Source organism: Vreelandella neptunia (assembly GCF_000712975.1).
Classification (GTDB): domain Bacteria; phylum Pseudomonadota; class Gammaproteobacteria; order Pseudomonadales; family Halomonadaceae; genus Vreelandella; species Vreelandella qaidamensis.
In genome coordinates, this window is the sequence record NZ_JHQL01000004.1 from 1 (window position 1) to 57,671 (window position 57,671).

The window sequence follows — 57,671 nt, forward strand, 5'->3', positions numbered from 1 at the left end:
GCGTCGGCGTCGGCGTCGGCGTCGGCGTCGGCGTCGGCGTCGGCATCAGCGTCCGCATCGGCGTCAGCATCCGCATCTGAATCAGCATCAGCATCAGCGTCTGCATCGGCATCCGCATCGGCATCAGCGTCTGCATCGGCGTCCGCATCAGCATCAGCGTCTGCATCGGCATCGGCATCGGCGTCGGCATCCGCGTCGGCATCCGCGTCGGCGTCGGCGTCGGCATCAGCGTCAGCATCCGCATCTGAATCGGCATCGGCATCGGCGTCAGCATCAGCATCGGCGTCAGCATCAGCATCGGCGTCAGCATCCGCATCGGCGTCAGCATCTGCATCCGCGTCGGTGTCGTCTAGATCTGTTGTAGCAGCGGCTAGGCCACCATCAAATTCAACGAACTCGGCCCCTTCAAGGCCGCCTTCAGTGCTAAAGCTAAGCGGGTCGGTTTCTTCGGCAATACGAGCAAGGCGCACAAAGCTGCTACCACCACCGCCACCGCCGGCTGCTCCACCGGCTGCAGTCGCATCTAACAGTTCGAGTAGGTCGCCATCTTCATCATTAAGAGCAGTGAGCAGCGCTTCTAGATCGTCATCCTGGATGCTGGCATCAGTGGCTACAATCGCGTCAACATCAAGTTCGGGGGTAACCGCAACCTCTTGGCCGCCTTCGACAACGTTAACGCCTGTTCCGTCTGCAAAGTCTAGCTCTACCCGGCCATCTGCAGACGTGATGATCGTTTCGCCTTCCTGAAGAACGTCGCCAATGCGAAGTTCACGCAGATTGCCGTCTTCGTCACGTGCCCATGCCTGACCTGAAATTGCGATAACTGTTGCCATGTGCTGTATCCACCCGCTGCTTCATCCAAGAGGTTGCCGTTTTTGGTGAAAATCCAATAAAGTGAACTTTTATTAACGGCATTTTGCAGCAAGATTAATCGTGATGACGACGAATTCATATTGTACTGGTGGACAGTACTACCACGGCGATTGGAAAAGACGGGCATGCTGAAAGCTAGGATGAGGCTTTAATACTCAACGGCGCTTTTCACGGGAGAGTTTTGCTCATCCGCGAGTGTAATGACCTCGTAGGCTTTTATAAGCCCAGACATCATGTTGAGTGCGCCTGAGTCATTATGAAGATGACAACGTTGGCAAAATTCGTGCGCTCGCGCCGCTAATGCAACGCAGTTTGCCGCTTGGGTGGGTGAGTCAAACCCATGCCAAGGTTGCTGACTATCAGCGCTTTCCCATTGGCTATTGATAACCTCAAGTATTTCCGCCTGTAGCTTTGCTGATAGAGGCCAGTGCGCGCCCAATGTGTCATATACCCAACCCTGCCAGTCCAATAGCAGCATGTGATTGTCTATAACGGCCATGCGGGCGCTACTAGGATTTTGTACCGTTAGACACTGGGGAACCCTTTTCACTTCAGCGATCATAAACGGCCATAGCTGCATGAAACGCTCGACTTGAAAGCTCTGTCGGTCTTGTTGTGTCAGGTAGGCAAAGTGTGAAGCTACCACTTTCTTCATGCGCTCGGGTAAGGAGGCAAACGTTGCTGTGTATTGGGTAATCAGATGATTGGGCAAAGGAACATGGCATAGGCATTGCCGCAACTCATTCATCCAAGGCTTACGCTCTTCGGAATTCTTCCACTGAGGTGGCTTGTCTCCTATTTCCACCAACACAAAATGACACCAGGGTAACTGTCCACTAGCTCGTAAAACAGGCACCGTGGGCATAGCACTTTGAGACATCACGCTTTGAGACACCGCACCATGGCAATAGCCTCCTACTTCATTCAAAAGCGCTGTTTCATGCAGTGCTTCGTTCTCTCGGGCAGCGATATAGCACTTTAGCAATACATAATATGGCAAGCCGTTGCTATCTGTTTCACAAACTAATACGTGCGCTACGGATCGCCCATAGAGTAAACGGCATTGCAAAATTTCAAGATCGCCGACACAGTATTTGCTCTCAATCAACCATGACGGTAGCCACTGTTGAAGAGTCGCTTGTTCAAAGCGCTGGACAAAGTCCGTGGTTAGCGAGAAAGAAATCTGTTGGGAGCGAGGTAAAAGCAGCATATTAATCTGCTGAAAATACTTGATGATACTCAAGAAATTGATCAACCCATTAACACTGGCCACCATTAGTTGGCGCATTGCTAGCAGCAATATAAATAGCGTCAACAGTGGCCGCATTGTGCCATTGAGATAATCGAGGACAATAATCAAAAAACCCAAAGCAAAGCTGATATTGATGACGGTCAGAACGTTACCTTGCAGGGTATTCTGAATAGTTTGCACCCGCTCAAAGCGGTAGTAAAAGCTAACCATCATCACCAACCCCAACACACATGCCACTGCCAATAGCGCGAGCAGGGGGTGTAGAAAAGCGATCATCAAGCAGAAAAGCAGTGCGATCACCGCTGACGACAGGGCACCTATCACAATGCCAAGTACACGCTTGCCAACTAATCGATGGTTGGCAACTAGCCGAGTTTTATTCAAAAGCCCTAGGATTAGGGACGAAAGCTGGGCAATGGCTTTTGTAATTAACCATTTAAGTAAGGCGTAGGCGCAAAAGCAGAGCACGGCCGCTACGATTAATACCGCTATTTTGGCACCATGGGATTCTGTTCCAGGTACCCAGCCATCGATACGGCTACGCCCGGTCATCAACACTTGAAGCAACTGCCAAGGTAACACTAGGCTTGCCAACAGCATGACCTGACTTACAATTTGCATTAACAGGATCGTTAATACACGCCAACGAAACGGCCATAGCACCGCGCGCGCTAACGCAGCCATTAGGTCGAGAACTTGATCTCCGTGAATCTCCTCTCTCTCCCTGTTAGTCGTCGGGTTACTCATCGATTAATCATTGGTTCTATAAGTTGCATGAAGGCACGTAATTCGTCCGGTTGATCGGCTATCGGCTTATACGTTGAAACGGCATCATGGATGGCAGATAAAATGACCCTATTGTGACGCAGGCTACGCTGCTCTGCCTCTGCCCAACCATATACGGGCCATTGCTCTTGATGGGCCAGTGTCGCGCCAGCCTCATTGAGTGAGGCGAAAAGTAACGGCAGAAAGGCATGGCCATAAAACTCGCTCGCTGCCACTACTTGGCTGCCATCGTGGTAACGCTTATCGTGTAGCTCCTTCTGAATTGAGCGACTGCCCTGCGAGTCAAGCAGATAAAACAGTCGCTGCCAAAAGGTCGCTGCGCCGTAGCTTGCTTGCATCACTGCTTCAAGCGCTTCGGCATTCACAGGTAAGGGGATCCCCTCTTGTGCACCACCTCTCTGCGCAGCCTCTCTAAAGAGAGATTCCGACCAACGAGCTAATCCTTCATGCACCCAACCTTGCTTGAACATCATGTGGGCATTTTGATAAAGATGAAACAGCTCATGGGCAGGGGTTAAGTTTTCTGCAGCATTCACTTGCCCACCTAACGCCATACGAATATGGCAATCAGGCACAGTTGGGCTGCGCACTACTTCATCATACGCTTGCCCACCACGTGACTGGTCAGCACGTAATATCACCATAATGAAGTTTGCACGCTGATAGCGTGGCATGAGCAAGGGTGGGGTAAGCCCAAGAACGTCACGATAGAGTAGATTGGCGGCGTTAAGCTGTCTTTCCAAGTCATCTCGTTGTGTAGTGCTCAGCGCCCCAATTTCTTCAACGACCTCGATAAAAAAGTGGGTCTCCTCCAATCCCAACGTTTGGTTCGGCCCGTTTGTTAATATCTGGAGTGGTGCATCACGTTGCAGGTAATGGCACTCCCCTGCTTCTGGGGTCGGCTGAGCGGCTACTGGCGTTAGCTTAGCCGTGGCTATGCAAAGCAGTAGTAGAGTGATCCACCAATGGTGAGTTAACGGTAGATGTTTACTCATAAGGTAGCGGGGGGAAAAGCGCGTGTAGCCCAATGCCATGGGATGCTTTAACAAGCACGCTATCATGGGGCATTAGGTGGTGCGGCAGCGCTGCCTCAAGGGCTTTAACATCCGCAAAGTGAAACACGCCAGCAGCCTCTCCACCCAATAAGGGTGCTAACACTTGGCAGTGCTGACCACAGAGCAGTAATTCCCTAGCTGATAGTGAGGCAAGAAGAGGAGCAAGTTCCTGGTGTAGCCGTTCAGTCTCTGCGCCCAGCTCTAGCATATCGCCAATAATCACCATCTTTTTACTCGTATCCACAGTGAGCGAAGAGAAGGCTTCCAACGCCATGCGCATCGATAAAGGGTTAGCGTTGTACGTTTCATCGTACAGTGTGATTGGCACGCCGTGACAATGCGTGGCCCGTACTTCGCCTCGCCCTGCCACTGCTTGAAAAGTGGCCAGCCGGGATATAACGATGTCTAGCGGTAAATTATCGTGCCTAGCCACCGCCAGTACTGCCATGGCATTCAGCATCATATGGCGCCCTGCAGCGCTCATGCCAAGTTCATACACACTTCCATCACACATAATCCGGGCGCTATTCCCTGCAAACGCAAGCATGCGTATATCTGCGTCGGGGTGCTCACCGAAACTCACCACCTGCAGGTGATAGCGCCTTGCCTGTTCGGCCAGATAAGCATAATGAGGCATATCGCGGTACAGAATAGCGACCCCATTAGGGGGCATGCTCTGAAAAATAAGCGCTTTCTTACGGGCAATTTCGTCTAGTGAGCGGTGATACACCAGGTGCGATGCCGCAATATTAGTGATTATGGCGATATCAGGGCGAGCAAGATCCGTATTCTGGGCCATGGAGCCGATGGCCATTTCAACCACCCAGTACCGTGCCTCTTGCGGCATCGAAGCGATGTTCCAGGCAATGCCAACCGGCAGGTTGGCACTGCCTTGCGTTTGCCCTACCGCACCGCTATAGCTCAGCACATGGGCCAGCATTGCTACTGCCGTTGTTTTACCCGCGCTGCCAGTAATACCGACGACGCGACCAGCGTAACTGCGCCGCTGCCACTGTCCTATCGCCAGCGTTGCTGCTCGCACATCAGCTACGTGTAACACAGGCACACCGATACCATGATATAACTCAGGGTCATCGCAAATGACAGCGGAAGCGCCTTTACTCACCAGAGACTTCACCGCGGCGAATGGCAAAAAACCTTTTTCCATTCCCTTGCCCCGCGCGATAACCACTTGCCCCGTTTGAAAAGATCTTGGCCAGCAGCATAGGCCTCTTGCTAGCCACTCATCAGGTGGAGTTGATATCCATACTCCCTCGGTTATCGAGACAATAGTTTTAGCATCCAAGCGCTGCCCCAATAGTGGCGACTTAATGCTGGCATAGCTTGCCTCACGCAGCATCTGCTGATACGCCACCAGCCCCGATAAGTAGTGCTCTACATCGTCAATCCTAACGCGGAAACTGTGATGGCGAATAAAAAAGCCATCCACAACAGTCGCCGGAGCTTTAAAGTACATCGCGACTTCCGGCCAGAAAAAGCCGTTCAGCAGATAGTTCGCCCTAGCATGCAAAGAGCGGTAAAACGCATTGACATCAAAGCCATTCAGCACATCGGCTAAATCAGGCCGTTGCTCAAGCTTAAGCAGCGTTTTATGAAACGCCATCGACAGCTCAAGCAGCGTGGGGAAAGTGGTGATCCGCTCGTGGATAAAATCGACATAGCCCGCGATATTGCGCACGGCAAACGCAAAGTATTTACGCTCTGGGCGGTGCGCCACCAGTTCATTGGAGCAATAGGCAAGCCAATGGTCGTGGGCATTTTCGTGACCGCTAGCAATAAAGTAGTCAAACGCGTTGACCACGCAGTCTAGCCAACGGTTATTTCGGGTATGGTCATAAAGCCGCATTAGGGCAAAAGCCGCTTCGCCATCGTAATAAATGATCCGGGTCTTTTCCTTAACCGACAAATCAGCCGCATTAAGTACGTGTATAAAGCTCCCATCGGCCTCTTGCATTCTTGTAATGCCAAGTGCCAGTGCATCTGCCAGCGCTGCATAACGATCGTCGCCCGTGACCTGGTGATACTTCACTAATGCAAGAATGGCGACTGCGTTGGCTCCCAGTTTGATAATGTCGCCAACATCCACCACATAGGCTGCGCCTTGGCGGTAAATAACAAACTGGGAACATAAGCCCGACAGCGCGCCGGCAATCTGCTGGCGTATCAGTCTGAGTTGTTCGTTACTTAACAGTCGCTGTTCCGCACAGGCCTCATAGCCTTCTAGCAAAGCATAGGTACTGCTAGCGTGCCGCAATACGTTGTAGGTATTAATACGGCGATCAAAGCAGGGAAAATAGCCATACACATAGCGCCCATCTTCCTTCATCTGCTTACCCAAAAAACGGGTGGAACGCTCGATTAACTCTCCTGTGGATGCCGCTGTTAGAGGAGGAGCTTCTCGCCTTCCCCAGCATCTTGGTTGAGTCTCTAGACCATGAACTCGAGCAGTTTCGCCGCTAACATCCACGAATACGCCAGCAGTAGAAAAGCTCCAAACTGGCATAGTATCGCCAAAGTCAGGCATCTGGCTTGAACCATGACGTGCTTTTATATAGCGCTCTAAGTGCCCCAAATTAACATCGGCATGCGCCACCTGATTGCCTGCGTATAGGCAGGCATTAGCGTTAAGCTCCATTTCTGTGAGTAGAAGCCGAGGAAGTTTCGTGCCCACAAACGCTAAGCCACTACGAAAATAGTTGCGTTTATAACGCTTAATGTTTTGCTTTAGCGTCTGCCACTGCCATTCACGCACTGCAAAAGGCCACTCCAAGCGACACCACACCAATGGGTGCTGAAACTTTCGCTCAAGCCGTTGCAGTGCCTGTTTCAACGCGGGGAGTAAAGCTGCCCAGTTGCCTGCCTGCAGGCTGCTCACATCAATCTGCACAGTAGCGACTTGAGCGCGCCCATAGCCATCGCTTACTGATAGCAGCATTAGCTGAGCAAACTCTGCTGGCTGTGCATGCTTGTTCAACCATATCGGCACCACCGTTTCACCGATGCCATCTAAAGCGAGCGCAACGTTGACCGCTTGGGCAGAAGGCCCAGCTTTTTCAGCGCCCGATTTGCTTAATGGGGGCAAGCCAGGCAGTGAAGAACGTGTATTGTTGGGCATTTAATTGCTCAAAAATAAGGACTGACGTATGAAGCTGAACGCCATGCACATGCACACATGCAGGTATATCAACTAGAACTGTTCTAACGTGCGTTCTGCAACCGGCGTTAGCTTCAAAATTAGCTGTAAGCGATCACGGACAGCTAACTTCTTGAAGATGGCACTTAAGTGGGCCTTCACCGTACGTTCCGTGATGTCTAATTGGCGCGCGACTTCTTTATTGGTTGCACCACGAGCAACGGCTAGCGCCACACCCCGCTCGCGCTCCGTTAATAGGTTCAAATAGTCACTCTGCTGATGCTCCGCACCTTGCTGACGTTTTTGTAGCGCCTTAAAAGTGCCACCTACTACCTTGGCAAGCAGCTCTTGTCCCACCCATATACCTTGATTGGTTACTACAAGGGCGACTTGGATAAGGACGTCAGGAGCTGCCAATGTATGGACATAGCCACGCGCCCCAAGGTCAAGCGCCTTAAGCGCCTCACGATCGTTAGGCACATAGCTGAGTATCACGACAATGGCACTGTTTGCAGTTATCGCCGGAATCAGCTCACTCCAATTTTCGACCATCGTTGTTAGCCATGCCACGTCACCCGGCTGCACTTGATCCACTATTTTATCTGGCGTGGTGGCCATGCTTGCAGGAAAAGCACTTTCCCAGCGCGCCTTTAGGCGTCCATCCGTTGTCACAAACCAGTGTTTCATTAGCGCTCCCCCATGGAATCTCGCCACGCCCTTAAAACAGGTTTTAATAAGAACTGCATCACCGTTCTTTTGCCTGTCACAATATCGACTTGTGCCGTCATCCCTGGAATAACCTGCAGCCGGTCAGTAATACTTTCATCTTGCAAACTACGAACCCGGACCAAATAAAACGTATTACCGTCGTCGTCAGTAATCGTATCTGCACTGATGTGGTCAAGCTCAGCCTGCAGCCCACCATATATGGCGTAGTCGTAGGCAGTGAGTTTGATCGTTGCAGGCTGCCCAGGATGTAGAAAGGCAATATCCTGAGGAGCAATACGGGCTTCAACCAGTAACTGGTCATCGCTGGGCACGATATCCAATACTTCTTGTCCTGGCTGGACCACCCCACCAATCGTACTGATATGAATACGCTGAATCACACCATCGACAGGCGAGCGTATTTCGGTAAGTCGCACCCTGTCCTGAAGCCCCGTGCCTGACTGCTGAAGTGCATTTAAATCGCCTAACGTCTGAGCAAGCTCATTTCGCCACTCACTTCTACGTTCGGCACCTAGCTCAAGTAACTGCCCCTCCGCTTCTTCCACTCCCGCTTCCAGACGTGAAACAGCAGCGGCAGCTTGATTGCGCTCACCAGTGGCACGCGACACTTCACGCTGTAAGCGCAATACCTCAACTTCTGAAACAGCACCTGACGCAAGCAATGGGCGCGTCAAATTAAGCTCTTGCCCTGCCATATTGGCTTCACGCTGGGCAGTATCACGACGTGCCTGCGCTTCCCGAAGTTCTTCTCGACGTTGCCGAATACGATCATTGAGGACGTTTTCTTGCTCACGTAGCTCTTCGCGGCGGCTTTCATACACCTCACGTTCTTGCATCACGATATTAGGCACTTCTTGACGCAGCTCTTCAGACGGCTCAAAAGAGGTGCCAGTCGCCAACGCCCTTAGCCGCTCTGCACGTGCTTCTAGTGCAAAACGCTGGGCACGGTTTTCGCGAAAATCAGACACAAACCGGGTTGGGTCAATTTGCATTAACACCTCTCCGGCACTGACCACCTGCCCTTCTCGCACCATGATCTGCTCTATCACACCGCCGTCAAACGACTGTATGCGCTGCAGTTGGCTTGCTGGAATAACCCGCCCCGCGCCACGGGTCACTTCATCGATGGCAGCAACCGATGCCCAAACCACCAGCACAATAATGGTCAGTAAAACGGTGTAGAGAAATAGCCGAGCGCGAATAGGCTCTTGCTGCATACGCGCCCAGTCAGTGTCGCTCGCCCAATCACGACTGAGGTGCGCCGAGGTAACTCGCCGAGCAAACAGCCTATCCATAAACGGACGAAACGGTTTCTGCCCTTTCTCAGAAAAACGACCAATGGCCTCAAAGCCTTTTTGTTCAGACGTGGAGGTGTTTTTTTTCGCCATTTACGACGCCCTCCCAATCTGCCCTTTGCGCAATGCCTCGACCACGGTATCGCGCGGACCATCCGCCACTACTTTGCCAGCATCCATAACGATGATGCGGTCAACCAGGGATAACAGCGAGGTACGGTGGGTAACAACGAGAATAGTTTTCCCAGGTGCAACACTGGAAAGGTTAGCTTTAAACGCTTCTTCGCTGGCGTTATCCATTGAGCTAGTTGGCTCATCAAGCAACAGAATGGGTGGGTCTTGTACAACCGCTCTTGCGATTGCAACAGCTTGTTTTTGACCGCCTGAAAGCGCTTGGCCACGCTCACCTACCTCAAGGTCGACGCCTTTGGGATGGCTATTAACCAATGATTCTAGACCCGCAATTTCGATCGCTCTGAGTAGCGCCTCGTCATCAACCCGGTCGTTTCCACCACCCGCGACAATATTATCCCGCAGCGTGCCAGCAAACAGGCTGACATCCTGAGGTACATAGCCAATATGACGACGAAGCTGGAGGGGATCTAGCTGACGAATATCAACGCCATCCACCAGCACCGCGCCGGATACGGGCTGATAAAAACCAAGTACCAGCTTATTCAGCGATGATTTTCCGCAGCCAATACGGCCGAGCAACGCGACTTTTTCACCGGCTTTGATAGAAATCGAGACATCACGCAATGCCTCTCTTTCTTCATTGGGATAGCGCAAGGTGACTTTCTCTAAGCGGATGCTGCCGGTAAAACTGGGCTTTTCTACGTAAGCCTTGCCTTCATGGCGCTCCACGCTCTTGGCCATCACGCCATTTAAAGATTCCAGGGCAGTTGAGGACTGATGATATTGAGCCAGTAAAGCAGCCGCTTGGCTAACAGGCGCCATTGCCCGGGAAGAGAGCATATAGGCAGCAATCAACCCACCTTGGGTCAAGTTGCCTTCAATAATTTGATAGACACCGATGATAATGACGCACACGGCCACGCTGTGCTGCGCCCACTGAGCAACGCTTGAAACCGAAGAACTCACCATTTTGAGTTGGGCACCGGTTCTTGATAAGAAAGCAGATGCTTTTTCCCAATGGCGTTGAATTCGGCTTTCAGCGCGCAGCGCCTTGACGTTTTCTAATTGAGAAACGGACTCTACCAACAACGCATTACGTTGCGCCCCCACTTCCCAAGTTGTTTGTGAAAGCTCATGTAATTTGCCTTGTGCTGCAAGGGCATATAAAAGCACGAAAACAATCCCTATGAGCACTGGCAACACAAGCCAGGGGTTGATCAGTGCAATGATGGCCGCAAAAAGCAGTACAAAGGGCAAGTCCACTATGCCAAGAATGGTTGCAGAGCCGATAAACGCCCGCACCGATTCAAACGATTGAAGCGTTGAGGTAAACGAACCTGTTGACGCTGGCCGCTCCTCTAAGCGCAACCCCAACGTTTTCGCCATTATTGACGAAGAGAGCTTTACATCTGCTCGACTGGCTGCCAAATCAACAAAGCTGCTACGCATTAAGCGCAGCGCTAAGTCAAAGCAGAGCACAATAAAAATGCCAATTGCCAGCACCCAAAGCGTTTCAGTGGCCTGATTGGGTACAACACGATCATAGACATTTAACACAAACAGCGGCATTGCTAGCGCAAATAAATTGATAGCCACCGACCCTAAAACAATATCGCGATAGAGACGCCGATTCTCACGAATAACGCCCCAGAACCAGTGCTGGTCACCGCGTTTTTTAACTCCAGGTTCTGAAGCACTATCAACTCTAAATTTTGGTCGCACATAGATGGCTTCACCGCTATAACCTGCGTGAAGTTCCTCTAACGATATTTCCGTATCGGCTTCTGACAGCTCAGGAAAAATTACTTTTGCTTTTTGCTGCTTGAGATCCAACCCAAGCAACACACAAGCACGCCCCGGCTCCAACAATAAAATTGCGGGAAATAGGGCAGGATTTAGTCCCGAAAGCTTACTTTTCACAATATGCGCAGTAAGCCCTGCTCGCGAGGCTGCTCGCCCAAAGACAGAAGGAATTAACTTCCCTTGCTCTAAAGGCAAGCCTGCTTTTAAGGCTTCTGAGGACACTTCGTGCTGATAATATGAAGCAACTGCCTTCAAACACTCCAGTAACTCATCGCTTGATTCTTGCCCACCACTACGGGCAGCCCCAGAAACTGACAGCTCACTTTGCGTCACAAAAACCTCATTTCCCTTCCGAAATTTGAATATCTCGGATGACTAGATGCCCATAGTTCACTACTCAGCCACGCGTCACAAACGCATCCGCATAGCCAAATCCTTGCAGCTCAGACTGCAATGACTTTGCATCATTCAGGGATTCGAAGGGCCCTACTTGCACGCGAAAATTCCCTGCAGCTGTCACTACTCTAGCACTGCTGGATAACTGGTTATTCAATTGACGGCTCAGTGCCTCAGCACGCTCAATAGCACTTAAAGACGCCACCTGAACATAAAGTCCCTGCGTTTGACTTGGTGCTGATACGTTCGTGACAGTGGCTTCAATAGGGGCAGCCATTACCAGCTCCTCAGATTCTGAGTAAGCACTTTGCGGACTATCGGCTTGCTGCGCAGAAATCCCACGGGTGAAATCATCTAAGGTAAAGCCACGCGGCCCCTCTACACCGCAAGCCATGCGAATGTTGTCAGCCATATCCTCGTAGCCCAGCTCATCAAGGCTTGGAATATCTTCACGGGTTACTTGCAGGGTATGCATTAGCTGCCCCATAGCCGCTAGGGTACGCGCTTCTGCTAGCGTCAAATCAAACTGTGCATTGGCATAGGCACGGCTAGCTTCAAAGTACTCGTTCTCACTATCTAGAAGGTCGAGCAAGGTGCGCTGGCCAATATCGAACTGCTGTTGGTATGCACCGCGGACACGGTCAATTGATTGACGATGTTCGTTCAAATATTCCAACTGCTCTTTTAAGCGCTGGGTGTCGTTATAAGCAATTTGTGTCGTTTGCCTAACGTTGGTACATGCGGTTTCTCGCTGACTCTCTGCTTGTTCAATTCTTGTCGTCGCTGCATTGAAGGCAGCATAGTCCGAACCGCCTCGATAAAGGTTCATGCTCGCCACAAGCTGAATGCTGTGTTCATCACTGCGACCAGCAATCGAATCATCTTGGTTATTCGTGCCTGTACGTCCTTGAATATCTAGACGAGGCATAAAGGCAGCGCGAGCGCCTTCACGCTCTGCACGTTGTACAGCAATATTTTCAATCGCCGCGTGAAATTCAGGGTTACCCTGGAACGCTAGCTCTATGGCTTGGCTAACATCGGTAGGTAAGTCATCGGCAAGAGAAGGCGCAGGTGCCATATTTTGTGCGGGAAGCGTACCAACAATTCGCTGAAAACGGGCAGTAACATCGTGAAGGTTTGATGCTTCAGACATCAGGTTGGATTCGGCTAACGCCAGACGGCCGCTAATTTGTTCAAGATCAACACCGCGCCCTGCCCCCGAATTAAAACGCTCTTCGATTTGCGTTAATACGCGCTGATGTTCACGGTAGTTATCCTGCGCTAAGCGCACTAACTCGCGATAGCGTGCTACGTCTAGGTAGGTACGAAAGGCTTCAAGGGCAATTTCTTCACTAGCCCCCAGCAACTCAAAATAGGCGACTAGCCGAGAACGGTCTAAGCGCTCAACCTCACTGCGGGTTGCAAAACCATCAAAAACCATCTGGGTTAACGTCAGTTCTGCAAAATCACTATCGTAACTGCCACGCCCATCATTTTGCTGATCCTGTCTTCCAACACCAGCACTGACATCAATCGTAGGTAAGTAACCACCTTGCGCCTCTCGAACGTCATTGCCGGACGCCCAAAAATTTGCCCAGGAAGCATTGACTTGGGGATTGGTGATAATAGCTTGTTGAATGCTGCTTGAAAGTGTTGTGCTGCCTGGCGCATAAAGTGTAGCAGGAAGCGACTGCCCCAAAGCAGAGAGAGGAAGACAGACGAACGTCGTCACCGTGAGCGGTCGAATTGCGCGCTGAAAAAAAACTGTATTTAGGAACCCAGTATTTAGCGTTGTTTTGATGCCATTTTTCATCGTTGTTAATCCCTAATGAATATTTACGCTGCTAGCTAAAGGTGCAGCGGCTCTACGCCACCTACCCTGGGGCATGGTTCTTTTTGGTCTTACTTACTAGCTAATGCTCAGTGCGATCTAGACGTGGTTCGGTGACGCTCCCTTGCTCAGATTTTTCATTCAGTAGCATTAGTGGAAAACCACACTATAAAGCCAAACGTCACAAAATTTTACAATATAAATCTTAAAAAAACACTATATCGCCGATTTCCGGTTGGTTGTTAAACGCAATTGCTGTAGCGCTAGCCCAAGTAGAATCAGCCCTAAACCAATAAGCGTTGACACCAACAACGGCTCCCCCACCACTAAATAGAGCAACAGCAAGGAAACCGGAGGCGAAAGAAAGATTAGATTAGAAACCTTAGCAGTCCGCGAAACCTTACGAACTGCCATTTGCCAAAGCACAAACGCCACTCCCATTTCGAAAAGCCCTACGTAGACCCCAGCGCCTAACGCCTGCCACCCATGCCAGTTAAGCCCTGGCCCAACAAAGAATAGCAGCGCCGTTAAAACAGGCAAGCCAACGCTGAAGTTCTGCCATTGCGCAATTAAGGGTGCTCGCTCATCACGCGCGTTAAGCAACCAATACATCGCCCATAGCAACGTCGATAAAAGTGCAAACACCACACCTAGTGGGTCTGCAAAATCAACGTTGAAGATATTGCCGCGGGTGGCGATTACCCAAACACCCGCATAGGCAATAAGCCCCGCCACTATATCCATACGTGTCAGCCGCTGGCCTAGGATCGGCACAGCCAAAAGTGCCATCGCCAATGCCCAGGTATAATTCAAGGCCATGGCTTCTTGACCTGGCAACCGATCATAAGCAGCAAATAGCACCAGATAATAAGCAACCGGGTTCATTAACCCCGCCCAAGCGGCAGTACGCCAACCATGGCGAAGCGCTTGTGGTAGATGCCCCTGCTTCACCATCAAGACAGACATGAATACCCACGACACCAGAGCCGCAAGCCACATCAATTCCAGTGGGCTCATCCAAGCAAGCGCAACTTTAAAAGCGGTGGCAACCGTCGACCATAGCGCGACCGCTCCAAGCCCATACAATATCGCTTGACGATCTTGGTTCATCGGTCGATATGCCCCAGGTCTCGGGCTGGCTCAATCTGATCTCGTACGCGCTGCTTTAAAACTTTGATATCTGGAAAACCGCCATCGCGCTGCCTTTCCCATAGCAATGTCTCATCACACCAGATTTCAAAAGTTCCACCGTGAGAGGGCGATAATGCAACTTCTGCTAGGCTTTCACCGAAGGTTGAAAGAAGCTCTTGAGCATACCAAGCACTTCGCAACAGCCACTGGCATTGCGTGCAATAACGTATTTGAATACGTGACATTCAGGGGTTCCTTAACGTTTTAATAGGGGCATCCTTACCTTTCATTCTGTCACCTTACATTTGCTACTGCCAAGGACCCCTCATGGCTGAACATAATGTTTCTCAAACACGAGTTTACGAATGGCTGACCAGTGATGATGATAGCCGAATGTGCGATGACATTCCCGACGAGGCATGTCAGGAGCAGCCACATAATTTCTTCCTGCATCTTTGTGCTTCGTTAGGTAATAAACTTGCTGATGAGCTATCTAGCGCCCGATTGGTCTTGCCTTGGTTAATGGGCATTATTGGCGCTCCTGTATGGATGGTAGGCCTGTTAGTACCTATCCGTGAAGCGGGTGCTCTGTTGCCGCAGCTTTTCGTAGCTGGTTTTATTCGCTTAAAACCAACGCGCAAATGGGTATGGGTAGCAGGCGCACTGATACAGGCCCTAGCGGCATTAGCGTTAGCACTGCTAGCACTGGTGGGCAGCGGCTCTTTGGGGGGCGCGATGGTGCTAGCTACCCTGGTGTTGCTATCACTGGCGCGAGGACTCTCATCCATAGCAACGAAAGACGTGTTGGGTAAAACCATCGCGAAGCGACGCCGTGGAACTCTAATGGGGTGGAGTGGCAGCGTAGCAGGCGCCGCAACCCTGGTAGCTGGCGGCGTTCTGATGTGGTTTGGCGACCAACCCGGCAACGTAGCACTGGCTATTTTACTGGTTGTTGCCGCCGCAGGATGGCTACTCAATGCAGTGAGTGCGGCGCGCATAGCGGAAGTGCCCGGCGCTGTAGAAGGCGGCGAAAATGCCTGGGATAGCATTAAGCTAGGGCTTTCTTTACTCAAAGAAGATCGCAATTTTCTAAACTTCAATCTGGCTCGCGCCCTGCTTCTTTCCAGCGCACTGGCACTCCCCTATTTAGCTCTACTCGGTCAACAACAAAGCGGTACTAACTTAGGTGGCCTTGGCCTGCTGGTAGTGGTATCAGGCATTGCTGCGATGGTGGCAAGCCCTGTATGGGGAAAGCGAGCAGACCAATCGAGCCGCCGTGTGATGAGGGATGCAGCCATCGGGACCGCCATTTGCTGTCTGCTGGGCGCAAGCCTGGCATGGCTCCCCAGCCAGTGGAGTGAAAGCGTTTGGCCTTATGCGATTATTTACGCCCTTCTGGTTATCGTTCATCACGGCGTACGCCTTGGCCGTAAAACCTACTTGGTTGATATCGCCACGCAAGAAAACCGAGCGTTGTATGTTGCGCTATCGAACACCTTAACCGGCGTATTAATGTTAGTGGTGGGCGGAGTAATTGGTGGGTTGGCCCAATGGCTTGGTAGCGCGCCACTGCTGTTAATACTCGCTGGGACAGCATTCTGTGCAATGTTATCAGCCCAACGATTACCTGAGGCAGAATAGCGCTGTCGATTGCAATGCATCTCAACGCTCGCCATGATGGTAGGTAATTAGCGGTGATTAGCTGGGTTTTTGCTATTCTACCTTTATTAAGCAACATGAAATGCCGCTTAGCTCCGCGTTGATGGACAGCGCCATAGCTACGGAAGAACGAGAGCAGCAACAGGAACCCATTGATGAAACGATCTCCTTTGATCAGCCCGGAGTTACTCGAACGTATTGTTGACGCTTCTGAGGATGGCATCGTCGTTGCAGAGCAAGAAGGCGACGAAAACATCCTTATCTACGTTAACAAAGGCTTCGAACGCCTCACCGGCTACAGTGCGGATGAAATTCTTTATCGCGACTGCCGTTTTTTGCAAAATGAGGACCGCGACCAAGATGCGCTGACCTCTATTCGCGAGGCGCTAAAAGAGGGCCACCCCTCTCGCGAAGTGCTGCGTAACTACCGCAAAGACGGCACTATGTTCTGGAACGAGCTCTCCATTACGCCTGTATACGATGAAGCGGATAACTTGATGTACTACATTGGCGTGCAGAAAGACGTGACTGAGCGTGTCGAAGCTCAGCAAGCATTAGCAGCGCTCCAAAAACGTCAAGAAGTCGCAGAATAAACAAAAACACCAATAAAATATCTTCATGGGCTTGAACTTCAACCTAAGTTGCGGTAAATAGCGGCTAAGCGTATAAAAGCGCTAGGCGCTTCTTATTTCGTCTTAGTGATCGAAAGATCTTAGTGATCGAAAGAGAAGCCGTTGTGATGCCGGTGCGCCGGCTTGGGTTGGAGGGCATACCATGAGCCGTGACCCCTTAAATCGTGAAACTTATACCAATGATGCACTCGATGCAGATGAGTTTGACAACTTAGACGCTGTTAACGACGACCATTATGGTAAAAGTAAACCCAGCAAAGCAGACACGCTACGCGCCCGCCGCCAGGTAGAAGCATGGCTTGAAGAGCGCCGTTTGCAGCGCGCTATTGAAGATGATTGGGATGAAGAGGAGTAACTTCCACTTCTAAACCGCTTTTATTGGTTGGCAGCTTAGTCACGATGTCTAGCGCTTAAAATCATTGTTACGCTCTGTTTGTCACACACCGAGCTTTTACTAGGCTGCTAACCAACATCCCAGAACGTCTTATCTTCTATGCTTCTGGCCTTTGTTCGCGCTGAGCACTATCATCTTAGCCCTATGCCAGCACATAGCTGCGACTCTTTTCTCCAACAACCTAACGGATTTCCATGGCGCAATACGTATTCACCATGAACCGGGTTGGCAAAGTTGTGCCGCCCAAAAAGCAAATTCTCAAGGATATTTCGCTATCATTCTTCCCTGGTGCCAAAATTGGCGTGTTGGGTTTGAACGGTTCCGGTAAATCCACACTGCTGCGCATCATGGCCGGTGTCGATAAAGAGTTTGAAGGTGAAGCTCGTCCGATGCCTGGTATCAATGTGGGCTACCTCCCTCAGGAGCCACAGCTTGATGACGAAAAGAACGTTCGCGAAACGGTAGAAGAAGCCCTAGGCGCCATTAAAGAAGCTCAAGAGAAGCTAGACGCGGTGTACGCCGCCTATGCCGAGCCTGATGCGGATTTTGATGCCTTAGCGAGCGAACAAGCACGCCTTGAAAATATTATTGAAGCTGCTGATGCACATAACCTTGAGCGTAAGCTAGAAGTTGCTGCTGAAGCGCTGCGTCTACCGCCTTGGGATGCCAAAGTAGGCAACCTTTCCGGGGGTGAGCGTCGCCGCGTGGCATTATGCCGCCTGCTGCTTTCAAGTCCCGATATGCTGCTGCTTGATGAGCCTACTAACCACTTGGATGCTGAATCCGTTGCTTGGCTAGAGCGCTTCTTGCACGACTATAACGGCACTGTAGTGGCCATCACCCACGACCGTTACTTCCTGGATAACGTTGCTGGATGGATTCTAGAGCTTGACCGTGGCCAGGGCATACCCTTTGAAGGCAACTACTCTCAATGGCTGGAACAGAAAGAGCAACGCCTGAACCAAGAAGCCAAGCAAGAAGTATCGCGCCAAAAAGCCATCAAGCAAGAGCTTGAATGGGTGCGCAGCAACACCAAGGGGCGTCAAGCGAAGAGCAAAGCGCGCCTTAATCGCTTTGAAGAGATGCAGTCTGGTGATTTCCAAAAGCGTAATGAAACAAACGAGATCTATATTCCGCCTGGCCCACGCCTGGGTGACAAGGTCATTGAGTTTCATAACGTCACCAAGCGGTTTGATGACAAGCTACTCTACCAGGATCTCTCGTTTACCATTCCCCAAGGGGCAATTGTCGGGATTGTAGGTGGTAACGGGGCCGGTAAGTCAACCCTGTTCAAGCTGGCCACCGGCCAAGAACAGCCGGATGCTGGCGAAGTAGTGATTGGCGAGACAGTCGATATTGCCTACGTTGAGCAGCTGCGCGACGCGCTAGACGACAAGCAAACTGTTTGGGAAGCCGTCTCTGATGGGCAGGATATTCTCAACATCAATGGCTATGAAGTATCCTCGCGGGCCTACGTTGGCCGCTTCAACTTTAAGGGGAACGATCAGCAGAAGCGCTTAGATGAGCTTTCTGGTGGTGAACGCGGTCGTCTGCAACTTGCCCAAACGCTGAAGCAAGGCGCAAACGTACTGCTGCTAGATGAGCCTTCAAACGATCTGGACATTGAGACCTTACGCGCATTGGAAGAAGCGCTACTTGCCTTCCCTGGCTGCGCTATGGTGATCTCTCACGATCGTTGGTTCCTCGACCGTATCGCTACGCATATTCTCGCCTTTGAAGGCGATTCAGAAGTTGTCTTCTTCGATGGCAACTACACCGAATATGAAGAAGACCACAAAAAGCGCGTGGGTAATGACACGCCTAAGCGGATGAAGTATAAGCGTATCGACGCCTGATCGTGGCATCGTAGCAACACTGCTTATATGCAAAAAAGCCCCATGTGCGGATGAAAGCGCACTTGGGGCTTTTTACTGTCTTAACGTTTATAAAAAAACTGAAAACGTTACTAGCCTGCCGGCCAAGTAAACTGCCGCCCACCCATCAAATGCATATGAATATGGTAAACAGTCTGGCCGCCCATTTCGTTGCAATTCATGACTACTCGATAACCATCTTCTGCGAAGCCTTGCTGTTTAGCTAGCTGTGCAGCGGTGTACTGCAATCGCCCAATAACCGCTAAGTCATCTGGAGTAATATCGTTCAGCGTGGCAATATGCTTTTTAGGAATGATCAGCTGATGCGTTGGTGCCTGAGGGCTAATATCATTAAATGCCAACACGTGCTCATCTTCATATACGATATCTGCGGGAATTTCGCGGTTTATTATTTTGCAAAACAGGCAATCCATACGGCCTCCTTCATTTTGTAAGTGGCGAAAACGTACTAACTAGCAAAAACGGCCTAGCGAAAACGGCGCTGAGAAAGCAAATGGCGAACCAAGGGGGCTAGGATTAGCTCCATCGCTAGCGACATTCGCGCGCCAGGCACTACCAACGTGTGTGGGCGTGTCATAAACGAGTCTTTAATCATCGCCAATAGCCAGGGAAAGTCCACTGTTGACGGGTCTCTAAAACGAATCACTACGAATGATTCTGCATCGGTGGGAATGTCTTGTACTTCAAACGGGTTCGACGTATCGACGGTGGGCACCCGCTGGAAATTAATATGGGTACGAGAGAACTGCGGCTGAATGTAGCGCACATAATCATCCATGCGCCCTAATATGGTATCGATTACCGCTTCCTGGGAATAACCGCGCAGCTTAGTATCACGGTCAATTTTTTGAATCCACTCCAGGTTCATGGTTGGCGCAACGCCAACTAACAAATCCACGTGACGAGCAATATCATACTCTTGCGTCACTAAACCGCCGTGCAGCCCCTCGTAAAATAACAAATCAGTACCACAGGGTAGTGACTGCCATTCAGTGAACGTCCCTACCCGATAACCCGCCTCAATTTTTTGCTTATCTTCCGCATGAATATAGTGGCGGAACGTACCCGCCCCATGTTCACCGTACTCGATAAACAGCCCTTCAAGCCGATCAAGCAGATTGGCTTCTACCGCAAAGTGAGAAAGTTCATCTTTACGCTCGGGCTCATCTCGAAAAATCCGCTGAAGGTCATCGCGAGTGTAGCGGTGGAACGCATCGCCATCCACCATGGCAGCGTGCACATCTTCACGCAAAAACATGCGTTCAAAACTGCGCCGCACCGTCGTGGTGCCCGCTCCTGAAGAGCCGGTAATGGCAATGATTGGATATTCCCGCGACATTAAGCACCTCTCTCCGGTGCGACCGCCTGAGCAATCGCCTGCACGACGTCATCAGGCACGTTCACAGGCCGCCCTGTAGAAAGGTCTAAAAGAAGCTGATTGACGCGAGCAGTTGCCACCACTTTATCGGTTTCCGCATGACAAATGCGCTGGTACACCGTTAACGCTTTGCCTTGCGGCTCAGGGACAGCGGTCTCAATTATCAAGGCATCTGGCCAGCGTGCCTCGCTCTGATACTGAACAGCCAGATCGACAACAACGCTTGGGTACCCTTTCATATCCCACTCAGGCAAGCCTAGCGCTGCGAAGGCATGCACACGAGCTTCATGTAGTAGCGATACTAAAACGTCATGTCCCAAGTGACGGCCATAGTTCATATCCGTCACCCGCACCGTCAAAGGATGCCGATGAATAATCGCTGCCGTGGGGAAATCCAGCGTGACACGCTCCATGCCTAGCTCCTTGTCGGTGATAGTTTAGCGCTGGCGAACCACCGCTGATTGCTATGCTTCCCGGGCGATAGCACGGAATGCGATATCACGGCGAAACTCAGCGCCTTCCCAATGAATCGCGTTAACACCCTGATATGCTTGCTGTTGAGCAGCAGAGACCGTGTTGCCCAATGCTGTTACACACAGCACTCGTCCGCCTGCGGTCAAAATAGCGCCATCAGCAGCCTGTGTCGTGCCAGCATGAAAGACCTTGCACTGGGCCTGTTCTGCCTGTTCTAAACCGTCAATGACATCGCCTTTACGGTAACTACCGGGATAGCCACCTGCTGCCATGACAACGCCAACGGCCGCACGGTCGTCCCACTTACACTGCTTATCAGCAAGCTCACCCTTAGCACCGGCCAGACAAAGGGCAGCTAAGTCTGACGTTAAGCGCATCATAATCGGCTGAGTTTCAGGGTCACCAAAACGACAATTGTATTCAATAACCTTTGGATTGCCTTCAGCATCAATCATCAGGCCCGCGTACAAAAAGCCTGTGTATGCATTGCCCTCTTCCGCCATGCCTCGCACGGTAGGAAGTATAACCTGCTCCATGATGCGCTCGTCGATCTCTGGCGTTACCACCGGCGCTGGGGAGTAAGCCCCCATGCCGCCCGTGTTGGGGCCAGTGTCGCCGTCGTAAGCACGTTTGTGATCTTGGCTAGTAGCCATGGGCACGACATTTGCACCATCCACCATAACGATAAAGCTGGCTTCTTCACCCTCAAGAAACTCTTCAATAACCACGCGTGCGCCAGCATCGCCAAAGGCATTCGCTTCTAACATATCGCGAATAGCCGCTTCAGCTTCGGCTTCGCTCATCGCTACAATGACCCCCTTACCCGCCGCCAAGCCGTCAGCTTTGATGACAATCGGCGCGCCCATCTCAGCTAAGTAAGCCAAAGCGGGTGCTACCGCCGTAAAGGTTTGGTATGCAGCAGAAGGAATCTGATGACGTGCAAGAAAGTCTTTAGTGAACGATTTAGAGCCTTCCAATTGGGCGGCACGTTGAGAAGGTCCGAAAATGGTCAGGCCCGCAGCCTGAAAGCGATCGACAACGCCTTCCACTAGCGGTGCTTCTGGCCCCACCACTGTCAGCGCCACCTGCTCACGCTGGGCAAACTCAACCAACGCGTCTAAATCTGTTGCTTCAATCGCTACGTTGGTCAATTTAGGCTCGGTGGCAGTACCTGCATTACCCGGCGCAACAAACACCTGCTCGACATCACTAGACTGCGCTAATTTCCAAGCCAATGCGTGCTCGCGGCCACCGCCACCTATCATTAAAACGTTCATTATCATCCTTCTCAAACGGGAGTGCGTAGTTGAGACTAGTTGAGACTAGTTGAGCGCAGTTAAGAGCGTCATCGAATTAATCAGCCACATTATGCCACAACGTCTCAACCAGCGGCGTTACGAGCTTTTATCCGGCGTATCGTCTTCATCCGTTTGATTAGGCTGATTAAGCGTTTTTTGCCAAAAGCGCATATTCTCTTCCGCCAATTCGCGCATAAACTCCATGGGAGAGTGGCGAATTGCTTGTTGCCATTGGCTTTGCATGCGCTTTTGCTGCTCTAGCATGAGCTGGGTACCCTGCTCTAAATAGCGTGCCAGCGGTAAAGGTGATGACATATCATAAACACGGATCAGCTGGGCAAGCAGATCGTTCGAGAAGACCTCAGCATCGCTATCAGCCTGCTCTTGTTCGATAATGATCGACAGCAAGATAGTTCGCGTTAGATCTTCCCCACTTTTAGCATCTTCGACGCGGAAGGGTTCTTCCTCAATAATCAAACGCCGCAGATCCTCAAGCGTCACGTAACGACTTTGCTGAGTATCATATAACCTACGGTTAGCATATTTACGAATTACGCGCACAGCGCATCTCCTTAAACGCGGTAGAGGCTTTGTCGCCATTGCTGCTATTGTGCCTGCAACATGCGCCTATGCAAGCCAGCTTAACGGATTAGTACCGTTAGACGTGTCTTCCTTATGACCAATAGACGACAATCATGAATCTGATTCTGCTTAATCCGAGCGAAGTGAAGGGAGCTTATGCTTACCTTACTGACGCACGACGTATCACCCATTTACGCGAGGTACACCGCGCCTGTATAGGAGATCACTTCACCGTTGGCCTGCAGGGGGGGCAAATGGGGAAAGCACAGCTAACCGAACTAAACGATATCCAGGCAACTTTCACATTAGAAAGCTTGAACGAGCCGCCCCCACCGCCCCTGCCAGTACACTTAGTGTTGGCGCTTCCTCGGCCCAGAATGCTGGCACGTACCTTAGAGCATGTCACTGCCCTTGGTGTAAAAAATATTACACTGCTACACACTAAACGGGTGGAAAAAAGCTACTGGCAATCTCCCGAACTCCGCACGGAGAAAATTCACCACCACTTAGTACTTGGCCTTGAACAAGCGCGGGACACACAAATGCCCAAAGTGACGCTATGCAAAGGTTTTCGCCCCTTTTTAGAAGAACAGCTGCCTGAACTATTAAAAGAACGGCGCGGCTTGATGGCACACCCTGGCATGCCGAACGCCTGCCCGCGGACGGTTGACGGGCAAATACTGCTTCTCGTTGGGCCGGAAGGCGGTTTTATCCCCTGGGAAGTTGAAAAACTACTTGAGGCAGGCTGCGAGGGCATACACTTAGGCCCCCGCATTTTACGGGTAGAAACGGCCGTAACCGCGCTGTTATCCCGACTTTTTTAATCCTTCGCTACGCCTTTTGCTGGGTAACGAGCGCTATAGGCTCAAAAAACAGGCGTTAAGACTGCTCGTCTGCAGGGTCGTGGGGGACATAAGCCGCGTTTTCCCCACACTCTGGTTGTTGAAGAAAAGTAGCACGCACATCCAACAATCCTAAGTGACTAATCGTACGACGCCCCAAGAGAAGAGGATAAATCATCTCTTCTCGATCACGCAGGCTAAACTGCTCTTCATAAACTGTATTACCCATGCACACGTCCATTAGCACCACCGGACGCTCATCACGACCACCTGCCCCGCGTACGGCTAGCTCGCGATAGAGGGGGCGTTCGATCTGATCGCTAAATGTTTCACCGCTCTCCTGATCCTCTAGCTTGAGCCGGAAACGAACCCACTCTTCGCCCTCTTTCTCAAACATTTCGATATCACGTGCGTCTAGCGAAGAAGTCAGTGCACCGCTGTCTAGCTTAGCTTTCACAGCGATACCCCAAGGCTCAATTAATGCATTTTCAACCCAGCCAAATACCTTATCATCTGCTTGAGCAACCATGCTCACTAGTAATGCACCGGCAACAGCACTAGCAGCCAGAACACCCAGAAAAGTTTTCCTCATTACATTTCGTCCTTGGTAAGAAATTTAAATAACTACAAAGACCTAATAAACCATTAACGCAACCGTTCTAACAGCGCCTGTGTCGCGAAGCCATCCGGAATGAGTCCTTGGTCACGTTGGAAAGCGCGTAACCCTTCACGTGTATTGGGTCCCATGATGCCGTCCGCAGTTCCTACTGAATAACCAGCATTATTTAAACGTTGCTGCAGGGTACGTACATCATCACGTGTCAGCGGAGCTTGGTCTCTTGGCCAAGACGCTTTAATGCCATCACGTCCCGCAATAGCATCTGCCAGTGTAGCCACGGCTAGAGCATAACTGGTGGCATTGTTATAGCGCAAAATTGCCCGAAAGTTAGGCCCTACTAAAAATGCTGGGCCGTTTGCTCCTGCGGGCACAATCACCGCAGCGCTATCAAAATTAGGAAGTTCGCCACTTATCGGACGCACGCCTTGTGACGCCCATTCAGCACTGCTACGCCGTTGCGTTTGTGAGTAATCGAACGAGTCAGGCAAGTTGACTTCCACGCCCCAGGGCTGTCCAGCCTGCCAGCCTGCCCGCGCAAGATAGTTAGCGGTAGATGCCATGACATCAGGAATACTGCCCCATATGTCTCGACGGCCATCATTATCGCCATCCACAGCATAGGCTTCAAAACTGCTGGGTATAAACTGCGTATGCCCCATGGCGCCCGCCCAAGAGCCTTTCATTTGCTCAGCGGCAATGTCACCTTGGTCAATAATCCGTAGAGCCGCTAACAGTTCGCCCCGTGCAAAATCACGCCGACGGCCATCGTAAGCAAGTGTTGCCAGTGACTCAAGCGTCGAGAAGTCACCAAAATTACTGCCATAATTACTTTCGATACCCCAAATGGCGACGATAATTTCCGCAGGAACGCCATAGCGTTGCTGCATTTGCCGAGCAGTATCGCGATGAGCCGCAAGCTTTTCTAACCCGTTATTAATCCGTGTACTGGAAACTGCTGTATCAAGGTATTGCCAAATAGGACGAACAAACTCTGGCTGATACTGGTCAAGCTCAATCACCCGTTCACGGTAGCGAAGCCCATCAAACGCAGAGGTAAGCGTTGCCTCACTAATTCCTTGCTGTGCAGCGTAGCGGCGAAAATCAGCTAACCACTGGTTAAAACTGGCGTAGCTAACTTGTTCGGCTGCGCGTGCATCCACTTCGCTCATTAGCTGCTGATTAGCGGCTACGCTAGCACTTAGCGGAACACTACTCGCCGCTAATGCAAGTGATAAGCACAATGCGGGACGGATACTTATTGAACCTTTATCTTTCAAAGACATAGCATTAATCTCTTGGCAATCCTTGGCGTGTTTCCGATAATGGCTCAGAAACACGGCAGATGCTAGTCTTACCCACCAAGCCGCAATAAAACAATCAGGTGAAATGCCACCACGACCCCAGTCAGCAAACCACGCAGTTTAAAATACCAAGCAGGAAAGCCTTCTCGCCCATCGCGACTAAGATCGTAACCACCGATTAAAATAAAGCCTGCTAGCAACACCCATAACCCTGTCACCACATTGAATAATAATGCAGGCCAAGCGATTAAGCTGGGCACCATAGCGATAAACAAACGTCGGCGGTTGTCTGGGCGCGGTACTTGAAGAGCACTTCCCCAATGAACACCCCCTAGAAAAGACAAAATAACTGCGCTGTAATAGCTAAATCCATACACCGCTGTTACTTGCCAAGCAGAAGATCCCCACCAAGCGATCACGCCCCCGGCAACAAAAGGAATTAACCCTGCAAGACCAAGAAACCAAGCAACGCGGCAGTCACTACTTACCTCTCTCATATTTCAAAATCCACTTCTTGAACGCTATTGTCAGTACCTAAGTGAAACATTACTCATCTGTTTCTTGAAGTTCTGTTTTAGCTACTAGCCAGCGTTGCCACTCGCTTGGCTCTACATAGGGCACACCAAACCTGGAAGGCGCTACACGCCAGGGTTGTTGTCGCTCTAATCCTATTGGCAACGTCGCTAATTCAGGTAGCCAGTAGGCGACGTAAAGCCCCTTAGGATCATAATGGCTTGCTTGCTTTAGTACATTAAAATAACGGTCTTCACGGGGGTCACGACCAACTCCAGCCACATAACGCCAATTACCCCAGTTACTTGCCACATCATAATCAATCAGACAGTGCTCAAACCACCACGCCCCAAGACGCCAGTCGACGTTCAGATCTTTCACTAGGAAACTGGCGACATTTTGGCGGGCTCGGTTAGATATCCAACCGGTGTATTTAAGCTCCAGCATGGCAGCGTCAATAAATGGCACGCCGGTTGTAGCATTGCGCCACGCATTAAATGCTTTGTTAGCAGGCGGCAATTTTTCATGACCAAATAGCGCAGCGCCTTCCAGTTGGGCCGCTCGGTGAAAATAATCACGCCACAAGAGTTCAAAAACTATCCAGTAACTGGATTCACAGCTGCCGTTTATCGCTTCCCAGGCTTTTACTTCTTGATGCACCTGACGCGCGGACAAACAGCCACGTGCTAACCAAGGAGAAAAACGCGTCGAGAAATTTGCACCCAGTAACCCATTACGGGTTTTCTTATAAGATTCCGCACCGTTTTGACGCCAGAGATACTGTTGAAAGCGGTCACGGGCAGCCAGCTCACCCCCAACGAATACAAAGCCTTGTCGCTGATCCGGCTGCCAGTCAGCACTCTCTTCGCAAACGGCCTTTAAAGGAGGAAACCCTCTGGGCGCTGCGTCTGGCCAGGGTGGCAGTGTCACTGGTGCAGGTTGCGGTTCAGAAAATTCGCAATGTTTTTCTATACGGCGTCGGAATGCCGAAAAGCTTGGCGGCAGTTCATTCAACGCAAAGGGCAACTCATTTTCAGAAATCAAATAACCACTATCAGCGCAAAAAAGCTGACAACCCGATGGAAGATGCTCAGCAACACGCTCGATATGCTGCGATTCTTCATATCCCGAATGGACTGCTACTCGAACTTCTCGTGCACTTAGCGTTTTGGCTGTTTCCAGTACAATACTGGCAGGGTCGCCAATGCGAACTAACAAATCACTGCCGCGCTGTAACAGCTCACCACGTAGCTCCATCAAACTTTGCCATAAAAAACGCAGGCGAGCTGGTCCAAGCCTAGGGGTGTCATCTCCCTCAAGCGCCGGCTCGAGCCATCGCTGATCTAGCACATAAAGGCAAAGCAACTGTTCTGGAGGGGTATTGAAATGTAGTAGAGGGTTATCCGCTATCCGCAAATTATCCTGAAGCCATACAATATCAGTCGTGCTAGTCATGCACTTGCCTCCTTGGTGTGCTTTGCTGCTTGGCTTCGCGACGGCAGCGTTCACTGCAATAGCGCACTTCATTCCAGCAGCGCGCCCACTTTTTCCGCCAAGTAAAAGGACGCTGACATTGAACGCAATCTTTTTGCGGTAAATCTTGCTTGCGTTGCATAGGAGTATCTCGCTGCCTGACGTTTGCACGCCACGTATAAAAACATAGACACATTATCCTACACAGTATAACTATTGTACATAAATTGACACGTTTGTTTCTGACGCTCAGCCCCTTTTCTCTAGTGCGCGCAATAAAAAAGCCATCCGAGTGGATGGCTTTTCAATAGTGAATACCGCAGCGAATCGCTATTCTATAACGCAAGGGAAAGAGTTAATCCGGCCCGCTGTGGTCAATCAGGGTCTGTAGTGCGGGGGTGCCGCTTGGCATTTTCATGGGTTTCAAGGCCGCTTTTAAGCTCGTGAGTCAGCGGATCATAGTTGGGCCTTAACTCATCTTTTACGGTACCGCTCCAGAGGCGTGAGCCAACAAAATAGCCTGCCCTGCCAATCACATGGGCAGCAATCGGTGCTGTTATTAAAATAAAAACAATAATAGCGAACGAGCGCGCAACAATGCCAACTTCGGCAAAGTGCATGGCTGCAGCCAACATAATTAAGATCACACCAAGCGCTGCCGCCTTGGTAGTTGCGTGCATACGTGTTAGCAGATCTGGTAGCCGCAGCAAACCAATTGCAGCGAGTAGCATAAAGCTCGACCCCGTTATCAACAGTGTGCCTTTGATAAACTCAATCATCCCGCGGGCCCCCACGTTCTAGAAAGCGTGCAAAACCAATCGCTGCTAAAAACCCCATCAAGGCAATCACAATAGCGGCATCCAGAAAGCTTGCCACGCCCGACTGAATTGCATAAACCCCCACAAGCCCCACCACCGTGGTGGAGAACAACTCAAGTGCAACAACACGGTCAGGTAAGCTAGGGCCTCGCACAACACGCACAAAGGTCAGCACTAGCGCTAGCCCCATAATGATCTGGCTAATCAAAATAACGGTATCCATTAACGAAATAGCTCCAAGGCACGGTGCTCCATTTCTTTTAAGTTATTTCGAAGCTCTTCTTCATCATCTAAAAACATCGCATGAATATAGAGCACTTTTCGGTCATCAGAGACATCAAGGCTCAATGTGCCCGGCGTTAGCGAAATCAAATTAGCAACCATAGTAATTTCCATTTCGGTACGAGCAGAAAGAGGCAGCGCAATAACGCCTGGTTTCATATGCCAAGGCGGTGTCAGTATATCGAATGCAACGCGTAGGTTAGCCTGCACTAACTCCTTAATGAAAAAACCGATAAAACCAATAATTCTCGGCACACGAGCCGGATAACCTTTCAACGCCTCGACTTGAGGCTCGATTAATAGCAATGCGATGTAGCCAAAAATCATCCCCACTAACAAATTAAGCCCCGTGAAGTCTCCACTTAACAGCACCCAGGCTAGCCCGAGCAAGAGGTTCCAAATCGCACCGGTCATGGGGAGTCCTCCGTACGGTCGCCTAACTGCTCGGCCTGTAACTCAATCGGGTCAAGCATCGCTGCTTCGGCGCTAGCAGACACACCTAGTACAGCCTCAATGTAACCTGACGGTGTCATCAGCTGCTCACCAATAAGCGTCATCACTTGCATGATGGGTTCAGCGAAAACACCTATTAATAGTGACATCATGGCCAGCACAATAACTGGCGTATACATCATCCACAGGCTTGGTTTTAATAAACGTCCATCATCTCCGACAGACGTGTGTGAGGCGGGTACATTGTTGTCTTCCGGCAGCGCCTTCCAGAAAACTTCATTCCAAATTTTCACCATGGAATAAAGCGTCATAATTCCTACCGCCAGTGCAAACCCTGTCGCTACGTAAGCTTCTGCTTCAAGGCCAGCGCGAACCAGCACGAACTTGGCAAAGAAGCCCGATAGGGGCGGAATGCCTGCGAGCGAAAATGCCGAAATAAAGAAGGCCACCGCTAACCAAGGCCGTTCGCGATAAAGGCCTCCCATCTTTTTAAGCTGGTAAGTGCCTTGTAAACGATGGGTAATACCGCTGATCAGAAACAGATTTGTTTTAACAATAATGTTATGCATGATAGCGAATACCCCACCAGCAATCGCTAGGGGTGTATAAAGTGCCAAACCAAGAATCATATAACCAATCTGGCTAACAATGTGGAATGAGAGAATGCGACGGAACTCATACTGAGCGGCAGCACCAAGCACACCGGTGACCATCGTCAGCACGGCTCCCCAAAGCATAATGTCCTGCAGATACCCCATTGTCTGATCAAAAATAAGCGTGAATACGCGAAACAACGAATACACCCCGACCTTGGTCAGCAAGCCAGCAAACAGCGCCGATACGGCTACTGGCGGGGTATGATAGGAAGCAGGTAGCCAGAAAAAGAGTGGGAAGGCGGCGGCTTTAATACCAAAGGCCACCATAAACATGACAGCAAGCACTTCGACCATGCCACTATGTTCTGCCTCATCCATGCGCAGCGCTATATCAGCCATGTTTAACGTGCCTACCGTGCCGTATAGTAGCCCCACTGCTGTTAAAAAAATCACCGATGCAAGCAGGTTAAGCGTGACGTACTTAATAGCCCCTTCCATCTGCGCTCGCTCACCACCCAGAATCAACAACGCAAACGACGCCACCAGCATGACTTCAAACCAGACATACAGATTAAAAATATCGCCAGTTAAAAAAGCCCCCGCTACCCCTGCTAACAACAGGTGCATCAGCGGGTAATAGCCAAACTTTTCATGGCCACGCCCCGTGGTAGCCAGCGAATAAATACCCATTGCCAAGCCAATGATGCCTGTCATTAAAATCATGACGGCACTCAACATATCGGCAACGAGCGTAATTCCAAACGGCGCCGGCCAGCTGCCCATCTGCATGGTAATGTAACCATCAGCTAACACAGCAACAAATAGCCATACACTGACAAGCAGCAGTGCCACATTACCCGCTACCGCAATAAAACGCTGTACGGGGCGAGAGCGCCAAAACAGGAGTGAAAGCGCCCCAGAAAGCAGTGGCAACAGGACGGGAAGTGCAACTTCAGGCCTCACGTGTCGGTATCCTTCATTTTGTCCAGATCATCTGCTTTTACGATTTCGTAGGCACGGCGAATTAACACGACAGCAAACGCCAGCACCCCAAATGCAATCACAATTGCCGTTAGTACAACGGCCTGTGGTAGCGGATCCGCTACCTCACCCAATGGTTGTAGCATCCCTTCCGGAATTAACGGTGGTGCTCCGCGGGTCATGCCTGCCGTAGTAAAAATCAGCAAATTAGCGCCATTAGACAGCAGCAATAGACCAATCACTAACTTAACAATAGAGCGGCGTAACATCATAAAAATAGCGGCGGCATAGAGTAGCCCAATCGCTAGTGCCATTAGCGGTTCCATATGGGGCCTCCTGAGTTATTAAGGTTCATCCTTATCCACCTCCATCAACGCCATCACCATACCCATGACCGAACCAAGCACAGCAAAGTACACTCCCACATCAAAAATGAGCGGTGTAGATGCTTTAAAATCAATCACGGGAATAGTCCACCACTGAGCGGTTAAAAACGGCTGTCCCATAAACCAAGCAGGTACGACTGAAATCATGCCTAGCAATAGCCCCACCCCAATTAAGTCACGGGGATCAACCATGCGTAGCACCTCTTTAGTGGCACTGACGCCAAAGGCAAACAGATAAAGCGTGAAAGCCCCAGCTGCCACCAGACCAGCAATAAACCCACCACCTGGCTCATCGTGTCCACGCAGCAACAAGAAAATTGAAAACATCAGCTGTAGCGGCATCAAAAAACGTGCCGCAGTATTGAGAATGATGGTGCCTGATTTAACCATCGTACGGCTCCTTAATACTGGCTTTTTCGCCTTCTGCTGCTTTGTTTTCATCTCCGCCGTGGCGAAGCTTAAGCATGGCAATTACCCCAATTGCAGCGAGAGCAAGTACAAACATTTCGCCTAGCGTATCGAGAGCACGGTAGTCCACCAAAATGACGTTTACGATGTTACGGCCATAAGCCAAGGGAGCACTGTTCTCGACCATATATGTTGAAATTGGCTCAAACTGATTGATACTCCAGGCGGTCATAATCAGTAGAAAAATTAAAATCCCCATCATCGCAGCCACACTACCATCGCGGATACGTTCCAAACTGGTGGAGAGGTTTGAAAAGCGAGGCAAGCGAAAGAGCACCAAGACCAATAAGATAACCGTCATGGTCTCAACCAATAGCTGGGTAATACCCAAGTCCGGGGCACTAAAAAGAATAAAGATCAGCGCAATCGAGAAGCCCATAATGCCAACTGACACCACCGCCCCAAGACGTGAGCGGGAAATGGTCGCAAACAACGCACCCATCACCATCGTGCCAACGACAATTACTTCATGGAAACGCACGTCCAGCGTCAAGGCCAGCTGGGGAGAGTGGCGAACCAATATCGAGTTTCCAATCAGGGCAATAAGCACCACTAACATGACAAGAATGTAGTTGCGCATGTAGCCGTTTTGCAGCAAGCGTGTCTGCCATTCAGAAAATCGCACAATGCCATTCATTAAACCTTCGTAACCCGCTTCGGGGCCATGGCGCATGACGGGCACCAGCATCGCTAATTTGCTACGGGCCCCGTCCCAGCGTTTAAACAGGAAAAAGCCTAGCCCAAGACTAACAATCGACATGATCAATGCCATGTTGATGCCATACCAGAGCGACAGTGTCACCGATAGTGGCTCACCTGCCACCGCTGTTGCGGCTGATGTAAGTAACGCATCAGCCCCCAGAATGGCGGGTGCCAACCCTAGCAAAAGCGAACCAAGCGCCAACACAGCAGGCCCAATTAGCATGCTAAAAGGCGCTTCATGGGGCTCTTTTGGGGTGGTATGCAACTGCCCCCAAAAGGGGCGAATCGCTATGATGATGGCCACGGCTATCGTCAGAATGGCAGCTAAAAAGGCAAACAAAACTAACAGTATTTTAAAACGCTCTGCGCCTAACGCTGCTTCTAGCATTAACTCTTTTCCAATAAACCCAAAAAGCGGCGGCACACCAGCCAACGACAGCGCCGCCACACAGGCAATCACCGCGGTTATTGGCATGGCAGACTTCAGCCCACCCATGGCAGTAACGTCTTTGGTACCTGTCTCATGGTCTAATATACCGGCAACCATAAACAGCGCCCCTTTATACATCGAATGAGCAAGTAAAAAGGTAACAAATGCCGTCATAGCGTACTCAGAACCAATGCCCAACAGCATGGTTAACGTGCCCAGTGCCATAATGGTGGAATAGGCCAGTAGCTTTTTGATATTAGTGTGATGAATCGCTAAGAAAGCCCCCGTTAACATGGTGGTCGCGCCGACCACTGACAGTATTCCCACCCACAGCGCTGTGCCACCGAGCTCTGGCTGCAAACGGGCCAGTAAGTAAATACCTGCCTTTACCATGGTCGCTGAGTGCAGATAGGCCGAGACTGGTGTCGGTGCCGCCATCGCGTTGGGCAACCAAAAATGAAAAGGGAACTGAGCTGATTTTGTAAAAGCTCCCAACAGCAGGCAAATAAGCATAGGGGTATAAAGCGAATGGTCGCGAAGATCGCTTTCCATTTGGCTTATTTCATAAAGCGACCAACTCCCGCTAGCCACTCCCAGGAACACAAGGCCTGCCATCAACGCTAGTCCACCCGCGACAGTGACGAACAACCCTTGGCGTGCGGCTTTCCGAGCCTCCATGTCGTAGTGGTTAAAGCCAATCAATAAGTAAGACGTGATACTGGTTAATTCCCAAAAGACAAAGAGTGTCAGCAGCCCATCAGCGAGCACCAACCCCAACATAGAGGCCATAAACGCTACAAGCGCTAAGTGAAAACGTGCGATATCGTCATGGCCTTTTAAATACCCACCGGCATAAATCAGCACGAAGGTACCGATCACTGTAATCAAAAGGCCAAATAATAAGGAAAGCCCATCAACTAAAAAGCTTAGACTGATGCCTAGAGACGGCACCCATGCCCACTCCAGCAGTAATGATCCCTCGCTTATGACGACCGGCGCTAGGCTGAGCAGCCAGCCAGCCATTAGGGCAGGAAACAGTGCCAGCGCTAGGCTTGCCCGTTCTCCAAACCAGCGGTTGAGAAAAGGCGACGACGCTGCCAGCACAAAGCCCATTAAAACAGCGAATTGCATCCGGTGGTTTCTCCCTGTAAGAACGTTTCAGTTAACTCTAAGGCAGCAGCAAGATCGAACGGCCCTAACGTTGAATAAATGTGATTTTTAATGCACAGACCTTATACCAAGGTTGGTCAAATTTCTAGAAATCTAGGACCCATAAAAAAAGCCGCCGTGGTTAGGTACCTTGGCGGCTTGTGACAAGATGAATCCTTACGTAGTAGAAAGCCAACCTAACAACTCGTTGTTTACAACCGCCAATAGCGCCTCAATATGGTCATCCCGGTCATTCAAGCAAGGGATGTAGCTAAACGTCTCGCCGCCCGCTTCCATGAAGCTATCGTGAATCTCTTCCTTTATCTCTTCTAGCGTCTCGACACAGTCAGAAGAGAAAGCCGGCGACATAATCGCAATATGCTTGTGCCCCTGCTTAGCCAACTCAGCTACATGATCAACGGTTTGCGGGCCTACCCACTTTTCGGGCCCAAACTGCGACTGAAACGCAGTGTCCACTTCCTCTTTACTCAGCCCCAACTTTTCGCGCATCAAGCGCGTCGTTTTCTGGCACTGACAGTGGTAGGGGTCACCTTCTAACAAGTAGCGCTCCGGCACACCGTGGTAACTTGCCACCAGCTTGGTGGGACGAGTTTCAAAGCTGTCATAAGCTTCTTGTACCGAGTTTGCCAGCGCCTGAATATAGGCTGGGTGCTCAAAGTAAGCGGGCACTGTACGAATATAAGGTTGCCACTTCATTTTCATGAGCGTGCGGAATGCCTGATCATTTGCCGTCGCTGTGGTGGGCGAGCCGTACTGGGGATATAGCGGGAAAAAGACGATCCGCTCACAGCCCTTCTCTTTCATACGGTTGAGCACACTTTCGGTCGACGGATTGCCGTAGCGCATACAGAAATCAACTTCGACGTTATCGCCATAGAGCGCCTTCAAACGTTCGGCCATTTTCTCCGTTTGCGCACGCGTGGTGGTCAACAGTGGGCTCTCGTTTTTCTCGTTGTTCCAAATACTTTTATAAGCATGCCCAGAAGAAAACGGCCGCTTGGTTAAAATAATCAGCTGCAGCAGCGGCTGCCACTTCCAGTTAGCGTAATCAACAACGCGCTTATCAGACAAAAACTCACTGAGATAGCGACGCATGGACCAATAGTCAGTTGCATCCGGGGTGCCCAAGTTGGCCAGAACCACACCCACCTTGGCAGGAGGAACCGCAGGGTGGTCACTAGGGGCATGAACCAAACGCCCTTCGCCCGGCTGATCTTTCACAACACTATCGACCATGTCGCTAACTCCTTAGGTACTTTTAATAGTTGGCAAAATCTTAACACTTTTCGGCAAAGCCGCGGCATAAAGTTATACTATCAACATTATTTGTATAACTGCAGGCAAACTCATGTATAAGCCTTTACTGCTTGTTCTTGGCGATCAGCTGTCGCTTTCCCTGGCAACCTTGCGCGATGCGCCGAACAACGCGGTGGTCGCCCTATGTGAAGTCAGCGAAGAAGCACGTTATGTGCCTCACCATATACATAAGATCGGCTTATTCATGGCCGCCATGCGACATTTTGCCCAAGCGTTACGGGATAAAGGCTATACCGTGCACTACACCCGCCTTGATGATCCCGACAATACCCATTCGCTCATCGAAGAAGCCGAACGTATTGCAACCCAGTATGGCTGCAGTGAAATACACGTAACGAGACCCGGCGAGTGGCGATTATGGGATGCCATGCGCCAGCGCCAACAGGCTACCCTACCCTGGCAACTGATAGAAGATGAGCGTTTCTTTACCACACCCGACGACTTCGCTCACTGGGCTCACGGTCGTAAACAACTCCGTTTAGAGTATTTTTATCGTGAGCAGCGCAAACGAACCGGCCTGTTAATGGAAGGCGATGCACCTGCGGGTGGCCAGTGGAATTTCGACCACGACAACCGCGAACCGATTGATGCAACCCTCAGTTTTCCAGCGCTACCCCAACACACACAAGATGCGCTCACCAAGGAAGCACTCAACGACGCCAAGCGCCATTTTAGCGACCATATGGGCTCCCTGGATAACTTCAACCTCCCCGTCACCCGCCGACAGGCGCTGGTGGATTTGAAGCACTTTCTCAACCACGGCCTGGCCGATTTTGGCCGCTATCAGGATGCAATTAGCGACGCCGCACCGTTTCTGTATCACTCCAGGCTATCGGCGGCGCTCAATATCGGTCTGTTAACCCCTCAAGAAGTGTGCGAAGCCGCTGAGCAGCAGTATTACGATGGCAAAGCCCCCCTTAACGCTGTTGAAGGGTTTATTCGTCAGATACTTGGCTGGCGAGAGTATGTTCGTGGGCTTTACTGGACACACATGCCGAATTATAAGCGTGAAAACCGGCTTGGTTTTGAACGCGATTTGCCTGCGTTTTACTGGGATGGAAATACTGATATGCGTTGCTTACAGCGCGCTATTCAAATGACCATCGACAACAGCTATGCACACCATATTCAGCGCTTAATGGTAACCGGCAACTTTGCCCTACTTTGCGGCGTGAAGCCTGAAGCACTCTGCGATTGGTACCTGGCGGTTTATGCCGATGCCTGCGAATGGGTCGAGCTGCCCAATACGTTGGGCATGGTGCTGCATGCCGATGGTGGTCTAATGGGTTCCAAACCTTACTGCGCTTCCGGCAAGTATATCGACAAAATGTCTGACCACTGCCAGCACTGTCGCTACTCCCCAAAGCAGGTAACTGGCCCAAAAGCCTGCCCATTTAACAGCCTTTATTGGCATTTTCTGGAAACCAACGCTGAGCAGCTAAACCGTAACCCGCGCATGAAACTAATCTATGGCTCTCTCTCACGCATGAAAGACGAAAAGCGTGAGGCGATGCGTCAGCAGGCGGAACAGTTTCTAGCCTCACTACCGACCAGCCAAGGCTACGGCCAAGCGCACCATACCCAAGGTTATAACGCAAAGGACACTCAATGAGCCGTTTTTCGACACTCCAGGCCAACTCACCAGTCACCCTATTCCACGATGGTCACTGCCCCTTTTGCCGCGTAGAAGTCGCATGGCTTGCAAAACATCGCCATAAAGAGCGCGTGACCTTAGTGGATATTCAGGATGAAAACTTCAACGCTGCCGATGTTGGACGCACCTTTGGTGACATGATGGGACTGCTACATGTAAGAGACAGCAAGGGAAGTTGGTATATCGGGATGGATGCCAGCCGGGCCCTTTATGCGGTGTTGGGCTACCGGTGGCTAGTGTGGCTATCTTGCTTACCAGGCCTACGGGGGATAATGGATGCAGGCTATCGTTTTTTTGCCCGTCGCCGCGTTCGACTGGGGCAGTGGTGGGAAAAACGTGCCGCTAAATAAGTGAATAAAAGAAGATCAGGTTAAAATTAAAATACCAGCGGCATACGCGATGTCAGTGGCGAGCTGTAATGCGCATCACGACCAATCACTTCATCCTGGGGCACATGCTGAACTAAGTAAGCACGATGGATGCCAGCGCGCTTTAGCTCAAGGTAGACATCGTCTAATGAGCGAAACAGCATTGGCTTGTTACGCTGAGTTAGCATGTGCCGCTCACCCTCAACATCTTCAAGTTCAACTTGGTAAAAACGGCTACCAGAATGAGTAATGACGCGTATTTCAAAGTTGTCGTGCCCTGCGACAAACCGTTTCAGTTCTTTCAGTTCCATGATGCTCTCCTATGATTGTTAATTATCATGGGGCACAGCATGACGTTACCCCATGACAATTTTATTACCTTTACACTAACTAGCTATGACGGCAACATCACAAGAGAGTTCCTGACCAAACCATCAACTATTCAGCCAAGAATTCATCAACTTTTTCATCAACATATTCATCGAATTATTGATATTCAGATGGGTCGATGGCCTTACCTAACGAGTTGCGATCAATCCAGTTGCCGCCTTTGGTTTCCTTATAACGAAAAACCACCTTATCGCCCACGGTGACTGGCAGCTCCGAATCCTCAGTCTGGTAGCTATATTTTTCCCCTTCGACCACTAGGAAGTAACGGTAGAGGTCAGGCATACCCAACCACTCTTTAAATGGCCCTTCACGCTCTAGCGACTGCAACTCCCCACGGCCTTCTAACTTTGGAAGACGCTTACGGTTGCCACGTCTAAAACCACCTGCCATTTGCTACTCCTGTCTATCTGTTTCGTCGGGGAGGAGCATTATACGTTCTCCCCCCTGACGCTCAAGTTAATCACCGAAAGCTTCACCATAGCTATCAGGCGCTAGATCTTCAAAGCGCGTGTACTTACCAATAAACGCCATATGCACCGTCCCAATCGGGCCGTTACGCTGCTTGCCGATAATCAGCTCAGCAATCCCCTGGTTATCAGGATTATCGGGGTTATACACTTCATCTCGGTAAACAAAAGCAATCACGTCGGCATCCTGCTCGATCGCACCCGACTCCCTTAAGTCCGACATCACAGGACGTTTATTGGGGCGTTGCTCTAACGAACGGTTAAGCTGTGAAAGGGCCACAACAGGACACTGAAACTCTTTTGCCAACCCCTTCAACGAACGGGATATTTCCGAAATCTCACCGGTTCGGTTTTCAGAAAAACCGGGGATCTGCATCAGCTGCAGATAGTCAATCATGATCAGTGCCATATTACCGTGTTCACGCACTACCCTGCGTAAACGCGAGCGCATTTCGTTAGGCGAAAGTGCTGCGGTGTCGTCTATAAACAGCTGCTTGTCTTTGAGCAAATTGACTGCTGAGGTAAGCCGCGGCCAGTCTTCGTCTTCCAACTGGCCAGAGCGCACGCGAGTCTGATCAATTCGGCCTAGTGACGACAGCATCCGTAGCATCAGCGACTCAGCGGGCATCTCCATGGAAAACACCATCACCGGTTTGTCGCTAGAGATCACCGCATGTTCAACCAGGTTCATTGCAAAGGTGGTCTTACCCATAGACGGACGTCCGGCAATAATCACCAAATCCGAAGGCTGCAGGCCGGACGTCATTTCATCCAGGTCACGAAATCCCGAGGAAAGTCCGGTCATCTCACCTTTTAGATTGAACAGCTCATCAATACGATCAACCGCTTTGGTTAGTAGCTCACTCATGCCAATAGGGCCGCCGGTTTTCGGCCGCTCCTCGGCAATTTGAAACACTAGCCGTTCAGCTTCATTGAGCAATTCATCTGCAGGCCGCCCCTGGGGCGAAAATGCCCCATCAGCAATTTGATTGGCCGCCCGGATAAGCTTACGCAGCGTCGCCCGCTCACGAACGATATCGGCATAAGCACGAATATTGCTGGCCGAAGGCGTATTACGCGCAAGTTCTGCCAGGAACGCCAAACCACCTACTGTATCTAGCTGATCACGCGCTTCCAGCGCTTCTGATAATGTAATAACGTCCAGCGGCTGACCAGATTCGGCTAGATGAATCATCACGTTGAACACCAAGCGATGTTCATAGCGGTAGAAATCGTCTGCCACTAACCGCTCCGACACATTGTCCCAAGCCTGGTTGTCCAGCATTAGCCCACCAAGCACCGACTGCTCCGCTTCAAGAGAATGCGGCGGCAGCTTTAGCGCTGCCGTTTCCTGATCAGCAGATGGCAGGTCCTGCATAGCGAGCTCCTTTAAATAACATAGCCAACGACGTTCACTATCTTAGCGCAACCTCAGATACACCATAAGCGGTACATCGACGCTAAGCGACGTTCAAAAAAACGCACCAAAACAGCGCACATACTTTTGACCAACGCCTAGAAGTAAACATACTCAGTCGTTACTCCTTAACGACGAGTCACAACTGTTTTAAAAATTTGTTTTAAAAAAACCTACTTTAAAAAACCTACTTCAAAAAACAAAGGGCGCGGGAAGTCCCGCGCCCTTTGAGGCGTCAGCGTTGGCGAGAGCGTTTACTCTGCGACAACAACCACGCGAACAACCGCATCTACATCTGCATGCAGGTGTAGTGCGATGTCGTACTCGCCAGTCTGGCGAATCGGACCTTGCGGCATGCGTACTTCGCTCTTGGCAACATCGATGCCAGCAGAGGAAATCGCATCGGCCAGGTCACGAGGACCAATAGAACCGAACAGCTTGCCTTCATCACCTGCTTTAGAAACCAACGACAGTTCGATGTCGTTAAGCTGCTCAGCACGCGCTTCAGCTTCTGCTTTACGCTCGGCGGCTTGGGCTTCAAGCTCAGCACGCTGGGCTTTAAATGCTTCAACGTTCTCTTTGGTGGCCGGTACGGCTAAGCCGTAAGGTACCAAATAATTACGACCATAACCGGGCTTTACAGTGACTTTGTCACCCAGGCCGCCCAGCTTACCAATATTGTCGAGCAGAATGACTTCCATCTCGTAAACCTCTTGTCAGTTGCTGCGGGCAAGGCGTGCGCGAACGTTCGCGAATGTATCAATCAGCCCCAACAGCAGCACAATGAGAATCGTGGGCCAGGTCGTGATCAGCAGCACATAAAATGCCACCAGCCACAGCCCGTTCATCCCCTTTATTCCAATAAACCCATGCACTAACGCAATACCAGCGACCAGCAGAGGAATCCATCCAAGCATTGCCAGAGCGTGCGCGCCTAGCACCATACCCACTACACCAAGCACGATTAAAACAGCGAGCTCTTTAGGGGATAGGCGCAATGCGTGAAACTCTTCACGGAAGCCGCCTGGGTTATAAAGCCCAGCCTGCCAGCTTCGCGCTAGGGCTAAACACGCAATAGCGGCTAACAGTACTACTAAGCCGGTTACTCCACCAATCACCATAGCGGCGAGTGTCGGCGCATCAATACCTTGGTTAGCAAACTCTGTCAGCATGCGATCAATCTCAGTCGAGCTTTCTCGCAGCTGCTCCAGCATCAGCTGTGTTCCACCTGGCGGGCTAAAGATGCCGAGCTGAACCATTACCGCTGCCGCTAATGTGCCAACGATTAATGCTTCACTCCAGCGCATCCTCTCACGCAAGATAACCGCCATCAGGGTTACTAGCAGTACGCTAGCAAGTGGAATGACGTCACCTTGAGACCACCAAAAACCTGCAGGTAGTGCTGCAGCGATAATTACCGGCAGTGCAGGCGCGAAGCCTTTTCGCAAAGTAACTAACGCAGCAATGGCTGCCCCTAACCAGAACAGCCAAGGCACTAGCGTCGCTAATGCTGCCCCGCCGATGGCATAAGGCGTGCTCTGCATGAGCCATCTTGCCAGTGCCAGCATCACGTTAAACGCTTACTGATGGCTATCGGAGTAGGGCAGCAGTGCCAGGTAGCGCGAACGCTTGATAGCAGTCGCTAGCTGACGCTGATAGCGTGCTTTGGTACCGGTAATACGGCTCGGAACGATCTTGCCGGTTTCGGTGATGTAAGCCTTCAACGTGTCGAGATCTTTATAGTCGATCTGCTTGACGCCTTCAGCGGTGAAGCGGCAAAACTTACGGCGACGGAAAAAACGTGCCATGGACTAGCTCCTTAAAACGTGCGGTGGATAAAATCAGGCAGTTTCTTCAGCTTCTTCAGCGCGCGGCCTATCTTCGCGACGCGGACGCTTCTCTTCTGCCGGCTTCATCATCGGTGAAGCTTCAGTGATCGCTTCTTTACAGCGAACAACCAAGCTGCGAATGATAGCGTCGTTGAAACGGAAGATGTTCTCGATTTCTTCGAGAGTCTCACCGGTGCACTCGACGTTCATCAGCACGTAGTGGGCTTTGTGGATCTTGTTAATCGGGTAAGCCAGGTGACGACGGCCCCAATCTTCCAAGCGATGCACAGTGCCACCGTTTTCGGTAACGATGCTGGTGTAGCGCTCGACCATAGCCGGCACTTGCTCGCTCTGATCCGGGTGGACCATAAACACGATTTCGTAATGACGCATGGAATCTCCTTGCGGTTTGACAGCTTCCGATGTGCATTGAGACAAATGTCTCAGCAACGACAGGGAAGCAAGGAGTTAACTGAAGTGCCCGTTACTCACCGCGAACGATGTTGTCTGGGGCATCAAGCAGAACTGTTTTTCGTATTCACTATTAACTAATACGAGCACCCGCTTAAGGATAAACGGGCGCAAGCATTTTAGTGGGACAGGGACTAACTTGCAAGCTGCCGCTGACGAACAGCTTCAAACAAACAAATACCCGTCGCCACCGAGACGTTCAAACTGGAGACTTGACCCGCCATAGGCAGCTTTGCCAAGTTGTCGCAAGCTTCTCTAGTTAGCCGACGCATACCTTTCCCTTCAGCTCCCATCACTAATGCCGTTGGGCCAGTCATATCAATCTCAAACACACTTGCGTCAGCTTCACCCGCCGTGCCAGTAATCCACACACCGGCATCTTTAAGCTTGGCAAGCGTACGAGCCAGGTTAGTGACCTGATACACAGGCACCACTTCAGCAGCACCGCACGCTACTTTGCGCACCGTCGCGTTCAGCGGTGCAGCTTTATCCTTCGCCACGATCACTCCATGAGCACCCGCTGCATCAGCACTGCGAAGACACGCACCGAAATTATGCACATCGGTAACACCATCCAGCACTAACAATAACGGCGGTGCAGAAGCCTGCCATGCACGCAGCTTCAGCCATAGCGACTCCTCCCCTTCGGGAACCAGCGGGGGGCAAAAAGCTACAACGCCCTGATGAGCAGCGCCCTGCGTAAGCTGATCCAACAGGTCACGCGACTGCTCTTTAACATGCGCACCACGGGACTGAGCATTAGCAACCAACTCTTTCAAGCGGTTACCAGAGCCCTGCTGCACCCACAGCTCACGGGGCGTTTCACCCCGCTCCAGCAGGCTTTCAAGGGCGTGAACGCCATACACTTGATCTAACCCATCTGGTGTACGTACCGCTGGACGCGAGCCACGTCGAGACGACGACGATTTCATGCTCAACCCTTATTCGGTGATGGTTTACGCGGGCCATTACGCGTGCGTCTTGGACCACGGCGTGTCGGCTGCTTATCGGTGGATGCTGCTTTGTCAGCCCCACCTTCTTTACCAGCCCCGCCTTCTCCACCACGACGCTTACGTGGCTGACGACGCGGTCTAGGCTTGTCATCGGCAAGGCCAAAGTCGATCTTACGATCATCCATGTCTACCCGCGCAACCTGAACCGTCAGCCCGTCGCCCAGGCGGTACGTTGTACCTGTACGTTCGCCTTTAAGACGATGCTTTTCCGCCTCATAGTGATAGTAGTCGGAGGGCAGCGAAGTGACATGCACCAACCCTTCAACATAGAAGTCATCAAGGCGTACAAACAGGCCAAACTGGGTTACCGAAGCAATAGTGCCATCGAAGGTTTCACCCAGCTTGTCAGACATAAACTCACACTTGAGCCAGCTTTCAACATCACGGGTTGCTTCATCAGCCCGCCGCTCGGTCATCGAGCAGTGCTCACCCAGCTCAAGCATTTGCTCAAAGGTGTAAGGGCACCACTTGCTCGGCGGATCGACAGGTGCGCCTTCAACCCGAACCACCGTATTGGTTTGGCGAGGCCCACGAATAACCGAGCGGATAGCGCGGTGTACCAGCAGATCAGGATAACGGCGAATGGGTGACGTGAAGTGCGCGTAGGCCTGGTAAGCCAAGCCAAAGTGCCCCTCGTTCTGCGGCGAATAAACCGCTTGATTCATCGAGCGCAGCATGACGGTTTGGATAATGTCAGCATCTGGGCGATCAATAATCGCCTCGCGTAACGCTTGATAGTCCTGAGGCGTTGGCATATCGCCACCACCCACGGAAAGACCTAGCTCACTTAAGAACAGGCGCAGCTTATCAAGGCGCTCTGGGGTTGGCCGCTCGTGAATCCGGTACAGGGCTGGCAGATCATGTTTATCTAAGAAACGCGCGGTAGCCACGTTGGCTGCCAGCATGCACTCTTCGATCAGCTTGTGAGCATCGTTACGGGTGCGAGGCACAATTTTTTCAATCTTGCGCTCATCATTAAAGATAATCGCCGTTTCAGTGGTATCGAAATCAATCGCACCGCGCTCTTCGCGCGCACTACGCAGCAGGCCGTAAAGCTCGTGCAGATTTTGCAGTGGCTTTACCAGCCCTTTGTACTCATTACGCAGCGCTTCGCCTTCGTCACTCTCGCTATCGAGAATGGCCGCCACCTTGTTATAGGTCAGGCGGGCGTGGGAATTCATTACCGCCTCATAGAACGAGTAGCGACTAATTGCGCCGGTTTTGGAGATATTCATCTCACAAACCATCACCAAACGATCCACTTGGGGGTTTAACGAACACAAACCGTTTGAAAGCAGCTCCGGCAACATCGGCACCACTTGGCCGGGGAAGTACACCGAATTCCCCCGCGTACGTGCCTCGTCATCAAGCGCGGTACCAGGACGCACGTAGTGCGACACATCGGCAATCGCAACCAGCAGCTTCCAACTACCCGACTTGGTCTTCCAAGCACACACCGCATCGTCAAAATCTTTGGCAGACTCATCGTCAATGGTAACCAACGGAAGCTCACGCAGATCGACACGGTGTTGCTTATCTTCCTCTAATACTTCTGCTGAAATACCGCTAGTTTGGTCAAGCACTTCTGGCGGAAACTCAGCGGGGATATCGTAACTACGAATCGCGATATCTATTTCCATGCCAGGGTCCATCCGCTCACCCAGCACTTCGATAACTTCGCCTACCGGCTGAACGCGCGTAGCTGGCTGCTGAACGATTTTCGCAGAAATCACCTGGCCATCTTTTGCGCCAGCGCTTGCGGTATGAGGAATAATAACTTCCTGGGTAATACGAGGATTCTCAGGAATTAGCACGCCAAACTCAGGTGAATTGCTACGGTATACCCCCACAATCGTTTGGGTATTTCGCGCAATCACATCAGCGATGGTCGCCTCATCACGGCCGCGGCGATCACGTCCACTCACTCGCGCCAGCACATAATCCCCGTGGAAAACACGGCGCATCTGGCGTGGTGGCAGCACTAAATCCGGTTTTTTCCCATCGTCGCGCAACAGAAAACCAAAGCCATCTCGGTGGCCTAGCACTTTGCCTTTAATCAGATCCAGCTTATCAATCAAGGCATAGGCACCACGCCGGTCGCGCAGCACCTGACCATCGCGCTCCATGGCGGCCATGCGCCGGCGAACCGCTTCAAGATGATCTTCATCTTCAATGCCGAGCATACGGCTCATATTTTCGTGGGTTATCGGCTTGCCGTACGTTTCCAGGGCAGCTAATAAATACTCGCGGCTGGGCGCAGGATTGTCATACTTTTGCGCCTCGCGCTCGGCGTGCGGATCATCACTTAACGTCCAGTACTTCATGCGATCAACATCCTTGATTGCGTTTGCGGGAGGCAGCTAATGGGCGCAGGCACAGTGCGCTGCGAGCGGGGGGATTCAGCCATTGATTGACTGAAAAACGTCATGTTTTGTTTGATCATAGCTACATTATAGCGCTGCCTGTTCAATCACCCAACCACCTAGCACGGCAATTGTACGTTTTTAACGATAAAAAACAGTTGCCGGGCCTTGCATTTAAGCGTGGCCTCGGTATCATACGCGCCACTTGCCCAGATGGCGGAATTGGTAGACGCGCTAGCTTCAGGTGCTAGTGTCCGTATGGACGTGGAGGTTCAAGTCCTCTTCTGGGCACCATCTTATATCGTGTTACCCCCTTTTCATGATGTAAAACGGTGCAGCGGCAAGCATTAGAAGTAGTATTGAAAAAAGTGTCAGCAAAAAGTTTGTGTTCGCCCAGGTGGCGGAATTGGTAGACGCGCTAGCTTCAGGTGCTAGTGTCTGTATGGACGTGGAGGTTCAAGTCCTCTCCTGGGCACCATACGAATGCAAACAGCGGTACGAAAAACAGCAGTAAAAATAGCAAACATGATATGCCCAGATGGCGGAATTGGTAGACGCGCTAGCTTCAGGTGCTAGTGTCCGTATGGACGTGGAGGTTCAAGTCCTCTTCTGGGCACCATCTAAATAGTCTTGATCCCATCAGTTCCAGTTAAAAACCTATCATTCCCACCTTCAGCTGTTTGCTCGCAATACTTCCTTTTCTAGGCCTTCATTATTTTATTTTTTGTTTAAGTTGTTTTGCTTAAAACTCTTTCCTGCTAGGGCACTGCACTTAGACAACGGTGCTTAGAAAACCGCACTTAGACAACAGTGCTTAGAAAATCACCTAAAATAACCGATTGAGCGAATATATTCGCTCAATCGGTATTTTGCATTATTGAAAACGCCCAGGACGTCGCGCGACCTCTTCTAACGCCCAGCCTTGGGTTCGTAACTGGCCTTCCACTACCGCCTCACGCTCTGCCGACAAATCAGGGAAAAAATTCAACCCTGTGCGCGACTCGATCTCATCAATAGTCACCAGATAATCGTCTAACGGTTCATTACCACGAACGTCTTGCGGCATGATAAAAGCTAGTGCCAACGTTGCCTCTTCATCCGGTACAACGATAATTTTGTAAAACGCTTCCGGCACTTCTACGAAACCCACCCGATTAAACACATTATCCATAAAACGCTCTGGAAAAATCGGGCCAGTAATCACCTGCAAACGATCAAAGCGTGGCGCAAAGTGATCCATTACCGACTCTTCTAGACGCTGCCAAAGCTGGCGATTTAAATTAGGCCGCTGAGGCGTCATATTACTCATCAAAAAGGTATCAACCTGGGCACTGCGGCCATGTACCGCTGCAATTGCATAGTTAGGTGCCAAATGCCCACGATCATAACCACTGCCCGCATAACTGTCGGTACCAATTGGCCATAATGTGCGCCAGTCAGCTTTAAAATTAGGTCGTGAACCAATACGCGTGTCATCAGCTACCGCTTCAACTTGATAGCTGACCCACAAGGCATTGGCTCGCACATCTGACCACCCTGCTAAAAAGCCATCGTTTCTCAGCACACGATGAAAAGTGGTTGGATGAAATCCATCCCAGGTGGGCACCCCCATCCATGTATAGTCGTCCTTATGCTGACGCTCCTGAAACTCCCAAAGCCCCGCCCCCACAACGACAAACAGCACAGCGATACCAAGGCGTTTTCCCTGACGACGCCAGCGCGAAAGAGATTTCCCCAACAGACTTACTCCCTAATGTAGATTCTACGCCCTACTTTTTTATGTGTTACGTAAGATGGCTAACTGACTACCAACCTAGCGAAAACATTGTTTCTAGATCGTGACGAGAGTGTACCTGCATCGCATTCAATGTTTCGGTATCGCTGATACCCTCAACAGCATTTAGGCGCTCCGTGACGAGTTCAGCGAGGCTCTCAAAATCAGGTGTACGGGCAATCGCGACCAAATCATAGCGGCCACAGGTCGAATACACTTCACTAATGCCCTCGACATCAGCCAGGCGCTCCGCGACTGCTTTTACTTGGCCTTTCTCGGTATTGATTAAAATCACAGCGTTTTGCATAGTTCCCCCATAGACAGCGTTGATAATCATCTAACTTGCAGCTTGAGGCGAGTATAACAGGCTGCTTGCTAGGGCCAAGCATTGCCCAGTGGCGTGGTCAATTGTCGCGCTTATCATAAGGTTATTCGCACTAATTTTGAGCATGCGCTAGCATGTGTTAGATATCTTCGATTATATAAGTCTTGTCGGAGAATCAAGAGGTGGTTAACCACCCGATAATATTAGCGAACCGTCAGACCGTGACGATAAGGAGACACCATGGCTAATCAAAGCCGTCGTAAGTTCATGCGTAACAGCGTAATGGGCCTCGCCGCCCTACCGTTTGGTGCTGGCATTCTATCAAAGACTGCTTTTGCCCAAGAGTTACCGCGCCTTGATCCTTCTAGTCCAACTGCTCAGGCACTTAACTACGTTGAAGTAGCCAGTGATGCGAGCGATCACCCCGCCTATGAAGAAGGTGAACTGTGCTCAAACTGCATGTTCTTTAATGCAGACAATGAAGGCTGCCAGCTATTCCCGCAAAATAGCGTTGAACCTGACGGCTGGTGTCAATCCTGGACAGCACAAGCGTAATACTATTCGCTGTTGCTACTCTCACTAACGGTTATTAAATCCGCCAGTGAAATTACTCGGCCCTGCAGTCACTGCAGGGCCGAGTTAGTTGAACAAGCACAAACAAGGGCTCATAACGCTACTTGGCATTACCTACCCCACTTCTTTCTCGTTACCCTCTTCTCCAATAGGCCATTGGTAACGACGCGTTACTCGCCCCTCCTCCATTGAAACCAAATGCACTGGAAAGCCCCATAACTGCTGCAAATGGCGAATCACTGGATAAACACTGCGACCAAGGGGCCGACGGCTATCTTGCACATGGTGTAAGGTCAGCGACCGATCACCTCGAATAGCCGCCTCAACGACTTGTATATTCGGCTCACGCACCGACAAAGCGTACTGGGTCGACAACGCCTCACGTACACGGCGATAACCGCGCTCATTATGAATTGCTGCGACTTCCAGCGTTTCCTCTTGATCATCATCCACTATTAAAAATAGCTTCAAATCACGCATTACTTTGGGAGATAAAAACTGCTGGATAAATGACTCATCTTTAAAGTTGCGCATGGCAAACTCGACGGTATCCCGCCATTGGCTGCCTGCAATATCAGGAAACCATTCACGATCTTCATCCGTTGGTGCTTCACAAATCCGCTTAATATCCATAAAGATGGCAAAGCCCAAGGCGTAGGGGTTAAGGCCACTGTAGTGCGGGCTATCAAAGCTTGGCTGATTGATCACCGCTGCATGGGACTGCAAAAACTCCAGCATCAAGCCTTCATCGACTTTTCCTTCGTCATACAGCCTATTCATTAACGTATAGTGCCAAAAACAGGCCCAGCCTTCGTTCATTACTTGGGTTTGCCGCTGAGGATAAAAGTACTGCGCTAGCTTGCGAACAATCCGCACAATTTCACGTTGCCAGGGTGCCAGCAACGGCGCGTTTTTCTCAATAAAATAAAGCAGGTTTTCCTGGGGCTCAGAGGGGTAACAACCTCCATGATGCAAGCCAAGCGGGTCATCGTCACTAGCCAAACTGCCAGGCAATGGTGCAACGCCACTGGGGGCCTCGGGAATCGTTCGCCACAACATATTTACCTGGGTTTGTAGATAGGCTTCGCGCTCTTCTTGACGCCTCACCTCCTCTTCTGCAGAAATCGGTGAAGGTCGTTTATAGCGGTCTACCCCGTAGTTTTGCAGCGCGTGGCAAGCATCTAGCAATTGCTCTACCGCATGAACGCCGTGGCGCTCTTCACACTGGGCAATATACTTACGTGCAAATACGAGATAATCGACGATAGAGTCGGCGTCGGTCCAGGTACGAAACAAATAATTACCTTTAAAGAAAGAGTTATGCCCGTAGCAGGCATGGGCAATCACCAACACCTGCATCATCAAGGTGTTCTCTTCCATCAGGTACGCAATACATGGGTTGGAATTAATCACTAACTCATAGGCAAGACCCATTTGACCGCGCTTGTAGGCCTGCTCAACGGCCAAAAACTGCTTACCAAACGACCAGTGATGATAGCCCACCGGCATGCCTACACTCGCGTAGGCATCCATCATCTGCTCAGTAGTTATCACCTCTATCTGATTTGGATAAGTATCTAGGCGGTACTCATCGGCGAGCCTAGCGAGCTCTTCATCAAAACGTTCCAAGACACTAAAGTTCCAGTCGGAACCGGTCGCTATTGGCTGACGGGCTACACTCATGGCGTACTCCTCGGTTCGCGTTACTGCTCTTGACTCAACCGACGCTTAAACAGCTCACGGAAAACAGGGTAAATATCCCCAGCATCAACAATTTGACGCATTGCAAACCGCTCCGCGAACTGCTCAGCTACAATTTCATACTCATGCCAAAGCGATTGATGCTCATGAGGGGTAATCTCTACGTAAGCGTAATACTGCAACTGAGGCATGAGTTTTTTCACCAACATATCTCGGCAAATATTCGAATCATCATCCCAGTTGTCGCCGTCTGATGCCTGGGCAACATAAAGATTCCACTGCCCTGCAGGATAGCGCTTTTCAATGATGTTATTGACTAATGTAAGTGCACTAGAAACGATGGTTCCGCCGGTTTCGCGAGAGTAGAAAAACTCCTCCTCGTTCACCTCCCGTGCCGCCGTATGATGGCGCACAAACACCAGCTCTACTTTTTCGTAATGCTTCTCCAAAAAAAGGTAGAGCAGTAGGAAAAACCGTTTAGCGATATCTTTATGGTTTTGCGTCATGGAGCCGGAAACGTCCATCACACAAAACATTACCGCTTGGCTGGAAGGCTGTGGCTGCGCTGCCAGCTGGTGATAGCGTAGATCATAGGTATCAATAAATGGCACCGCTTCAATACGCTTTTCCAACCGCTCTACTTCTGCCTTTAGCTCAGCAATTCGTGCGGGATTGCGTAGCACAGAATCTTTGCGCTCTTCGGCAGCAAGCGCCTCTTGCGCGGCTTTTAACGCTCGCTTGATGGGAGCGCGCATCGCAATACGCCGCGCGTAGGCTTCGCGCATTGACCGGGTGATGCTAATTCTTGATGGCACTCCATCGCGAGCTAAGCCCGCTCGCACCATCTTTATTTCTTCAAGCGATTTTAATGGCTTGCGTTGAAGGTGTGGCAACTCAAGACCATCAAACACAAATTCTAAAAACTCTTCACGGCTAAGCGTAAACGCAAATTCGTCGTTCCCTTCGCCTTGATTAGATGCCCCCCCTTCCCCCGCCCCGTCTCCACCGCCCTGACCGCCAGGGCGGCGAATTTTATCTCCCTCTAAAAACTCTTTGTTCCCCGGCGATACGATATGCCGCGCACCGCCCGGACCATGCTGAAAGACGGGTTCAGAAATATCCTTGGTCGGAATAGAGACCTTTTCACCTCGCTCCATATCAGTAATCGAGCGGCGGTTAACCGCCTCCTCGACTGAACGCTTAATATGCTTTCGATAACGTTCCAAAAAGCGCTGCCGATTGACCGCGCTTTTATGCTTAGCGTTTGGCCTTCGATCAATAAAGTAGGTCATACGACCTCCCGATTATCCGCTACTGGGACTTGCGCACGCGTAGATACCACTCGGAAAGTAGCCGAACCTGTTTTTCGGTATAGCCACGGTCCACCATGCGCGCTACAAAATCCTCATGCTTCTTCTGATCCGACTTTGACGCCTTAGCATTAAACGAAATAACCGGCAGCAACTCTTCAGTATTGGCGAACATTTTGTGCTCGATCACACCTTTGAGTTTTTCATAAGACTGCCAGCTAGGATTCATGCCGTTATTTTGTGCACGCGCCCGCAGTACAAAGTTAACCACTTCATGGCGGAAGTCTTTCGGGTTGGAAATACCTGCCGGTTTCTCGATTTTCTCTAGCTCATCGTTCAGCGATTGACGGTTCAACAATTCGCCCGTTTCGGGGTCGCGGTACTCTTGATCTTGAATCCAAAAGTCAGCATAAGTGACATAGCGGTCGAAGATGTTCTGCCCATACTCGCTATAAGATTCCAGGTACGCAGTTTGAATTTCCTTACCAATGAAATCGACGTAGCGCGGTGCCAGAAACTCTTTAATAAAGCCGATATAGCGTTCAAACACCTCAGAAGGCAGTTGTTCACGCTCTAACGCTTGCTCTAACACATACAGCAGATGCACAGGGTTAGCGGCGACCTCATTACCATCGAAGTTAAATACCTTAGACAGTATCTTGAACGCGAAGCGGGTAGATAAGCCCTGCATACCTTCATCCACACCGGCCGCGTCGCGGTATTCCTGAATAGATTTCGCACGTGGGTCGGTATCTTTTAGGTTTTCACCGTCGTATACGCGCATCTTAGAGTAGATGCTTGAGTTTTCGGGCACTTTCAGACGCGAAAGCACCGAAAACTGCGCCAGCATACGCAGCGTATCAGGCGCGCAGGGGGCGGCGTTAAGCGAGGAGTCTTCCAGCAGTTTTTGGTAAATCTTGATCTCTTCAGAAACACGCAGGCAGTAAGGCACCTTAACGATATAGACGCGATCCAGAAACGCCTCATTGTTACGGTTATTACGAAACGCCTGCCATTCCGATTCGTTAGAGTGGGCTAAGATCACACCGTCAAAAGGAATTGCCCCCATGCCTTCGGTGGGGTTGTAGTTACCCTCTTGGGTAGCGGTAAGCAGTGGATGCAGCACCTTGATCGGCGCTTTAAACATCTCAACAAACTCCATCAGCCCCTGGTTCGCGCGACAGAGCCCGCCCGAGAAGCTATAGGCATCGGGGTCATCTTGTGAGTAAAGTTCTAGTTGGCGGATATCAACCTTACCTACCAACGACGAGATATCCTGGTTATTTTCATCGCCCGGTTCGGTTTTAGAAATAGCAATTTGATTTAATCGCGAAGGATAAAGACGCACCACCCGAAACTGGGAAATATCGCCCCCTGCTTCTTTTAAACGCTTGGCCGCCCAGGGCGACATCACGCTGCGCAAATAGCGCTGGGGAATGCCGTACTCTTGCTCTAGCAGTTCACCGTCTTCTTCTGGAGAAAAAAGCCCTAACGGTGACTCATATACCGGCGAGTCTTTAATGGCATAAAACGGGATACGCTCCATCAACAGCTTCAAGCGCTCAGCCAGCGACGACTTACCGCCACCCACTGGACCCAGCAAATAAAGAATCTGCTTACGCTCTTCCAACCCCTGAGCCGCATGACGGAAATACGACACGATTTGCTCAATGGCTTCTTCCATGCCGTGAAATTCAGCAAACGCTGGATAGCGGCGAATAACCTTGTTTGAAAATATACGTGATAGACGCGGATCTTTCGCCGTGTCGATCACTTCAGGTTCACCAATAGCTTCCAACATACGCTCGGCAGCGCTGGCATATACCTTAGGATCTCGACGACAAAGCGCCAAATACTCTTCAAGGCTCATGTCTTCTTGTTGAACGCGGGCAAATCGGTCTTGAACGTGATCAAAGATGCTCATGGAACTCTCCTATGGTCCATCCCCAAGCAGCTACCGCCAAGCCCAAACATCGAAGCGGCGTGCAAAACGAGGTGTCGCTCTATCAGCGTAGTCAGCATTAGCAAAATGTGATGACTAAACCTTCAACGCATATTGATTAACAGTTTGAGCATCACAGGAGAGGGTTAGTTGCGTTGAAACCCATACTTAACAACACACGAAGCGTAGGTACGGGTAGAAGTAGCTGCGCCGCCCAGAGGGCGGCGCAGTCGTAGTATCGGCACTGTTTATCGGCACTATTGATCACTCCAGCACAGATTTCACGTCTGCCAATAATTGATCTAATAATTCAACGGTCGTGTTCCAGGCACACACAAAACGCGCCCCACCGGCGCCTATAAAGGTATAGAAGGTCCACCCTTTAGCTTTCAACGCTTCGATGGAATGGGGTGGCAATTCAACGAAAACGCTATTGGCCTGAGTAGGAAACATCAACGAAACACCTGGCAATGCCTGTAGCCCTTCTGATAAATATCGCGCCATGGCATTGGCATGTTCCGCGTTAGTTAACCATGCGCCACTTTCCAACAGCCCCAGCCAAGGGGCAGAAACATAACGCATTTTGGAAGCCAGCTGACCTGCTTGCTTGCAGCGGTACGAAAAGTCTTCTGCTAAGTCACGATTGAAAAACAAAATAGCTTCGCCAAACGCTAAACCGTTCTTGGTACCCGAGAAACACAGCACATCAACCCCCACCTGCCAAGTCAGCTCGGCAGGGCTAGCCTTAAGACCGGCACAGGCATTAGCAAACCGCGCACCGTCCATATGCAGGCGTAAATCGTGCTTGTCTGCCATCGCGCGTATTGCCAGCAGCTCCTCCCGGGAATACACCGTGCCCACTTCCGTGGCCTGGGTAAGCGACACCACTTTGGGCTTGGGGTAGTGAATGTCACTGCGCTTGGTCACCAACGCTTCGATGCCCTGTGGCGTTAACTTGCCGTTAGCCCCAGGAGAGGTTAGTAATTTTGCGCCATTTGAAAAGAACTCAGGGCCACCACACTCATCGGTTTCAATATGGGCCAATTCATGACAAATAACGCTGTGGTAGCTGCGCCCCATCGCGGAAAGTGCCAGTGAATTTGCTGCGGTGCCATTGAACACAAAAAAAACGTCGCAATCGAAGTCGAACATCTCACGAAAACGGTCAGCTGCGCGGGCGGTCCAACGGTCATTACCATAGGCGAGATCATCAGCTTGGTTAGCTTCCAACAGGTATTCCATCGCCTCTGGGCAAATACCTGAGGTGTTGTCACTGGCCAAAAATCGTGGGGTACACTCCGAGGTCATGGCGATAGTCCTTTTATCTGACGGTCTTGCGGCGCGAGCTGGGTGCCACCCGCACCTTATAAATGGTTAGCTGTGATCTACAGCTATGCTGATCCACCAGTCTATCGCTATTTCAACGTTTACGTCACCTGCTCGGCTCGCCTAGCAATATTGCTAGGCCATGTCATTTAGCTATAGGACAGCAGCAAGACGAGTGCCCTGATCGATGGCCCGTTTTGCATCTAACTCTGCGGCTTCATCAGCGCCACCAATCACATGCACACGCCCACCGGTTTGGTTCAATGGCTCAATTAACTCACGTACCGACTCTTGGCCTGCACATACTACAATAGTGTCCACCGCTAGTACTTGCTCTTCACCCTCACGGCGGATATGCAGACCTGCATCGTCAATTTTCACATATTCACAGCCAGTTAAGGTTTTAACCCCGCGCTGCTTTAGTGAGGCCCGATGCACCCAGCCCGAGGTTTTACCCAGGTTTTTACCTGGCTTAGAGCTTTTACGCTGGAGCATCACAATGTCACGAGGTGAGGCAGGCGGCATCGGTGACTTTAAACCTCCTCGCTCACTCATTGCTAAGTCGACACCCCATTCATCACACCAGGCCGCCAAATCCATTGCGGGGTGACCTTCATGAGCGAGCAGCTCAGAAACATCAAAGCCAATACCACCAGCCCCAATCACCGCCACGCGCTGGCCGACACGCTCAGGGTGCTCAATAGCCTCAGCGTAGCTAAGCACACTGGCATGGTTGGCCCCTGGTAGCGTCAGTTCACGGGGAATAACACCGGTGGCAATCACCACCTCATCAAACTCGGCCAATTTTTCGGGCGTTGCTGCCGTATTGAGGCGAACGTCCACCGCATGTTTTTTTAGCATGACGCGGAAGTAACGTAGGGTTTCATTAAACTCCTCTTTACCGGGAATTTTACGGGCATAGTTAAACTGACCACCCAGCTCGCTACGACGCTCAAACAGCACCACATCGTGGCCTCGACTAGCGGCCGCCACGGCGGTAGCTAGCCCTGCTGGGCCACCACCAACCACGGCTACCCGCTTAGGCGTATGAACTGGTGTTAGGCTGAACTCGGTTTCATGGCACGCCCTTGGGTTAACCAAGCACGAGGTAAGCTTGCCCATAAAGGTGTGGTCTAGGCAGGCTTGGTTGCAGGCAATACAGGTATTAATTTCGTCTGCAAGACCTGCTTCGGCTTTACGCACCCATTCAGGGTCCGCCAGAAACGGACGCGCCATCGACACCATATCTGCATGTCCCTCTGCCAACACGCGCTCGGCAACTTCAGGCATATTGATACGGTTGGTAGTGATCAGCGGGATGGAGAGTGCGGCTTTAATACGCTTGGTGACCTCGGTAAAAGCGGCACGAGGTACGCTGGTCACAATGGTGGGCACTCGAGCCTCGTGCCAACCAATACCGGTATTGATCACATTCGCACCCGCTGCTTCAATGGCTTGCCCAAGCTGCACCACTTCTTCCCAGTTGCTGCCCTCTTCCACTAAATCAATCATCGATAGGCGGAAGATTATCAAAAAGCGCTCGCCCACTGCCGCACGAATACGTTTTACAATTTCAATCGGAAAACGGATCCGCCGCTCAAAATCACCGCCCCACGCATCATCGCGCTGATTGGTACGGCGACAAATAAACTGGTTAATCAAATAACCTTCAGAACCCATGACCTCAACACCGTCATAGCCCGCCTGCTGTGCAAGCTGCGCACAGCGCACATAGTCAGCAATTTGCTGTTCAACCTCATCGCTTGAAAGCGCCCGAGGCATAAACGGATTAATCGGTGCCTGCAATGCAGAAGGGGCGACTAGTTCTGGCGAATACGCATAGCGTCCTGCATGGAGAATCTGCATACATAAATGCCCGCCCGCCTCATGAACAGCATCAACAACGCCCTTATGCTCAGCCAGTTGAGACTCATCGGTAAGCGCATTGGCCCCTTGAAACACAGCACCTTCAGCATTAGGAGCAATACCGCCCGTTACAATCAGGCTAACGCCCGCACGGGCACGCTCAGCATAAAAGGCCGCTAAGCGCTCAAAGCCGTTGGGTGCCTCTTCTAAATTAGTGTGCATTGACCCCATCAATACACGATTAGGTAGCGTTAAGTGGCCAATAGTCAGCGGTTGAAACAGATGCGGGTAAGCGGGCGTTTGGTTCATCACGGTGCTCCTTCATTTTGTTAATAGCATTCAAACAAGCGTATGACATACGCCCCGCAACGTACAGCCCTTTACCCTGCTTAATCTGTACCTCTTTTGCCGTCTTGCGAAACTAGCGCTCATTATGGCAAAGCACTTGCCCCCTGCGGGAAAGCACGTCACATTACCCTGCTAACGATAAGGGAACGTGCTATGCCATTGATTTACTTTTTACCGCCCCTGGCCACCGTATTGATTTGGTCAGGCAATATGACGATTAACCAATTAACAGTGGGTGCCATTGCGCCTAGCAGTATCGCCTTTTTACGCTGGCTGCTAGCCTTGGCCGTGATGACGCCGTTTGTACTCCCTGCGGTGATACGCCACCGCGATGAAATCTACCGCAACTGGCCAAAATTAGCGCTGCTGGGGCTACTTGGCATGGGGCTTTGGCAAGGTTTAGCGTATGTAGCAGCAGAAACGACCACTGCCACCAATATGGGCATTTTAGCGGCCATGGTGCCCCTACTAACGGTTCTGTTAAGTGCGCTGATTTTGCGCGAACCGCCCACGCTTGGTGGTGTTTTCGGTGGGGTGTTAGCATTTATTGGCGTTACCGTACTGCTTGGCCGTGGCAATCCTTTATCACTTTTACAGCTGCAAGTAGCGTTTGGTGATGCCTTAATGGTCGTGGCGGCCACCTGTTACGCACTCTATGGCGTTATGTTGAAGCGCTGGGCGATGAAACTCCCCCCTTGGGTGATGCTTTATGCTCAAGTCTGCTTTGCGGTGCTATTTCTGCTTCCCCCTTACTTAATGGGCCCAATGACGCCAGTAGACAGCCATAACGTCTGGTTGATTCTTTATGCAGGCATTCCCGCTTCCGTTATCACTACATTTTTATGGATGCGCGCGGTGCGTCAAATAGGTGCGAACCAGTCGAGTATTTTTATCAACTTGATGCCGCTTTTTAGTGCTGTGATTGCTATGGCATTTTTAGGCGAGCAGGTCGCAGGGTTCCACTTTATGGGAGGGCTGCTCATTCTTGCAGGCGTCATCATGGCACAAACGCTGACTCGACCACTGGTGCGTGCGGTCGCTGCGGATAAAACGAGCAATGCTCAGCAATGATACAATAGGCTAACTTCATTCGACGGCCGGGAACCCCTGACTATGTCCCTAGAAGAACTGCACCTTAATCTTCGCAACCTTACCAGCGACGACTACGAACAGCTAAAAACGTTGATGGACGCGGTCTATCACGACCTCGGTGGTTCATGGCCTAAGCACACCATTGATAAGCTGATCCAGGAATTTCCCGATGGCCAAATAGCCATTGAGGACGACGGTATGCTGGTGGGCGTGGCGCTAACGGTACAGGTCGATTATGACGAGTTTTCTAACCCGCATAAATATGACGACTTGATCGGCCATCGCGAAACTATTCTTAACGACTCGGACGGCGATGCTATGTACGGGCTGGATGTCCTT

54 protein-coding genes and 3 tRNA genes (1 of these 57 running past the window's edge) are annotated in these 57,671 nt (G+C 50.9%); 13 read left to right on the forward strand and 44 right to left on the reverse strand.

The features are described 5' to 3' along the window. The 10 genes from CR46_RS18645 to CR46_RS0112160 all read right to left on the reverse strand — a co-directional run. Positions 1 to 833 (reverse strand): retention module-containing protein (locus CR46_RS18645; RefSeq protein WP_156963066.1); only part of this gene is annotated, 833 nt, incomplete at its 3' end. A 188-nt stretch (positions 834 to 1,021) separates the two neighbouring features. Then, entirely contained in the window at positions 1,022 to 2,872 is a 1,851-nt protein-coding gene (locus tag CR46_RS0112120) for a hypothetical protein (RefSeq protein WP_030073244.1), read from the reverse strand. After that, positions 2,869 to 3,906, reverse strand: a complete 1,038-nt coding sequence (locus CR46_RS0112125; protein ID WP_030073246.1) for a hypothetical protein — start codon at positions 3,904 to 3,906, stop codon at positions 2,869 to 2,871. Before CR46_RS0112125 ends, CR46_RS0112120 begins: the two co-directional genes overlap by 4 nt. Then, on the reverse strand, positions 3,899 to 7,102 hold the full coding sequence (locus tag CR46_RS0112130) for a UDP-N-acetylmuramoyl-tripeptide--D-alanyl-D-alanine ligase (RefSeq protein ID WP_030073248.1): 3,204 nt from the start codon (positions 7,100 to 7,102) through the stop codon (positions 3,899 to 3,901). Before CR46_RS0112130 ends, CR46_RS0112125 begins: the two co-directional genes overlap by 8 nt. 72 nt (positions 7,103 to 7,174) lie before the next feature. After that, positions 7,175 to 7,807 carry a response regulator transcription factor gene (locus CR46_RS0112135; protein WP_030073250.1) on the reverse strand — a complete coding sequence of 211 codons (633 nt, stop codon included), beginning with the start codon at positions 7,805 to 7,807 and terminating at the stop codon, positions 7,175 to 7,177. Further along, positions 7,807 to 9,237, reverse strand: a complete 1,431-nt coding sequence (locus CR46_RS0112140) for an HlyD family type I secretion periplasmic adaptor subunit (protein WP_030073252.1) — start codon at positions 9,235 to 9,237, stop codon at positions 7,807 to 7,809. Before CR46_RS0112140 ends, CR46_RS0112135 begins: the two co-directional genes overlap by 1 nt. Next, positions 9,238 to 11,415: a type I secretion system permease/ATPase gene (locus tag CR46_RS0112145; RefSeq protein ID WP_030073254.1), complete on the reverse strand. Its 2,178-nt coding sequence runs from the start codon at positions 11,413 to 11,415 to the stop codon at positions 9,238 to 9,240. Positions 11,416 to 11,479: 64 nt separating this feature from the next. Continuing rightward, positions 11,480 to 13,291, reverse strand: a complete 1,812-nt coding sequence (locus CR46_RS0112150; RefSeq protein ID WP_030073257.1) for a TolC family outer membrane protein — start codon at positions 13,289 to 13,291, stop codon at positions 11,480 to 11,482. 234 nt (positions 13,292 to 13,525) lie between these two features. Next, positions 13,526 to 14,419, reverse strand: a complete 894-nt coding sequence (locus CR46_RS0112155; protein ID WP_030073259.1) for a DMT family transporter — start codon at positions 14,417 to 14,419, stop codon at positions 13,526 to 13,528. Further along, a complete protein-coding gene (locus tag CR46_RS0112160) occupies positions 14,416 to 14,685 on the reverse strand; it encodes an Rdx family protein (protein WP_030073261.1) in 270 nt (89 codons plus the stop codon). The genes CR46_RS0112155 and CR46_RS0112160 overlap by 4 nt, the downstream gene beginning before the upstream one ends. A gap of 82 nt (positions 14,686 to 14,767) precedes the next feature. Here CR46_RS0112160 and CR46_RS0112165 point away from each other — a divergent pair, with 82 nt between their 5' ends. The 4 genes from CR46_RS0112165 (at position 14,768) to ettA (ending at position 18,981) form a co-directional block, all read left to right on the forward strand. Further along, positions 14,768 to 16,081, forward strand: coding sequence for an MFS transporter (locus tag CR46_RS0112165; protein WP_030073263.1), 1,314 nt, complete (start codon positions 14,768 to 14,770; stop codon positions 16,079 to 16,081). Positions 16,082 to 16,254: 173 nt separating this feature from the next. Further along, positions 16,255 to 16,692, forward strand: coding sequence for a PAS domain S-box protein (locus tag CR46_RS0112170; protein ID WP_030073265.1), 438 nt, complete (start codon positions 16,255 to 16,257; stop codon positions 16,690 to 16,692). Positions 16,693 to 16,873: 181 nt separating this feature from the next. After that, positions 16,874 to 17,086 carry a PA3496 family putative envelope integrity protein gene (locus CR46_RS0112175; RefSeq protein ID WP_030073266.1) on the forward strand — a complete coding sequence of 71 codons (213 nt, stop codon included), beginning with the start codon at positions 16,874 to 16,876 and terminating at the stop codon, positions 17,084 to 17,086. Positions 17,087 to 17,319: 233 nt separating this feature from the next. Continuing rightward, on the forward strand, positions 17,320 to 18,981 hold the full coding sequence (ettA, locus tag CR46_RS0112180) for an energy-dependent translational throttle protein EttA (protein WP_030073267.1): 1,662 nt from the start codon (positions 17,320 to 17,322) through the stop codon (positions 18,979 to 18,981). Positions 18,982 to 19,091: 110 nt separating this feature from the next. Here the strand turns inward: ettA and CR46_RS0112185 are convergent, their stop codons facing one another. The 5 genes from CR46_RS0112185 to phaR all read right to left on the reverse strand — a co-directional run bounded on the left by CR46_RS0112185 (position 19,092) and on the right by phaR (position 22,731). Further along, the gene (locus tag CR46_RS0112185; RefSeq protein ID WP_030073269.1) at positions 19,092 to 19,433 is read right to left on the reverse strand and encodes a histidine triad nucleotide-binding protein; all 342 of its coding nucleotides are present in this window, start codon (positions 19,431 to 19,433) and stop codon (positions 19,092 to 19,094) included. 53 nt (positions 19,434 to 19,486) lie between these two features. Continuing rightward, complete coding sequence (locus CR46_RS0112190; protein WP_009721706.1) at positions 19,487 to 20,359, reverse strand: phosphoribulokinase; 873 nt, start codon at positions 20,357 to 20,359, stop codon at positions 19,487 to 19,489. Further along, entirely contained in the window at positions 20,359 to 20,811 is a 453-nt protein-coding gene (locus CR46_RS0112195) for an acyl-CoA thioesterase (protein WP_030073272.1), read from the reverse strand. Before CR46_RS0112195 ends, CR46_RS0112190 begins: the two co-directional genes overlap by 1 nt. 51 nt (positions 20,812 to 20,862) lie before the next feature. Then, positions 20,863 to 22,149 (reverse strand): phosphoribosylamine--glycine ligase, encoded by a 1,287-nt coding sequence (purD, locus tag CR46_RS0112200; protein ID WP_030073274.1) that lies wholly within the window; start codon positions 22,147 to 22,149, stop codon positions 20,863 to 20,865. 117 nt (positions 22,150 to 22,266) lie between these two features. Then, entirely contained in the window at positions 22,267 to 22,731 is a 465-nt protein-coding gene (gene phaR, locus CR46_RS0112205) for a polyhydroxyalkanoate synthesis repressor PhaR (RefSeq protein ID WP_030073282.1), read from the reverse strand. A gap of 134 nt (positions 22,732 to 22,865) precedes the next feature. Between phaR and CR46_RS0112210 the strand changes: the two genes are divergently transcribed. Further along, the gene (locus CR46_RS0112210; RefSeq protein WP_030073284.1) at positions 22,866 to 23,576 is read left to right on the forward strand and encodes a 16S rRNA (uracil(1498)-N(3))-methyltransferase; all 711 of its coding nucleotides are present in this window, start codon (positions 22,866 to 22,868) and stop codon (positions 23,574 to 23,576) included. 55 nt (positions 23,577 to 23,631) lie between these two features. Here CR46_RS0112210 and rloA3 read toward each other — a convergent pair whose 3' ends face one another. The 13 genes from rloA3 to hemH form a co-directional block, all read right to left on the reverse strand. Then, a complete protein-coding gene (gene rloA3, locus CR46_RS0112215; RefSeq protein ID WP_030073286.1) occupies positions 23,632 to 24,186 on the reverse strand; it encodes a retropepsin-like aspartic peptidase RloA3 in 555 nt (184 codons plus the stop codon). Positions 24,187 to 24,239: 53 nt separating this feature from the next. Continuing rightward, a complete protein-coding gene (locus CR46_RS0112220; RefSeq protein WP_030073288.1) occupies positions 24,240 to 25,496 on the reverse strand; it encodes a lytic murein transglycosylase in 1,257 nt (418 codons plus the stop codon). 68 nt (positions 25,497 to 25,564) lie between these two features. Continuing rightward, positions 25,565 to 26,011 (reverse strand): DUF3429 domain-containing protein, encoded by a 447-nt coding sequence (locus CR46_RS0112225; protein ID WP_030073290.1) that lies wholly within the window; start codon positions 26,009 to 26,011, stop codon positions 25,565 to 25,567. Between the two features lie 49 nt (positions 26,012 to 26,060). Continuing rightward, a complete protein-coding gene (locus CR46_RS0112230) occupies positions 26,061 to 27,482 on the reverse strand; it encodes a DASH family cryptochrome (RefSeq protein WP_030073291.1) in 1,422 nt (473 codons plus the stop codon). Further along, complete coding sequence (locus CR46_RS18185; RefSeq protein WP_320055266.1) at positions 27,475 to 27,696, reverse strand: DUF2256 domain-containing protein; 222 nt, start codon at positions 27,694 to 27,696, stop codon at positions 27,475 to 27,477. The genes CR46_RS0112230 and CR46_RS18185 overlap by 8 nt, the downstream gene beginning before the upstream one ends. 178 nt (positions 27,697 to 27,874) lie before the next feature. Next, positions 27,875 to 28,279, reverse strand: a complete 405-nt coding sequence (mnhG, locus tag CR46_RS0112235; RefSeq protein ID WP_030073293.1) for a monovalent cation/H(+) antiporter subunit G — start codon at positions 28,277 to 28,279, stop codon at positions 27,875 to 27,877. After that, on the reverse strand, positions 28,272 to 28,541 hold the full coding sequence (locus CR46_RS0112240; protein ID WP_009721695.1) for an MrpF/PhaF family protein: 270 nt from the start codon (positions 28,539 to 28,541) through the stop codon (positions 28,272 to 28,274). The genes mnhG and CR46_RS0112240 overlap by 8 nt, the downstream gene beginning before the upstream one ends. Then, positions 28,541 to 29,014 carry a Na+/H+ antiporter subunit E gene (locus tag CR46_RS0112245; RefSeq protein ID WP_030073295.1) on the reverse strand — a complete coding sequence of 158 codons (474 nt, stop codon included), beginning with the start codon at positions 29,012 to 29,014 and terminating at the stop codon, positions 28,541 to 28,543. The genes CR46_RS0112240 and CR46_RS0112245 overlap by 1 nt, the downstream gene beginning before the upstream one ends. Beyond that, a complete protein-coding gene (locus tag CR46_RS0112250; RefSeq protein ID WP_030073297.1) occupies positions 29,011 to 30,612 on the reverse strand; it encodes a Na+/H+ antiporter subunit D in 1,602 nt (533 codons plus the stop codon). Before CR46_RS0112250 ends, CR46_RS0112245 begins: the two co-directional genes overlap by 4 nt. Continuing rightward, entirely contained in the window at positions 30,609 to 30,956 is a 348-nt protein-coding gene (locus CR46_RS0112255) for a Na+/H+ antiporter subunit C (protein ID WP_030073299.1), read from the reverse strand. The genes CR46_RS0112250 and CR46_RS0112255 overlap by 4 nt, the downstream gene beginning before the upstream one ends. An 18-nt stretch (positions 30,957 to 30,974) precedes the next feature. Beyond that, on the reverse strand, positions 30,975 to 31,406 hold the full coding sequence (locus CR46_RS0112260) for a Na+/H+ antiporter subunit B (RefSeq protein ID WP_030073303.1): 432 nt from the start codon (positions 31,404 to 31,406) through the stop codon (positions 30,975 to 30,977). Further along, the gene (locus CR46_RS0112265; RefSeq protein WP_030073305.1) at positions 31,399 to 33,747 is read right to left on the reverse strand and encodes a putative monovalent cation/H+ antiporter subunit A; all 2,349 of its coding nucleotides are present in this window, start codon (positions 33,745 to 33,747) and stop codon (positions 31,399 to 31,401) included. The genes CR46_RS0112260 and CR46_RS0112265 overlap by 8 nt, the downstream gene beginning before the upstream one ends. A 195-nt stretch (positions 33,748 to 33,942) precedes the next feature. Beyond that, positions 33,943 to 35,022: a ferrochelatase gene (gene hemH, locus CR46_RS0112270; RefSeq protein ID WP_030073307.1), complete on the reverse strand. Its 1,080-nt coding sequence runs from the start codon at positions 35,020 to 35,022 to the stop codon at positions 33,943 to 33,945. A 112-nt stretch (positions 35,023 to 35,134) separates the two neighbouring features. Between hemH and CR46_RS0112275 the strand changes: the two genes are divergently transcribed. Both CR46_RS0112275 and CR46_RS0112280 read left to right on the forward strand, forming a co-directional pair. Then, on the forward strand, positions 35,135 to 36,715 hold the full coding sequence (locus tag CR46_RS0112275; protein ID WP_030073309.1) for a cryptochrome/photolyase family protein: 1,581 nt from the start codon (positions 35,135 to 35,137) through the stop codon (positions 36,713 to 36,715). Beyond that, positions 36,712 to 37,107 carry a thiol-disulfide oxidoreductase DCC family protein gene (locus tag CR46_RS0112280; RefSeq protein ID WP_030073310.1) on the forward strand — a complete coding sequence of 132 codons (396 nt, stop codon included), beginning with the start codon at positions 36,712 to 36,714 and terminating at the stop codon, positions 37,105 to 37,107. The genes CR46_RS0112275 and CR46_RS0112280 overlap by 4 nt, the downstream gene beginning before the upstream one ends. Positions 37,108 to 37,133: 26 nt before the next feature. Here the strand turns inward: CR46_RS0112280 and CR46_RS0112285 are convergent, their stop codons facing one another. The 9 genes from CR46_RS0112285 to rnr all read right to left on the reverse strand — a co-directional run bounded on the left by CR46_RS0112285 (position 37,134) and on the right by rnr (position 45,036). Next, complete coding sequence (locus CR46_RS0112285) at positions 37,134 to 37,436, reverse strand: DUF6482 family protein (RefSeq protein ID WP_030073311.1); 303 nt, start codon at positions 37,434 to 37,436, stop codon at positions 37,134 to 37,136. Positions 37,437 to 37,611: 175 nt separating this feature from the next. Then, complete coding sequence (locus CR46_RS0112290; RefSeq protein ID WP_009721685.1) at positions 37,612 to 37,905, reverse strand: hypothetical protein; 294 nt, start codon at positions 37,903 to 37,905, stop codon at positions 37,612 to 37,614. Between the two features lie 66 nt (positions 37,906 to 37,971). Further along, positions 37,972 to 39,360, reverse strand: coding sequence for a replicative DNA helicase (dnaB, locus tag CR46_RS0112295; RefSeq protein WP_030073314.1), 1,389 nt, complete (start codon positions 39,358 to 39,360; stop codon positions 37,972 to 37,974). A gap of 293 nt (positions 39,361 to 39,653) precedes the next feature. Then, complete coding sequence (rplI, locus tag CR46_RS0112300) at positions 39,654 to 40,100, reverse strand: 50S ribosomal protein L9 (protein WP_030073316.1); 447 nt, start codon at positions 40,098 to 40,100, stop codon at positions 39,654 to 39,656. 15 nt (positions 40,101 to 40,115) lie between these two features. Then, positions 40,116 to 40,967: a hypothetical protein gene (locus CR46_RS0112305; RefSeq protein ID WP_030073317.1), complete on the reverse strand. Its 852-nt coding sequence runs from the start codon at positions 40,965 to 40,967 to the stop codon at positions 40,116 to 40,118. 12 nt (positions 40,968 to 40,979) lie between these two features. Further along, positions 40,980 to 41,207, reverse strand: coding sequence for a 30S ribosomal protein S18 (gene rpsR / locus CR46_RS0112310; protein ID WP_009097135.1), 228 nt, complete (start codon positions 41,205 to 41,207; stop codon positions 40,980 to 40,982). A 33-nt stretch (positions 41,208 to 41,240) separates the two neighbouring features. Beyond that, the gene (gene rpsF / locus CR46_RS0112315; RefSeq protein WP_030073320.1) at positions 41,241 to 41,621 is read right to left on the reverse strand and encodes a 30S ribosomal protein S6; all 381 of its coding nucleotides are present in this window, start codon (positions 41,619 to 41,621) and stop codon (positions 41,241 to 41,243) included. A gap of 212 nt (positions 41,622 to 41,833) precedes the next feature. Beyond that, complete coding sequence (gene rlmB, locus CR46_RS0112320; RefSeq protein WP_030073322.1) at positions 41,834 to 42,631, reverse strand: 23S rRNA (guanosine(2251)-2'-O)-methyltransferase RlmB; 798 nt, start codon at positions 42,629 to 42,631, stop codon at positions 41,834 to 41,836. A 2-nt stretch (positions 42,632 to 42,633) separates the two neighbouring features. After that, a complete protein-coding gene (gene rnr / locus CR46_RS0112325) occupies positions 42,634 to 45,036 on the reverse strand; it encodes a ribonuclease R (RefSeq protein WP_030073324.1) in 2,403 nt (800 codons plus the stop codon). A 246-nt stretch (positions 45,037 to 45,282) separates the two neighbouring features. Here rnr and CR46_RS0112330 point away from each other — a divergent pair. The 3 genes from CR46_RS0112330 (at position 45,283) to CR46_RS0112340 (ending at position 45,694) form a co-directional block, all read left to right on the forward strand. Further along, positions 45,283 to 45,369: transfer RNA gene (locus CR46_RS0112330), tRNA-Leu, on the forward strand. A 97-nt stretch (positions 45,370 to 45,466) separates the two neighbouring features. Next, a tRNA-Leu gene (locus CR46_RS0112335) sits at positions 45,467 to 45,553 on the forward strand. Positions 45,554 to 45,607: 54 nt separating this feature from the next. Then, positions 45,608 to 45,694 (forward strand) — tRNA-Leu (locus CR46_RS0112340). A 255-nt stretch (positions 45,695 to 45,949) separates the two neighbouring features. Here the strand turns inward: CR46_RS0112340 and CR46_RS0112345 are convergent. Together CR46_RS0112345 and CR46_RS0112350 are read right to left on the reverse strand one after the other, a co-directional pair. Beyond that, on the reverse strand, positions 45,950 to 46,813 hold the full coding sequence (locus CR46_RS0112345) for a DNA/RNA non-specific endonuclease (protein WP_030073326.1): 864 nt from the start codon (positions 46,811 to 46,813) through the stop codon (positions 45,950 to 45,952). Positions 46,814 to 46,880: 67 nt separating this feature from the next. After that, positions 46,881 to 47,156 (reverse strand): Lrp/AsnC family transcriptional regulator, encoded by a 276-nt coding sequence (locus CR46_RS0112350; RefSeq protein WP_030073328.1) that lies wholly within the window; start codon positions 47,154 to 47,156, stop codon positions 46,881 to 46,883. Positions 47,157 to 47,414: 258 nt separating this feature from the next. Between CR46_RS0112350 and CR46_RS0112355 the strand changes: the two genes are divergently transcribed. Continuing rightward, positions 47,415 to 47,729 carry a high-potential iron-sulfur protein gene (locus CR46_RS0112355; RefSeq protein WP_030073330.1) on the forward strand — a complete coding sequence of 105 codons (315 nt, stop codon included), beginning with the start codon at positions 47,415 to 47,417 and terminating at the stop codon, positions 47,727 to 47,729. 132 nt (positions 47,730 to 47,861) lie between these two features. On the opposite strand, the gene CR46_RS0112360 is transcribed toward CR46_RS0112355, so the two are convergent. The 5 genes from CR46_RS0112360 to CR46_RS0112380 form a co-directional block, all read right to left on the reverse strand. Next, entirely contained in the window at positions 47,862 to 49,430 is a 1,569-nt protein-coding gene (locus CR46_RS0112360) for a SpoVR family protein (protein WP_030073332.1), read from the reverse strand. A 20-nt stretch (positions 49,431 to 49,450) separates the two neighbouring features. Further along, complete coding sequence (locus CR46_RS0112365) at positions 49,451 to 50,740, reverse strand: YeaH/YhbH family protein (protein ID WP_030073334.1); 1,290 nt, start codon at positions 50,738 to 50,740, stop codon at positions 49,451 to 49,453. Positions 50,741 to 50,759: 19 nt separating this feature from the next. Next, entirely contained in the window at positions 50,760 to 52,682 is a 1,923-nt protein-coding gene (locus CR46_RS0112370; protein ID WP_030073335.1) for a PrkA family serine protein kinase, read from the reverse strand. A gap of 282 nt (positions 52,683 to 52,964) precedes the next feature. Then, a complete protein-coding gene (locus tag CR46_RS0112375; protein WP_030073336.1) occupies positions 52,965 to 54,008 on the reverse strand; it encodes a threonine aldolase family protein in 1,044 nt (347 codons plus the stop codon). A 171-nt stretch (positions 54,009 to 54,179) separates the two neighbouring features. Then, positions 54,180 to 56,201: an NADPH-dependent 2,4-dienoyl-CoA reductase gene (locus tag CR46_RS0112380; protein ID WP_030073338.1), complete on the reverse strand. Its 2,022-nt coding sequence runs from the start codon at positions 56,199 to 56,201 to the stop codon at positions 54,180 to 54,182. Between the two features lie 192 nt (positions 56,202 to 56,393). Between CR46_RS0112380 and CR46_RS0112385 the strand changes: the two genes are divergently transcribed. Together CR46_RS0112385 and CR46_RS0112390 are read left to right on the forward strand one after the other, a co-directional pair. After that, positions 56,394 to 57,311, forward strand: a complete 918-nt coding sequence (locus CR46_RS0112385; RefSeq protein WP_030073340.1) for a DMT family transporter — start codon at positions 56,394 to 56,396, stop codon at positions 57,309 to 57,311. A gap of 42 nt (positions 57,312 to 57,353) precedes the next feature. Then, positions 57,354 to 57,671 carry the 5' portion of a bifunctional GNAT family N-acetyltransferase/carbon-nitrogen hydrolase family protein gene (locus tag CR46_RS0112390; protein WP_030073342.1) on the forward strand. 1,251 nt of this gene lie beyond the right edge of the window, so only the first 318 of its 1,569 coding nucleotides appear in the window; it begins with the start codon at positions 57,354 to 57,356; the stop codon falls past the right edge of the window.

Bases quoted from the DNA above. Each gene is read 5' to 3' on its own strand.
- CR46_RS0112120 (WP_030073244.1), bottom strand. From the start codon at position 2,872: ATGAGTAACCCGACGACTAACAGGGAGAGAGAGGAGATTCACGGAGAT.
- CR46_RS0112125 (WP_030073246.1), bottom strand. From the start codon at position 3,906: ATGAGTAAACATCTACCGTTAACTCACCATTGGTGGATCACTCTACTA.
- CR46_RS0112130 (WP_030073248.1), bottom strand. From the start codon at position 7,102: ATGCCCAACAATACACGTTCTTCACTGCCTGGCTTGCCCCCATTAAGC.
- CR46_RS0112135 (WP_030073250.1), bottom strand. From the start codon at position 7,807: ATGAAACACTGGTTTGTGACAACGGATGGACGCCTAAAGGCGCGCTGG.
- CR46_RS0112140 (WP_030073252.1), bottom strand. From the start codon at position 9,237: ATGGCGAAAAAAAACACCTCCACGTCTGAACAAAAAGGCTTTGAGGCC.
- CR46_RS0112150 (WP_030073257.1), bottom strand. From the start codon at position 13,291: ATGAAAAATGGCATCAAAACAACGCTAAATACTGGGTTCCTAAATACA.
- CR46_RS0112155 (WP_030073259.1), bottom strand. From the start codon at position 14,419: ATGAACCAAGATCGTCAAGCGATATTGTATGGGCTTGGAGCGGTCGCG.
- CR46_RS0112160 (WP_030073261.1), bottom strand. From the start codon at position 14,685: ATGTCACGTATTCAAATACGTTATTGCACGCAATGCCAGTGGCTGTTG.
- CR46_RS0112165 (WP_030073263.1), top strand. From the start codon at position 14,768: ATGGCTGAACATAATGTTTCTCAAACACGAGTTTACGAATGGCTGACC.
- CR46_RS0112170 (WP_030073265.1), top strand. From the start codon at position 16,255: ATGAAACGATCTCCTTTGATCAGCCCGGAGTTACTCGAACGTATTGTT.
- CR46_RS0112175 (WP_030073266.1), top strand. From the start codon at position 16,874: ATGAGCCGTGACCCCTTAAATCGTGAAACTTATACCAATGATGCACTC.
- ettA (WP_030073267.1), top strand. From the start codon at position 17,320: ATGGCGCAATACGTATTCACCATGAACCGGGTTGGCAAAGTTGTGCCG.
- CR46_RS0112185 (WP_030073269.1), bottom strand. From the start codon at position 19,433: ATGGATTGCCTGTTTTGCAAAATAATAAACCGCGAAATTCCCGCAGAT.
- CR46_RS0112190 (WP_009721706.1), bottom strand. From the start codon at position 20,359: ATGTCGCGGGAATATCCAATCATTGCCATTACCGGCTCTTCAGGAGCG.
- CR46_RS0112195 (WP_030073272.1), bottom strand. From the start codon at position 20,811: ATGGAGCGTGTCACGCTGGATTTCCCCACGGCAGCGATTATTCATCGG.
- purD (WP_030073274.1), bottom strand. From the start codon at position 22,149: ATGAACGTTTTAATGATAGGTGGCGGTGGCCGCGAGCACGCATTGGCT.
- CR46_RS0112210 (WP_030073284.1), top strand. From the start codon at position 22,866: ATGAATCTGATTCTGCTTAATCCGAGCGAAGTGAAGGGAGCTTATGCT.
- rloA3 (WP_030073286.1), bottom strand. From the start codon at position 24,186: ATGAGGAAAACTTTTCTGGGTGTTCTGGCTGCTAGTGCTGTTGCCGGT.
- CR46_RS0112220 (WP_030073288.1), bottom strand. From the start codon at position 25,496: ATGTCTTTGAAAGATAAAGGTTCAATAAGTATCCGTCCCGCATTGTGC.
- CR46_RS0112225 (WP_030073290.1), bottom strand. From the start codon at position 26,011: ATGAGAGAGGTAAGTAGTGACTGCCGCGTTGCTTGGTTTCTTGGTCTT.
- CR46_RS0112230 (WP_030073291.1), bottom strand. From the start codon at position 27,482: ATGACTAGCACGACTGATATTGTATGGCTTCAGGATAATTTGCGGATA.
- CR46_RS18185 (WP_320055266.1), bottom strand. From the start codon at position 27,696: ATGTGTCTATGTTTTTATACGTGGCGTGCAAACGTCAGGCAGCGAGAT.
- mnhG (WP_030073293.1), bottom strand. From the start codon at position 28,279: ATGATTGAGTTTATCAAAGGCACACTGTTGATAACGGGGTCGAGCTTT.
- CR46_RS0112240 (WP_009721695.1), bottom strand. From the start codon at position 28,541: ATGGATACCGTTATTTTGATTAGCCAGATCATTATGGGGCTAGCGCTA.
- CR46_RS0112245 (WP_030073295.1), bottom strand. From the start codon at position 29,014: ATGACCGGTGCGATTTGGAACCTCTTGCTCGGGCTAGCCTGGGTGCTG.
- CR46_RS0112255 (WP_030073299.1), bottom strand. From the start codon at position 30,956: ATGGAACCGCTAATGGCACTAGCGATTGGGCTACTCTATGCCGCCGCT.
- CR46_RS0112260 (WP_030073303.1), bottom strand. From the start codon at position 31,406: ATGGTTAAATCAGGCACCATCATTCTCAATACTGCGGCACGTTTTTTG.
- CR46_RS0112265 (WP_030073305.1), bottom strand. From the start codon at position 33,747: ATGCAATTCGCTGTTTTAATGGGCTTTGTGCTGGCAGCGTCGTCGCCT.
- hemH (WP_030073307.1), bottom strand. From the start codon at position 35,022: ATGGTCGATAGTGTTGTGAAAGATCAGCCGGGCGAAGGGCGTTTGGTT.
- CR46_RS0112275 (WP_030073309.1), top strand. From the start codon at position 35,135: ATGTATAAGCCTTTACTGCTTGTTCTTGGCGATCAGCTGTCGCTTTCC.
- CR46_RS0112280 (WP_030073310.1), top strand. From the start codon at position 36,712: ATGAGCCGTTTTTCGACACTCCAGGCCAACTCACCAGTCACCCTATTC.
- CR46_RS0112285 (WP_030073311.1), bottom strand. From the start codon at position 37,436: ATGGAACTGAAAGAACTGAAACGGTTTGTCGCAGGGCACGACAACTTT.
- CR46_RS0112290 (WP_009721685.1), bottom strand. From the start codon at position 37,905: ATGGCAGGTGGTTTTAGACGTGGCAACCGTAAGCGTCTTCCAAAGTTA.
- dnaB (WP_030073314.1), bottom strand. From the start codon at position 39,360: ATGCAGGACCTGCCATCTGCTGATCAGGAAACGGCAGCGCTAAAGCTG.
- rplI (WP_030073316.1), bottom strand. From the start codon at position 40,100: ATGGAAGTCATTCTGCTCGACAATATTGGTAAGCTGGGCGGCCTGGGT.
- CR46_RS0112305 (WP_030073317.1), bottom strand. From the start codon at position 40,967: ATGCTGGCACTGGCAAGATGGCTCATGCAGAGCACGCCTTATGCCATC.
- rpsR (WP_009097135.1), bottom strand. From the start codon at position 41,207: ATGGCACGTTTTTTCCGTCGCCGTAAGTTTTGCCGCTTCACCGCTGAA.
- rpsF (WP_030073320.1), bottom strand. From the start codon at position 41,621: ATGCGTCATTACGAAATCGTGTTTATGGTCCACCCGGATCAGAGCGAG.
- rlmB (WP_030073322.1), bottom strand. From the start codon at position 42,631: ATGAAATCGTCGTCGTCTCGACGTGGCTCGCGTCCAGCGGTACGTACA.
- rnr (WP_030073324.1), bottom strand. From the start codon at position 45,036: ATGAAGTACTGGACGTTAAGTGATGATCCGCACGCCGAGCGCGAGGCG.
- CR46_RS0112350 (WP_030073328.1), bottom strand. From the start codon at position 47,156: ATGCAAAACGCTGTGATTTTAATCAATACCGAGAAAGGCCAAGTAAAA.
- CR46_RS0112355 (WP_030073330.1), top strand. From the start codon at position 47,415: ATGGCTAATCAAAGCCGTCGTAAGTTCATGCGTAACAGCGTAATGGGC.
- CR46_RS0112360 (WP_030073332.1), bottom strand. From the start codon at position 49,430: ATGAGTGTAGCCCGTCAGCCAATAGCGACCGGTTCCGACTGGAACTTT.
- CR46_RS0112365 (WP_030073334.1), bottom strand. From the start codon at position 50,740: ATGACCTACTTTATTGATCGAAGGCCAAACGCTAAGCATAAAAGCGCG.
- CR46_RS0112370 (WP_030073335.1), bottom strand. From the start codon at position 52,682: ATGAGCATCTTTGATCACGTTCAAGACCGATTTGCCCGCGTTCAACAA.
- CR46_RS0112375 (WP_030073336.1), bottom strand. From the start codon at position 54,008: ATGACCTCGGAGTGTACCCCACGATTTTTGGCCAGTGACAACACCTCA.
- CR46_RS0112380 (WP_030073338.1), bottom strand. From the start codon at position 56,201: ATGAACCAAACGCCCGCTTACCCGCATCTGTTTCAACCGCTGACTATT.
- CR46_RS0112385 (WP_030073340.1), top strand. From the start codon at position 56,394: ATGCCATTGATTTACTTTTTACCGCCCCTGGCCACCGTATTGATTTGG.